Consider the following 56,636-nt stretch of genomic DNA (forward strand, 5'->3'; position numbering starts at 1 on the left):
AAGTCGCCGCCGCCGGAGTCGCCCCAGCCGCCGCCGTCTCCGGCGTCCGCACCGGAGGCGTCCGCACCTCCCGCATCCGCTCCGCCGTCGGCCGAGGCGTCTCCCCCGCCGTCACCGCCGGCGTAGTCGCCTCCCGCGTCGGGGAGGAACGCGCCCGCGATGGCCGAGCCGATCGCGAACCCGGCGATCGTGCCGAGCATCGAGGAGGCGAGGACGCCGCCGAAGCCCATGCCTCCGCCGCCGGAGAAGCGCCGCTCCATGAATCCGGGCTGGCGCAGCTCGCTCCTCGTGGCGGACTGGGCGAGCGTGCGGGGATCGTCGTCCTTCGGCGCGTCGCCGACAGGGGCCCCCTCGCTGAGCTCTCGGAAGACCTGCTGGCGCTTCTCCGGGGTCAGCTGCTCGAAGGCCTCGCGGTGCACCTGCTCGATCGCCTCGGGCGGCGCGGTGCGGAGGAGGTAGCGGTAGCGCTCGATGGCACGCTCATCGTCGGTGCGCGGAGACGTCGCCGGATGGGAGCCGTACTCGGGCCTGCGGTCCGCGGCCTGCGGCGGCGCGTACGTCGAGCGGCGTGCGCTCTCGGGCTGCTCGTCGCGGCCCAGCAGTCGGTCCAGGAATCCCATGATCTCCTCCTCGGCGCCCGACGGACGCACACCGCCACGGTAGGCCTCTCACCGCTCCGGGTGCTGAGCGTTCTCTCAGAGGCTGCTCGGAGCGGAGGCCTCGGTCACTTCTGCTTCGGGATGACCACCCACATCACGAGGTAGGCGATGATCTGCGGCCCCGGGAGGAGGCACGAGAGCACGAACAGGAGACGCACCACGAAGGGGCTCCAGCCGAATCGGCGGGCGAGACCGGCACAGACGCCGGCGATGATCCTGCCCCGACGGGGGCGCACGAGAGTAGCCATGACTCCACTCTGGCGCAGGGCGCCTGAGCGGGGCATCCGGGAAACCCCCTAGGTCTGCGCGGGAGTCCCGTCGAGCTCCTCGGGCCGGAACGCTCCGACCGAGCGGGCGAAGGCGGCGGCGCGCTCGGCGTCGGCCTCCGGCCAGACCACGTGGAAGCGCTCGAAGACCACGTCGCCGATGCCGCCCGGTGAGACGCGGGCGAAGTAGCGGCGGTGGCCGTCGAGCCAGGAGGCGCGCGTGCGGTCCCCCTCGCCCTCGGCCCAGGCGAACGCGTCGTCGACGGAGTCGAGCGGACCGGTCCGCACCTCGTCCGTCACGAGGACGACACGCGCCGCTCCCGCGCCGTCGCAGACGATCCAGTGGTCGCCCGCGACGGGCGCCCCCTCCTCGGCGAGGGACGCCGTGGCCGTCTTCACTCCGCGCCGCACGAGGCCCAGCAGCTCGTCCGCCATCGCCGTGCTGTCGCCGAACGACTCGACCGGCGGGAGCGCTTCGTCGACTCCCGGATGCGTGGAGCGGTACTCCGCCCAGAGGAGCGCCGCCGAGGCGGCGTCGGCGTCGGGGAGGGCCGTGCGCTCCGGCGCGACGGGCACGAGCGCCACGATGTCCGCCCCGGCCAGGGAGGCGGGATCGTCGGGGTGGTTGTCGGGCGTGGTGATTGTGTCGAAGGGCCAGTGCTGCTGGAGCCAGCGGCGCGCGTAGGCGTCGAGCTCCTCCTCGAGCCGCGAGCCCCGGACGGCGGAGACGACCCACCAGGAGGCCTCGGCGGAGTCGCCGCCGCCGGGCCGGACGCTCAGAGCGCCCAGCGCCTCGGTGCGGTCCGGGCCGACGAGCAGGAACGCGTGCGCTCTGCCCGCATGCGACTCCTCCTCGAGGCGCAGGAGACCGCGCACGTCGTCGCCGAGGGACGCCGACGGCAAGGCGGCCGGATCGTCCCCGCGGAGGAGAGCCGCGAGCCACGGTCGCTGCTCGCCGATCACCGCGTGCAGGAGGTCCGCGTCGCTCGAGACGAGAGGACGCAGGAGGGCGCCCGCCGGCAGCTCGAGCCGCGCGGGAAGGGGCGCGTCGCCGGTTCCACCGCTCATGACCGCACCTCCCCGCGCACCGGCTCAGCCGGCCGCGCGCTCCAGGACGAGCTCGCGGACGCGGGCAGCGTCGGCCTGCCCCTTCATGGCCTTCATCACGGCACCGATCACGGCACCGGCGGCCTGCACCTTGCCGTCGCGGATCTTCGCGAGCACGTCGGGCTGCGAGGCCAGTGCCGCGTCGATCGCCTCGATGAGCGCTCCGTCGTCCGAGACGACCGCGAGTCCCCGGGCGTCGACGACCTCCTGCGGGGTGCCCTCTCCGGCGATGACGCCCTGGAGGACCTCGCGGGCGAGGCGGTCGGTCAGCGTGCCGCTCTCGATCAGACCGGCGAGCTCGGCGACCTGCGCCGGAGTGACCAGGGAGGCCGGGTCCTCGCCCGCCGCGTTCGCGAGGCGCGCGATCTCCCCGGTCCACCACTTGCGGGCCGCCTGCGGAGCGGCTCCCGCGGAGACGGTCTCGGTGATCTCGACCAGCAGGCCGCTGTTGGCGACGTCCTGGAACTCGAGGTCGGTGAAGCCCCACTCCTGCTTGAGGCGGCGGCGGCGGTCGGCGGGCTTCTCGGGGAGCGCGGCGCGCAGCTCCTCGATCATCTCGGGGCTCGGCACCACCGGGAGCAGGTCGGGCTCCGGGAAGTAGCGGTAGTCGTCGGCGTCGCTCTTGGGCCGTCCCGCGGAGGTGCGGCCGGTGTCCTCGTGCCAGTGGCGCGTCTCCTGCGTGATCGTGCCGCCCGCGGCGAGGATCGCCGCCTGGCGCTGGATCTCGTAGCGGACGGCGCGCTCGACCGAGCGGAGCGAGTTGACGTTCTTGGTCTCGGTGCGGGTTCCGAGCTTCTCCTGGCCGATCGGGCGGAGCGAGACGTTCGCGTCGCAGCGCAGGTTGCCGCGCTCCATCTTGGCGTCCGAGATGCCGAGGGCCAGCACGATGTCGCGGATCGTCGCGACGTAGGCCTTCGCGTACTCGGGTGCGCTCTTCCCCGCGCCGTAGATCGGCTTCGTGACGATCTCGACGAGCGGGACCCCCGCGCGGTTGTAGTCCACGAGCGAGTACTCTGCGCCCTGGATGCGGCCGGTGGCGCCGCCGACGTGCGTGAGCTTGCCGGCGTCCTCCTCCATGTGCGCGCGCTCGATCGGGATCTGCACGAGCGCGCCGTCGGCCAGCTCGATCTCGACCGAGCCCTCGAAGGCGATCGGCTCGTCGAACTGCGAGATCTGGTAGTTCTTCGCCAGGTCCGGATAGAAGTAGTTCTTGCGCGCGAAGCGGCTGGACGGGGCGATCGAGCAGCCCAGGGCGAGGCCGAGGCTGATCGAGTAGCGGACGGCCTGCTCGTTCACGACCGGCAGCGAGCCCGGGAGGCCGAGGTCGACCGGGGTCACGTTCGTGTTGGGCTCGGATCCGAACTCGTTCGGCGCGTCCGAGAACATCTTGGTCTTCGTGTTGAGCTCGACGTGCACCTCGAAGCCGAGCACCGGCTCGAAGGTCTCGAAGACCTCGTCGTAGTCCATCAGCTCGGGAGCGGACGTGTGCGCGGAGGCCATCAGACGGCACCTTCCTCGGTCGCGGAGAGCACGGAGTGGGTCAGGTCGGGAGCCTGCGCGAGGAGCGGGCGGCCCCACTTCTCCTCGAGCAGCGCCTCGAGCGCGGCGCCCACGGTGTAGAGGCGCACGTCCTCCCGGGCGGGAGCGAGGAACTGGATGCCGACGGGCAGCCCGTCCTCGTCGGCGAGGCCGGCGGGGACGGAGATGCCGGGGATGCCGGCCAGGTTCGCCGGGATGGTCGCGACGTCGCCTCGGTACATCGCCAGCGGGTCGTCGAGCTTCTCGCCGAGGCGGTAGGCGGTCGTCGGCGCCGTCGGCGAGGCGATCACGTCGACGTCCGCGAAGGCCGCGTCGAAGTCCCGCTGCACCAGGGTCCGGACCTTCTGCGCGCTGCCGTAGTAGGCGTCGTAGTAGCCGGCCGAGAGCGCGTAGGTGCCGAGGATGATCCGGCGCTTGACCTCGGGGCCGAAGCCCTGCTCGCGGGTCGCGGACATGACCTGCTCGACCGTGCCGCCGCCCTCCGGCGTGACGCGGAGGCCGAACCGGACCGAGTCGAACTTGGCGAGGTTGCTGGAGGCCTCCGCGGGGAGGATCAGGTAGTAGGCGGCGACCGCGTGCTCGACGCTCGGGAGGCTCACCTCGACGACCTCGGCTCCGGCGCCCTGCAGGATCTCGAGCGCCTCGTGGAAGCGCGCCAGCACGCCGGGCTGGAAGCCCTCGCCGCCGTCGAGCTCCTTGACCACGCCGATCCGGAGGCCCGTCACGTCGGCGCGGCGCACCGCGTCGGCGAAGGAGGGCCAGGAGTCGCGCAGCGACGTCGAGTCGCGCGGGTCGTGGCCCGCGATGACGTCGTGCAGCAGCGCGGAGTCGAGGACCGTCCGGGAGACGGGGCCGATCTGGTCGAGGCTCGAGGCGAGCGCGATCGCTCCGTAGCGGGACACGCCGCCGTAGGTCGGCTTCACGCCGACGGTGCCGGTCACGTGCGCGGGCTGGCGGATCGATCCCCCGGTGTCGGAGCCGAGGGCCAGGGGCGCCTCGTAGCTCGCGACGGCCGCGGCGGACCCGCCGCCGGAGCCGCCGGGGATGCGGTCGAGGTCCCACGGGTTGTGGGTGGTGCCGTAGGCGCTGCGCTCGGTGGTCGAGCCCATCGCGAACTCGTCCATGTTGGTCTTGCCGATCGGGACCAGCCCGGCCTCGCGGACCTTGCGCATGACGGTCGCGTCGTAAGGCGGGCGCCAGCCCTCGAGGATGCGGGAGCCGCTCGTGGTCGGCATGTCGTTCGTGACGATGACGTCCTTGACCGCGAGAGGCACCCCGGCGAGGGGGTGCAGCGACTCGCCGTCGGCCCGCCGGCGGTCGATCGCCTCGGCGGACGCGACCGCGCCCTCGCGCGCGACGTGGAGGAAGGCGTGGACCGCTCCGTCGACCGCGTCGATGCGCTCGAGGTGGGCGCGGGTGGCCTCGACCGAGGAGACCGAGCCGTCGGCCAGCTTCTCGGAGAGGGCGGACGCGCTGAGGCGGACGAGCTCGTCGCCGTGCGCGCTCACTGCTCCTCCCCCAGGATCGCGGAGACCTGGAAGCGGCTGCCGTCGTGCTCGGGCGCGCCGGAGAGCGCCTGCTCGAGCGTGAGGGTCTCGCCGACCACGTCGGGCCGGAAGACGTTCTCGAGCGGGATCGGGTGGCTGGTCGCCGGCACGTCGGGCGTGGCGACGGCCTGGACCGCGCGCACGGAGTCGACGATCTGGCCGAGCTCCCTGGTGAGGCTCCCGATCTCGTCGGAAGTGAGGTCGATCCTGGCCAGCTGGGCCAGATGGGCGACCGTGTCGGCCGTGATCTCGGACATGCGTCTCCGTCTGGTGGTTCGGGGGGATTTCCGGCCGCCAGTCTACTCGGCGCGCCCGCACCGCCTCCGCCCGCGCCGCCCGCCCGTCAGGAGCCGCCGAAGAGGCTGGAGCCGTGCTTCAGGAGTGCGTTGTACGCCCCCTCGTAGGTGGTCGGCAGGTCCTCGCCGGGCTCGCCGTACCGGGCCAGCAGCAGGCCCATCAGGCCGACGGCGGGCGGGCTCAGCGGCTTGTCGCGGTTCACGTGCGCCGGATGCGCCGGTGCCGCCTCGGGGTTCGGGGGCAGGTACTGCGGCACCGTGGTCGGCCAGTCGCCGATCTGCCGCGGCTCGTCAAGCGTCAGCACCCCGAAGAGGTCGGGGGCGGAGGCGTCGCGAGCGGTCAGCGGCTCGAGGCCGTGCAGGGCGCTGAGGGTCCGGATCACGGCGCCGTGGTGCAGCTCGTCGTGCACGATCGTGCCGGCCCTCGTGTACGCCGAGACGGCGATCGCCGGCACGCGGCAGCCGAGCCGGTCGAAGGCGAAGCCCATCTCGCCCTCGCGGCCGTCGCCCGGCGGAGTCGCCGACGGCGGGGGGACGTGGTCGTAGAGGCCGCCGTGCTCGTCGAAGGTCGCCAGCAGCAGCGTGTTCACCGCGTTCGAGCCGGTCGTGCTCGCGCTCTCCCGGATGGCCGAGTACACCTGGTGCAGCAGCAGCTCGCCGGCGCGGACGTCGGACAGCGCGCTGTCGTAGACGGGCGTGCCGTCGACCTCGTCCTCGTGCAGGACCCCGGTCGGCGGGTGCATGTCGTTGTGGTCGAAGACGAGCCGCGGCTCGAGGAAGGCGTAGTCGGGCAGCTCGCCGTTCTCCACGTCGGCGTAGAACCGGTCCATCGTCGAGAAGTGGGTCTTCCAGTACTTCTCGAGCACCGGCGCGTGCAGGAACCCGGTGTACGAGACCACCTGCAGCGCGTCGAAGTAGACGCGCCAGGTCCTCCCCGCCTCCTCGAGGCGGTTGAACACCGTCGGCGCGTCGGCCAGGTCGTCCGCGAGCCACTTCTCGTAGCCGCCGCCCTGCTTGTTGGTGACGAAGCCGTGCGAGGTCGACGCGTGCAGGAAGGACCGGTTGCAGAAGGTCTGGGAGGGGACGGCGCAGAACCACTGGTCGAAGACGGCGAACTCGCGGGCGAGGGTGGAGAAGACGGGCAGCATCTCCGGCGAGAAGCCGCCCATGATCGTCCGCACCTCCTCCGCCGTGGGCTCCTGCCCCTTCTTCATCACCCTCAGGTGCTGGACGTAGTCCTCGAGGAAGCCGCTCATCGTCGGGGCGGAGGCGTCGGCGGGCGCGTTGAAGGGCGCGGTCATGGCGCCGACGGTGCGGCCGGCGTTCTCGGGCGGATCCACCGTGCCGAAGAGCTGGGTGTTGACGTGCGGGTACTCCTCGCCCGGGTCCGGGTCGGGCTGGCGCATCACGGAGTCGGTGGCGCCCTCGTAGACGTGCGTGCCGACGGTCAGTCCCCCGGCGCTGGTGTTCGTCCGCTCGTCGGGGAGGAGGCCCTCGAAGCTCTCGCCCGCGGGCAGGTCGTCCGGTCCGTAGAGGCGGCCGAGGACGTTGTCGAAGGAGCGGTTCTCGAACATGATCACGACGACGTGGTCGAATCCCGGCTCCGTGCGGGCGGGCAGTCGCGGCTCCTCCTCGCGGCGGGGGCCGGAGGCGACGGCCGCGCCGATCGCGCCGCCGGCGAGGGCTCCGGCTCCGACTCCGGCGGCGGCGGTGCCGGCCAGGAAGCGGCGGCGCGAGCGGGAGCGGGGAGCTCCGTCGTCGTGCTCCGAGGGAGTCCGCTCGCTGGTCATCTCCGCCGCCTCTCCTGCGCCGCCTGCGCCTGCTCGGAGTGTAGCGACGCGCCCGGGACGGCGGCTCGAACGCGGGCGAGCAGTCCGGCCTCCGGCTCGGGGTCGACGTGCGCGCGGCGGGCTGCGTCGCGGAGGCGCCGCCCGACCGGCGCGGGCGGCGCGAACGCCGGCGCCGTGCGGGGCCAGCGCGCGAGGGACCGGTCGGGACCGCCGAGGAGTGCGGCCAGCTCCCGGACCTGCGGATCGACGAGGGCCCGGCGCCCGCCCGCCCGGGCGCGGACGAGCTGCGCGGGAGTCTCCGGACCGAGCGGCACGCCGATCCGTGCACCCGAGGGGACGGCCGAGGCGAGCACGAGCGCCGGCACCGTGCCGGGCCGCTCCGCGCTCCCCCGCGCGGTGACGAGGAGCAGCATCCGCCGCCCCGCCCGCTCCCCGTCGCGGACGGCGTCGAACACGACGTGCAGCAGCTGCTCCGCGAGGCGCGCATCGGCGGATCGATCGGTGCCGGCGGCTGCGGCGTCGGCGAAGTCGGCCGGATCGACGAGGGACCGCGGCTCGACCAGGACGAGCGGAGGCAGGGAGCCGGCAGCGGCCTCGGCGGCCAGCGCGTCGACGGGAAGGAGGCGCCCGCCGCGGGAGCCGGCGGCGCCAGGATCGCGGTGGGGCCACTCCGGATCGGCGAGGAGCGTGGTCGAGACGCCCTGCCGCTCGTCGACCGCGAGAGCCCAGCCGGTGCCGGTCTCCCGGGCCGCGTGCAGGGCCGCCGGCAGCGGATCGCGGCCGTCGGCGCGCCAATGGTCGGCCCGCGCGAAGGCCGTGGCGAGGAGCGCGTGCACCGGCAGCATCTCGGGGGCGAAGCGCGCGCCCGGAGGATCGTCCGGGCCGGGCGCTGTCATCACGGCGTCCGTGCCGCCGGTGAACACCGGGCCGTCCGTGTCGTCGAGCGCGCCGAGGACCTGGTCGCGGCTGCGGCCGGCGAAGGAGAGCACGACCACGTGGTCGATCCGCCCGAGCACCTCGGCGGTCCGACGCTCGGCGGTGGTGGGCCGAGCCGCGGCGTCGAGCGCGAGCGACGCTGCGTCGGCGAGGGAGCGGCGCAGGAACGCACGCCGCTCCCCGCCGCCCGCGTCAGGCATCGGGCCCGGTCGGCTCCTCCGTGCTCGGGGCGGCCGCGTCCGAGACGGCGTCGGTCTCCGGCACGGCGTCGTCCTCCGGCGAGGCGTCGGAGCGCGATGCGCCGGCGACGTCCCCGTCCGGGCCGGCGGCGGCCTCCTCCGGAGCGTCGGCGGACGCCTCCTCCGGCAGCGCGATCGCGTCCGGTCCCTCCGTCACCAGGAGGTGGAACTCGGCCGCGGTGATGATCCGGAGCCCCAGGGCCTCGGCCTTGCCGAGCTTGCTGCCGGCGCCGGGACCGGCGGCGACGTAGTCGGTCTTCTTGGAGACGCTCGAGCCGGCCTTGCCGCCGGCCGCGAGGATGGCCTCCTGCGCCCCCTCGCGGGAGTACCCCTCCAGGCTGCCGGTCGCCACGACCGTGAGACCCGCGAGCACCCCGCCGGCGGCGTCCGCGGCACCGGGACCGGGGTGGCCGGGCGTGGCGAAGCGCACTCCGGCCGCGGCCCAGCGGTCGACGATCTCGACGTGCCAGTCGACCTCGAACCAGGCGATCAGGGCGTCGGCGATGATCCCGCCCACCCCGTCGACCGCGGCGAGCTCGTCGCGGCTCGCCCCGCGGATCGCGTCGAGCGAGCCGAAGTAGCCCGCCAGCGCGCGCGCGGCGACCGGGCCGACGTGCCGGATGCTGAGCGAGACCAGCAGACGCCACAGCTCCTTGGTCTTCGCCCGCTCGATGTTCTCGACCAGCCGGAGGGCGTTGGTGGAGGGCACGGAGGCGGCGTCCCCCGCGAAGGCTCCCGCCTCCGGGTCGAAGGCGCCGTCCTTGGCGAGCTGCCGCTTGCGCTTGAAGGGCGTGACGACCTTCGGATCGCCCTTCGCGTCGAGCTTCTGCAGACCGGTCTCGGAGTCGCGGACGACGACCTCGATCGGGAAGAGATCGGCCACCGTGAGCTCGAACAGGCCGGCCTCGGTCCGCAGCGGCGGCTCGGCGGGCACCAGGGGCTGGGTCAGGGCGGCGGCGCTGACCTCGCCGAGCGCCTCGATGTCGAGCGCGCCGCGGCTGCCGATGTGCTCGACGCGCCCGCGGACCTGCGCGGGGCAGGACTCCGCGTTGGGGCAGCGCAGGTCGACGTCGCCCTCCTTGGCCGGAGCGAGCGTGGTGCCGCACTCGGGGCACTGCGTCGGCATCACGAACTCGCGCTCGGAGCCGTCGCGGAGCTCCACCACCGGGCCGAGCACCTCGGGGATGACGTCCCCGGCCTTCCGCAGCACGACCGTGTCGCCGATGAGCACGCCCTTGGCCCTGACCACGTCGGCGTTGTGCAGCGTGGCCTGGCGCACCTCGGACCCCGCGACCTTCACCTTGGTCATCTGGGCGAACGGCGTCGCGCGGCCGGTGCGCCCGACGCTCACGACGATGTCGAGGAGCTTCGTGTGCACCTCCTCGGGCGGGTACTTGTAGGCGATCGCCCAGCGCGGCGCCCGGCTGGTGGCGCCGAGCTCGTCGTGCAGCTCGAGCTCGTCCACCTTCACGACCACGCCGTCGATCTCGTGCTCGACCGAGTGCCGCTCGCGGCCGTAGCGCTCGACGAAGGCGAGCACCTCCTCCACCGAGGCCGAGACGCGGTTGTGGCCGCTGACCGGCAGCCCCCAGGAGGAGAGGAGCCCGTAGACCTCGGACTGGGTCGCGACCGGCGGGTCCGGCCAGGCGCCGATGCCGTGCACGTAGAGCGCGAGGGAGCCGACGCGCGCCTCGCCGGCGCGCAGGTCGAGACCCGACTTCTTGTCGAGCTGCTGGCGGAGGCCGCCGCTCGCCGCGTTCCGCGGGTTGGCGAAGGTCGGGAAGCGCCGCAGTGCGCTCGTGCGCGCCTTCTCCTCCTCGAAGACGCCTCGGGTGGCGGGCGGGCGGGACGACCAGCGGGTCCGCGCCTCCTCGACCGCCTCGTCGCGCAGCGTCTCCTGGAGTGCGTTCAGCTCGGCGAAGGCGGCCACGGGGATGAAGACCTCGCCGCGGACCTCGACGAGTGCCGGGTGGCCCTCGCCGGAGAGGCGCTCGGGGATGCCCGCGACGCGGAGGGCGTTGACGGTGACGTCCTCGCCGGTGCGGCCGTCACCGCGGGTCGCCGCCGTGACGAGGCGGCCGTCCTCGTAGTGGAGGGAGATCGCGAGCCCGTCGATCTTGAGCTCCGTGAGCCAGGCGACGGGGCGGTCGGCCGAGGCCACCGTCTTCTCGCACCACTCGCGCAGCTCCTCGGCCGAGAACACGTTGTCGAGGGAGAGCATCCGCTCGGCGTGGTCGATCGGGGCGAGGCCCGCTCCGACGATCCCGCCGACGGTCCGCGTCGGCGAGTCCTCGGCGGCGAGCTCGGGGTGCTCGGCCTCGAGCGCGGCGAGCTCGCGCACCAGGGCGTCGTACTCGGCGTCGGACAGCGGCGAGGAGTCGGCCGCGTAGTAGTCGTCGCTCGCCGACCGGATCCGCGCCCGCAGCTCCTCGACGCGGGCGGCGGGCTCGACGGCGCTCACCGGAGCACCGCGGCGTCGGCCGCGACCGTGCGGTCGATCGTGCACTGGCCCAGCACGCGGGTGCCGAGGTAGACGACGGCCGTCTGGCCGGGGGCGACGCCGTCGAGCGGCGAGTCCGGAGTGATCACGAGCTCCACCCTGCCATCGACGTGCGACACCACCGCGGAGGCGGGGACCGGGTCGGCGTGCGCGCGGATCTGGACGTCGCAGCGGAAGGGCGCGTCCGCGTCCTCGGGAGCGGCGCCCGCCCAGGTGAACCGCTCGCCGGCGATCTCGCCGATGCGCAGCGCCTCGCGCGGACCGACGACGACCTCGTTGCTCACCGGCCGCACCTCCAGGACGAAGCGCGGCCGACCGTCGGGCGCGGGGACGCCGAGGTGCAGGCCCCGGCGCTGGCCCACCGTGTACCCGTGAGCGCCCTCGTGGGAGCCGACCACCGCGCCGTCCCGATCGACGACCGCTCCGGTCTCGGGGGCGACGCGCTCGGCGAGCCAGCCGCGGGTGTCGCCGTCGGGGATGAAGCAGATGTCGTAGCTGTCGGGCTTGCTCGCGACGCTGAGGCCCCGCTCGGCCGCCTCCGCGCGCACGATCGCCTTGGACGGCGTGGAGCCGAGCGGGAACATCGAGTGCCGCAACTGCTGCTCCGTCAGCACGCCGAGGACGTAGGACTGGTCCTTCGCCTCGTCGCTCGCGCGGTGGAGCTCCGGGGAGCCGTCGGCAGCGGTGCGGAGGGAGGCGTAGTGGCCGGTGCAGACCGCGTCGAAGCCGAGGTCGAGAGCCTTCTCGAGCAGGGCGGCGAACTTGATCCGCTCGTTGCAGCGCATGCAGGGGTTCGGGGTGCGGCCCGCCGAGTACTCGGCGACGAAGTCGTCGACGACGTCCAGCTTGAACCGCTCGGAGAAGTCCCACACGTAGTACGGGATGCCGAGGACGTTCGCGGCGCGCTGCGCGTCCATCGAGTCCTCGATCGTGCAGCACCCCCGGCTGCCGGTGCGCAGCGTGCCGGGCATCCTGCTCAGGGCGAGGTGCACGCCCACCACGTCGTGCCCAGCCTCCACCGCGCGGGCCGCGGCCACCGCCGAGTCCACTCCACCGCTCATCGCCGCCAGAACCTTCACCGTGCGAGTCTACGTTTCCCGCGGGCGCGGCCGGCAGGGGTTCAGGCGGGCAGCACCGCGCGGTTCGAGAGTCCGGCTCGGGCGGCGCGGGCGTAGGCGCCGGGCAGCGCGGCCAGGAGGGCGTCGACGTCCGCGTCGGTCGAGGTGTGGCCGAGCGTCATCCGGAGCACCCCGCGGGCCTCGTCCTCGCTCCGGCCGAGCGCGAGGACCACGTGCGAGGGCTCCGGGATCCCCGCCGTGCAGGCGGACCCGGTCGAGACGGAGACGCCCGAGGTGTCGAGGAGGAAGAGGAGGGAGTCGCCCTGCGCACCGGGGAAGGCGAGGTGCGCGTTGTTGGCGACCCGGCGTCCGGAGTCGAGGGCGGGCCCGGTCAGGGTCGCCCCCGGCACGGCGGCGAGGACGCCCGCGACGAGCCGGTCGCGCAGGGCGGCCAGGCGCTGCGCCTCCGCAGACAGCTCGGCGTCCGCCTCGACCGCGGCGGCGGCGAAGGCCGCGGCACCGGGCACGTCCTGAGTTCCGGAGCGGACGCCCCGCTGCTGTCCGCCTCCGTGCAGCACCGGGACCACGCGGGCGTCGCGGGCGAGCACGAGCGCACCGGTCGCGATCGGCCCGCCGACCTTGTGACCCGAGACGCTGACGGCGGCCAGTCCCGCGCCGCGCCCGGAGCCGGAGGCGCGGCGGATCTCGGCGATCCGCAGCGGCACGTGTCCGAGGGCGGCGACCGCGTCGACGTGGAGGGGGACGCCGGCGCGGGCGCACGCGGCCGCCAGCTCGGCGATCGGGTTGATCGTCCCGATCTCGTTGTTGACCCAGAGCACCGTGACCAGGGCGACCGATCCGGGGTCCTCCTCCAGCGCAGCGGCGAGCGCCTCCGGCCGCAGGGTGCCCTCGTCGTCGAGAGGCAGCCACTCGAGGACGGCGCCCTCGTGCTCGGCGAGCCAGGTGGCCGAGTCGAGCGTCGCGTGGTGCTCCCCCTCGGCGACCAGGACCCGGACGCGAGCCGGGTCCTCGCTCCGGCGCTGCCAGTAGAGGCCCTTGATCCCGAGGTTGACCGCCTCGGTGCCGCCGGCGGTGAGGATCACCTCGATCGGCTCGCAGCCGAGCACCCCGGCGAGCGCCGACCGGGCGTCCTCCAGCCGGCGGCGCGCCTCCTGGCCGGAGCCGTGGACGGAGGAGGGATTGCCGCCGTGGGCGGACGCCTCCGCGAACGCGGCGAGCGCCGAGGCGCGCAGCGGGGTGGTCGCGGCGTGGTCGAGGTAGATCACAGCAGCCCTTCGTCCCGCGTCGGGGGCACGGAGGGAGCCGGTGCCCGTCACTACTGTAAGTCGCATGACCTCTCACGATCCCCTGGCCCGGCTCGGCGTGACCGTGGACGATCAGGGCGGTGAGCTGCGGGTCTGGTCCGAGAGCGCGAGCGCCGTCGATCTGCTGCTGTACGACGAGAAGGATCCGACCTGGGTGACCCGCACGGTCCCGCTGGCGCGCGACGACGCCGCGGTCTGGTCCGCGCGCTCCGATCTGCTGGCCCCCGGCCGCCGCTACGCCCTGCGCGTCGACGGGCCGACGGGCCCCCGGCACCGCTTCGACCCCCGCCGGGCCCTGCTGGAGCCGTACTCCCGCGGCCTGCACCGGGTGGCGGAGAACGAGTGGCGCTCGGTCGTCGTGGACGACGCGTTCGACTGGGGCTCCTCCTCCCGGCCCGGCACCCCGATGGACCGCACCGTGATCTACGAGGCGCATGTGAAGGGGCTGACCCGGCTGAACCCGGCGCTGCCCGTGGAGCTGCGCGGCACCTACGCCGGCCTGGCGCACGAGTCGACGGTCTCGGCGCTGCTCGATCTGGGCGTGACGGCGGTCGAGCTGCTGCCCGTGCACGCGTTCGTGTCGGAGCAGCGCCTGCTGCGGCAGGGGCTGACCAACTACTGGGGCTACAACACGCTGAACTTCTTCGCCCCGCACGCCGCGTACGCCTCCTCCACCGCGCAGCGCGGCGGACCGTCCGCGGTGCTCCGGGAGTTCAAGGGGATGGTGAAGCTCCTGCACGAGGCCGGCCTCGAGGTGATCCTGGACGTGGTCTACAACCACACCGCCGAGGAGGGGCCGGGCGGGCCGATGTCGAGCCTGCGCGGGATCGACGACGCCGGCTGGTACCGCCAGACGCCCGAGGGCCACTACGTGGACGTCACGGGCTGCGGGAACACGATCGACTTCGGCCGGCCGGCGGCGCAGCGCCTCGCGCTGGACTCGATGCGCTACTGGTCGGGCGAGGTCGGGATCGACGGCTTCCGGCTCGACTTGGCCGCGACCCTCGGCCGGGACGAGATCGCGCACTTCCGGAGCGACCATCCGCTGCTGCGGGCCGCGGTCGAGGATCCGGCGCTGGCCGGCGTGAAGATGATCGCCGAGCCCTGGGACGTGGGAATGGGCGGCTGGCAGACGGGGAACTTCCCGGCCAGGTGGTCGGAGTGGAACGACCGCTACCGCGACCGCGCCCGCAACTTCTGGCTCTCGGACATCGACTACGCCCGCCGCGCCGGCACGGCCCCCGTCGGCATCGGCGGCTTCGCGACCCGGCTCTCGGGCTCCTCCAACACCTTCTCGGCGGAGCGGGGCCCCCTCGCTTCGGTCAACTTCGTCACCGCGCACGACGGCTTCACGCTGGCGGACCTCGTCTCGTACAACGTCAAGCACAACATCGGCAACGGCGAGTCGAACCGCGACGGAGCCGACACCAACCGCTCCTTCAACCACGGCTTCGAGGGCCCCACCACCGACGAGCGGATCACGCTGGCGCGGCGCAAGGCGATGCGGAACCTCCTCGGCACCCTGCTGCTGTCGGCCGGCGTGCCGATGATCACGGCGGGCGACGAGACCGGGCGCAGCCAGCGCGGCAACAACAACGCCTACTGCCAGGACTCGGACCTGACCTGGGTGCGCTGGGAGGGCCTGGCCGACTGGCAGCTCGCGCTCCGCGCGCACACGCGCACCCTGCTGCGCCTGCGGCGTGAGCACCCGGCGCTGCGTCCCTCCCGCTACGGCAGCGGCGACGCGAGCGAGCCGGGCGCCACGACCATGACGTGGTTCGACGCCCACGGGCGCGGGATGAGCGAGCACGACTGGACCTCCGCCGCCAACCGGACGCTGCAGTACCTCGCGGCCTCGACGCCGGTCGAGGGCGAGCCGGACCGTGTCCTGCTGGTGGTGCACGGCGTCGAGCAGGACACCACGGTCGTGCTCGCCGAGGACGAGGGGGTCGCCGGCTACACGCGCCTGTGGAACAGCGAGGAGCCGGAGCCGCTGGAGCACGGCGAATCGTTCGAGCCGGGGCAGGTCATCCGCGTGGCCGGAACCTCGATGCAGCTCTTCGCCGCGCACGGGCCGGCGGCCGAGCAGGACGCCTGATGGCGAGGAGCGGGCCGGGGACCCCGGCGACCGTCGCGCTGACGGCGGCGGGCGTCCCCTTCACTCCCCGCCAGTACCGGCACGACCCGGCCACGACGCGCTACGGGCTCGAGGCGGCCGAGGCGCTCGGCGTCGAGCCGGAGCGCGTGTTCAAGACCCTGATGGTCGACGTCGACGGCGAGCTCGTAGTGGGCGTCGTGCCCGTCACCGGCTCGCTCGGGCTGAAGGAGCTCGCGGCCGCGGTCGGAGGCAGGAGGGCGGCGATGGCCGACCCCGTGCTGGCCCAGCGCCGGACCGGCTACGTGCTCGGCGGCATCTCGCCGCTCGGGCAGAGGACGCGGCACCGCACCGTGATCGACGAGACCGTCGAGCTCCACGACACGGTGCTCGTCTCGGGCGGGCGCCGGGGCTTCGACATCGAGCTCGCCCCCGCCGACCTCGTCGCCGCGACGGCCGCCCTCCTCGCCGACATCGCGCGCTGACCCCTGCTCCCCGCCGTCCTCCTCCGGGCGCCGTTTCGCTCCATGCGCCGTCCTCCTCCCGCGAGATCCCACTCCGGTCCGCGAGGCGCCGAGGAAGGCGCACCGGAGCGGCATCTCGCGGAGAGGGACCGGGCGGGGTCAGCCGGCGGCGGCGGCCAGTCCCAGCTCGGCGGAGCGGGCCAGGAGGGGATGCCGCGGCACGACGCGGACGGTGTAGCCGAAGGAGCCGCTGCGGTCGAGGGTGACCACTCCGGCGTAGGGCACGCGCCCGACCGCGTCGGCGGGCACCACGGCACCCGACTCCTCGACCACCTCGAGCTCGTGGTGGCGGACCTCGGTGAGCGAGCCGTCAGCGGACGTCGTCCCGTAGACGACCTCGACCGAGACGTCCGCCGGCGAGAGCTCCCCCAGGCGCACGCCCGCCCGCACGGCGAGCCGGTCCCCGCGCTGGGGCACCGCGTCGATCCCGCCGGACTCGACGGACGCGACCGCGACCCCGGGCCAGCCGGCGCGGACCCGCCGCTTCCAGCTCGCCAGCTCCTTGGCCGGCTCGAAGTGGTCGGCGGCGACCGCGCGCCCTGCCTCGGCGGCCGGCGAGTAGAGCGCCTCGACGTACTGGCGCACCATCCGCTCGGCGGAGACCTCGGGCGAGAGGGTCGCGAGGGTGTGCCGGATCGACCGCACCCACCGACGGGGCACTCCGTCGTGATCGCGCTCGTAGTAGCGCGGCACGACCTCGGTCTCGAGCAGCTCGTAGAGCGCCTCGGCCTCGAGCGTGTCGCGGGCCTCCGGGTCGAGCGCGCGGTCGGAGGAGGGGATCGCCCAGCCGTTCTCGCCGTCGAAGTACTCGTTCCACCAGCCGTCGAGGATCGAGAGGTTGAGCGAGCCGTTGAGCGCCGCCTTCATCCCCGAGGTGCCGCACGCCTCGAGCGGGCGCAGCGGGTTGTTGAGCCAGACGTCGGTGCCCGGGTAGAGCAGCTGCGCCATCGCGATGTCGTAGTCCGGCAGGAAGACGATCCTGCGGCGCACGTCCGGCTCCTGCGCGAAGCGGACGAGCCGCTGGATCAGGCGCTTCCCCTCCTCGTCGGCCGGGTGGGACTTGCCCGCGATGACGATCTGGATCGGGTGCTGCGGGTGGGTGAGCAGCGCGCGCAGACGCTCGGGGTCGTGGAGCATCAGGGTCAGCCGCTTGTAGGTCGGCACCCGCCGCGCGAAGCCGATGGTGAGCACGTCCGGGTCCAGCAGCTCGTCGAGCCAGGCCGGCGGGAGGCCGCCCGGGTTCTGCTCGCGCCAGGAGCGGGCGGCCCGGCGGCGGGCATCCCGCACCAGCTGCTCCCGCATCGCCCGGCGCGCGGCCCACAGCTCGGTGTCGCCGAGCGCACCCGAGGCCCAGTCGGCCCGCGTCGTGTCGTCGGTGCCGAGCCGCTCCTCCGCGAGCCGCCGGAGGATCGGATCGGTCCAGGTGGCCGCGTGGACGCCGTTCGTCACCGAGCCGATCGGCACCTCCGCCGTCTCGAAGCCGGGCCAGAGGCTCGAGAACATCGATCGGCTGACCTCGCCGTGCAGCGTCGAGACGCCGTTGGAGCGCTGCGCGAGCCGCAGGCCCATGTACGCCATGTTGAACGCCGTCCCGGAGTCCCCCGGCTCGGCGCCCAGCGCGAGCACGTCCTCGACCTGCACGCCCGGGAGCAGCTCCGTGGAGAAGTACTCCTCGATCATCCCGCGGTCGAAGCGGTCGATGCCCGCCGGCACCGGAGTGTGCGTGGTGAAGACCGTGCTCGCCCGCACCACCTGGAGAGCCTGGTCGAAGTCCAGGCCCGCGCCGATCAGGCCGGAGATGCGCTCGAGCCCCTGGAAGCCGGCGTGCCCCTCGTTGGTGTGGAACACCTCCGGGAGGACGCCGCCCGAGACCTCGGCCCAGAGCTCGAGCGCGCGGACCCCGCCGATGCCCAGCAGCAGCTCCTGCAGCAGGCGGTGCTCGCCCCCGCCGCCGTAGAGGCGGTCGGTGACGGAGCGGAGCGAGTCCTCGTTCTCGGGGATGTCGGTGTCGAGCAGGAGGAGGGTCACCCGGCCGACCTCCGCGCGCCAGACCCGGGCGTAGAGCGCGCGTCCCTCGGGGAGCGCCAGCACGATGCGGGCGGGCGAGCCGTCGGCGAGACGGACGACGCGCAGCGGCAGCCCGTCCGGATCGAGAGAGGGGTAGGACTCGAGCTGCCATCCGTCGGCGGAGAGCTTCTGCGAGAAGTAGCCCGACCGGTAGAAGAGGCCCACGCCGGTGAGCGGCACGCCCAGGTCCGAGGAGGCCTTCAGGTGGTCGCCGGCGAGGATGCCGAGTCCGCCGGAGTACTGGGGCAGCGCCGCCGCGATGCCGAACTCCGGCGAGAAGTAGGCGATCGAGCGCGGGGCGGACTCCGGCAGCGACTGGTACCACCGCGGCTCGGTGCGGTAGCGCTCCAGCTCGTCGCGGAGGCGCCACGCCTCGTCGACGAAGCCCTGGTCCCCCGCCAGCTCGACGAGGCGCTCGGGGCTCACTGCTCCGAGCAGAGCGGTGGGGTCCGCTCCCCCGCGCCGCCACAGCTCCGGATCGACCCGCTCGAACAAGCGCCGGGCGGGCTCGTGCCAGGCCCAGCGGAGATTGCCCGCCAGATCGCCCAGAGCCGAGAGCTCGGGCGGGAGGACGGAGCGGACGATGAAGCGGCGGATCGCCTTCACGGCACCCCTCGACTCTCTGCGGACCCCGGAGCGCCCGGTCGCGGAGCACCGGGGCGGTCGCGCTCGGTCACCCTAGCGGACCCCGACCACCGCGGATCGGCGGGACGCGGACCCGCCCCGACGCTCCGGCACGCGCTCCCCGGGTCCGTTTGCACAGGCCCGAGCGCGGGCGCAACCGTCGTGTGCGAGCCGCCGCCGGTCGCTACTGTCGTGACGTGGCTCAGATACCTTTCGGCAAGGCTCAGAACGGCAAGGACGCACGGCGAGCGGGTCGCGGACGCGCACCCCAGGAGGCGTCGGCGCCTCCCGAGACGGCCGCTCCGGCGCCCGCCGCCGCCCCCGAGGCGACTCCTGCTCCCCCCGCGGCCGACAGTGCACCGGCCGCCCCGGTGACCGCGGACGCACCCGACGCGTCGACGGCGACCGCGACGACCGGGAGCGGCTACCGCGTCCGGGCCGAGCGACTGCCGATCATCGACCCGCAGCCGCGGCTCGAGGACGACCGCTGGCCCGCGAAGGCGTTCGTCGGCGAGGTCGTCCCCTTCGCTGCCACGGCCTTCCGCGAGGGGCACGACCTCATCGGCGTCGACCTCCTGCTGCGCTCGCCGTCCGGGGCCGAGTCGGAGCACCGCATGTCGCTCCTCGCGACCGGCACCGACCGCTACGGGCGCCTCGTGGCCCTCGACGAGGAGGGCGACTGGAGCTACCGCATCCGCGCCTACGCCGACGACTGGGCGACCTGGCTCCACACGGCCGAGGTCAAGATCCCGGCCGGCCTGGACATCGACGTCACCTTCGCCATCGGCGAGGGCCTGCTGCGCAGCGGCGCCGACGACTCCTTGCGGCCCGAGGGCGAGCGCAGCCTGCTCTCCGACACCGCCGCCCGAGTCGGCGACACCACGCTGAGCGCCGAGGAGCGCCTCGCCGCGGCGACCGATCCCGCCGTCCACGGCGCGCTCGACGCCCGCCCGGTGATGAGCCTCACCAGCGTCTCGGAGCCGCGCACCGTCCACGTCGAGCGCACCCGCGCCGGCGTCGGCGCCTGGTACGAGTTCTTCCCCCGCTCCGAGGGCGCCGTGCGCCACGAGGACGGGACCGTGACCAGCGGATCCTTCCGCACCGCGATCGACCGCCTTCCCGCGGTGGCCGCGATGGGCTTCGACGTGCTCTACCTGCCGCCGATCCACCCCATCGGCCGCTCCTTCCGCAAGGGCCCGAACAACACGCTCGACGCCGGCGAGAACGACCCCGGCTCGCCGTGGGCGATCGGCTCGGCCGAGGGCGGCCACGACGCGATCCACCCGGACCTCGGCACCGAGGACGACTTCCGCGCCTTCCACGCCGCGGTCGAGGCCGCGGGCCTCGAGCTCGCCCTCGACTTCGCCCTGCAGGCCTCGCCCGACCATCCCTGGGTCACCAGCCACCCCGAGTGGTTCACGACGCTCCCCGACGGCTCGATCGCCTACGCCGAGAACCCGCCGAAGAAGTACCAGGACATCTACCCGATCAACTTCGACAACGACCCCGAGGGCATCCGTCAGGAGTCGCTGCGGGTCCTGCGGCACTGGATCGACCTGGGCGTGCGGATCTTCCGCGTCGACAACCCCCACACGAAGCCGCTCGACTTCTGGGAGTGGATCATCCACGAGGTCAACGCCGAGCACCCCGAGGTCGTCTTCCTCGCGGAGGCGTTCACCCGCCCCGCGATCATGCGCGCGCTCGGCAAGGTCGGCTTCCAGCAGTCGTACTCGTACTTCACCTGGCGCAACACCAAGGAGGAGCTCGGCGAGTTCTTCACGAGCATCTCCCACGAGACGGCCGACTACATGCGGCCGAACCTCTTCGTGAACACTCCGGACATCCTCACCGAGTACCTCCAGTACGGCGGCCGCTCGGCGTACAAGGTGCGGGCGGCCCTGGCCGCGACCGCGTCGCCGCTGTGGGGGGTCTACGCCGGCTACGAGCTGGTCGAGAACGTCGCTCGCCCCGGCGCCGAGGAGAACATCGACAACGAGAAGTACGAGTACAAGACGCGCGACTGGGCCGGCGCCGAGGAGTCGGGCCGCTCGCTGGCGCCGTACATCACGCGCCTCAACGAGATCCGGCGCTCGCACCCCGCGCTCGGGCAGCTGCGGAACCTGCACGTGCACGGCAGCGACGACGACGCGATCCTCGTCTACTCCAAGCACCTGCAGGCCGCGTTCACGGGCACCGGGACCGACGACACGATCATCGTCGTCGTCAACACCGACCCGCACTCGGCCCGCGAGACCACGGTTCACCTCGACCTGCCCGCGATCGGGCTCGACTGGAGCGCGACCTTCGAGGTCGAGGACCTGATCACCGGTGCCGTCTGGACCTGGGGCAGCGACGACTACGTGCGGCTCGACTCGTTCGTCGAGCCCGTGCACATCCTGAGCGTGAAGGCGGACGAGCGATGAGCGGAACCACCCCCGAGGGCACGAGCCCGGCCGAGGAGGCGGGCCTCGGCGCGCACGCCGAGACGGTCCCCACGACGGGCACCAGCTCGGCGACCACCTCCGGCCACGGCGCGCACGTCGCCGACGCGGCGTCCGACGCACGACAGCACCCCGGAGCGGACGGCGAGAACGCGCGCAGCTACGCGGTCGAGACGGTCCCGGAGGCGCCTCAGCCGGTCGCGGGCGACGACGCCGTGACCGTCGAGCGCGACGCCGACGACGCCGAGTCCGCTCCGGTCGGCAGCGGGGCCGAGGGCGACCTGCCCGACGACACGGACGCCGCCGATTCCGTCGCAGCCGACAGCGCCGCTCCCGTCGAGACGACCGCCGGCCCCGCCGAGACGACCGCGGACCCCGCGACCGCTTCGGGCCCCGTCGACGGCACCGCGGCGATCGCGCTGCCCGACATCCCGGAGTGGGTGCTGCAGCAGCTCGCCACCGGCAGCAACGCGCTCCCCCACGACGTCCTGGGCCAGCACCTCGTCGCGGCCCCCGGCGTCTCCGACCCGGTGACGGTCGTCCGCGTGCGCCGCCCGCTCGCCGAGAAGGTCGCCGTGGTGCTCGCCACCGGCGCCCGCGTCGAGCTGAGCCACCTCAGCGACGGGATCTGGCAGGGCTTCCACGTCCTCGGTCCGCAGGCGTACACGGTCGAGGCCCGCTACGGCGGCGGCGGCGAGTGGACCGCGGAGGACCCCTACCGGTTCTCGAAGACGGTCGGCGACTTCGACCTCTACCTCATCGGCGAGGGCCGCCACGAGCGTCTCTGGGAGGCGCTCGGTGCCCGCCACCGCGAGCACGAGGGGGTCTGGGGCACGAGCTTCGCCGTCTGGGCCCCGCACGCCCAGGCCGCTCGGGTCGTCGGCGACTTCAACGACTGGAACGGCGAGGGCCACTCCCTCCGCAACCTCGGGACGACCGGGGTCTGGGAGATCTTCGTCCCGGGCGTCGAGCCCGGAGCCTCCTACAAGTTCGACCTGCTCTCGCGCGACGGCCACTGGGTCCGCAAGGCCGACCCGATGGCCCGCGCCACGGAGGTGCCGCCTGCGACCGCCTCGAAGGTCCCCGTCTCGCACCACCAGTGGGGCGACTCCGGCTGGATGGAGAAGCGAGCCTCGGTCGATCCGCACACGCAGCCGCTCAGCGTCTACGAGATGCACCTCGGCTCCTGGCGTCCGGGACTGGGCTACCGCGACCTCGCGGACCCGCTGATCGAGTACGTCACCGAGCTCGGCTTCACGCACGTGGAGTTCATGCCGCTCGCCGAGCACCCGTTCGGCGGCTCCTGGGGCTACCAGGTCACCGGCTACTACGCCGCCTCGAGCCGCTTCGGCACGGCCGACGACCTCAAGTACCTGATCGACCGTCTGCACCAGGCCGGCATCGGCGTCATCGTCGACTGGGTGCCCGGGCACTTCCCCAAGGACGACTTCGCCCTCGCCCGCTTCGACGGCGAGCCGCTCTACGAGCACCCGGACTGGCGCCGCGGTGAGCAGATGGACTGGGGCACCTACGTCTTCGACTTCGGGCACACCCAGGTGCGCAACTTCCTCGTCGCGAACGCCCTGTTCTGGCTCGAGGAGTTCCACGTCGACGCCCTGCGAGTGGACGCCGTCGCCTCGATGCTCTACCTCGACTACTCCCGCAAGGAGGGCGAGTGGCTGCCGAACCAGTACGGCGGACGCGAGCACCTCGAGGCGATCAGCTTCCTCCAGGAGGTCAACGCCACGGCCTACAAGCTGCACCCCGGCATCATGATGATCGCCGAGGAGTCGACGAGCTGGCCCGGCGTCACCCAGCCCACCAGCTCCGGCGGCCTCGGCTTCGGGCTCAAGTGGAACATGGGCTGGATGCACGACTCGCTCGACTACATGGCGAACGACCCGCTCTGGCGCCAGTACCACCTGGGCGAGATCACCTTCTCGTTCGTCTACGCCTTCAGCGAGAAGTTCGTCCTGCCGATCAGCCACGACGAGGTCGTGCACGGCAAGGGCTCGCTGATCCAGAAGATGCCGGGCGACCACTGGCAGCAGCTCGCGAACGTGCGCGCCTACCTCGCCTTCATGTGGGCCCACCCCGGTAAGCAGCTGCTCTTCATGGGCCAGGAGTTCGGCCAGTACTCCGAGTGGAGCGAGGAGCGGGGCCTGGACTGGTGGATCCTCGATCAGCCGAGCCACCGCGGTCTCTGGAGCCTCGTCGGTCAGCTGAACCGCGTGTACCGCGACTCGCCGTCGCTCTGGGAGCTCGACCACGAGCAGTCGGGCTTCGAGTGGATCGACGGCGGCGCGGCGGCGGCCAACGTCGTCTCGTTCCTGCGCAAGGACAGCGAGGGTCGCCCGATCGCCGTCATCGCCAACTTCTCGGGCTCGCCCGTGCACGGCTACCGCGTGAGCCTGCCCACGGCCGGCCGCTGGGAGGAGCTCGTCAACACGGACGCCGAGATCTACGGCGGCAGCGGAGTCGGGAACTTCGGAGCGGTCGAGGCTCGCGAGGAGCCGTGGGCCGGCCGCCCGGCTTCCGCCGAGCTGGTTCTGCCCCCGCTGGCCGTGCTCTACCTGCGACCCGCCGACTGATCGGTCCCCGCACGGAAGAGGCCGCCCGCTCGCGACGATCGTCGCGAGCGGGCGGCCTCTCGGCGTTCCGGCCGGCGTCAGTAGAGCAGGCCGGTGAGCCGGGCCCGAGCCTTGTTGACGCGCGGGTCGGTCTGACCGACGATCTCGAAAAGCTCCAGGAGGCGCGCGCGGACGGCGGCCTTCCCGTCGGCGTCGAGGCGCGGGAACATCGAGAGCAGCCGGTCGAAGGCGTCCTCGACGTGGCCACCCGAGACGTCGAGGTCGGCGACGGCGAGCTGCGCGTCGAGGTTCGACGGCTCCGCCGCGGCGGTCGAGCGGATGTCGTCGAGCGTGCGGCCCTGGAGGCGGGCCAGCAGCCGCACCTGAGCGAGACCGGCTACCGCGAGGTCGTCGCGCGGGTTCTGCGCGATGGCGGTCTCGTACTCGGTGATCGCCGCGGCGTAGTCGCCCCGGTCGATCGCGTCGTAGGCCTCCTGGTGGTGCGGCGGCAGCGGCTCCGTCTCGGGCTCCGCGCCCTCGGCGGGAGCGGCTCCCTCCACCGGCACCGTGCTCGTCACACCGTTCTGAGCGGCGAGCTGGAGGACCTGCTCGAGCAGGTCGCGCAGCTGCTCCTCGGCGACGAGGCCGCTGAACAGGGGCACCGGGCGGCCGCCGATGATCGCGGCGACCGTCGGCACGGACTGCACCTGGAACGCCTGCGCCAGCTGCGGGCTCGACTCCACATCGACCCCGACGAGCACGAACGCGCCGGCGTACGAGACGACGACCTTCTCGAGCAGCGCGGTCATGCTCTGGCTCTGGTCCGACCAGGAGCCGCGCAGGTCGACGATCACCGGCACGCGCGACGAGAGCTGGACCACCTGGTCGAACTCGGCGTCGCCGGCGGTCAGCAGCAGCGGATTCGCGCCGGGCGCGCCTCCGGGAGCGGCGGGCGCGGCCGGGGCGCCGGCGGAGGCGGCGGGCGGGGTGCGGCGGTTCACCAGCGACGAGAGGTCGACGGCGCCGCGGAGGTTTCCGGGCAGGGGCGGGACGGTGCTCACGGCAGCTGCACCACCGAGACGAGTCCCTGGCTCCATCCGAGCATCACGATCTTCTCCTCCGATCCGACGGGCGGTACGTAGAACAGCAGTTGGTATCCGTAGGTGGTCTCGATGCCGGTCGTCGACTTGTCCGTGCCCAGCAGGGTCTGCGAGGCGCCGGAGGTCGAGACGGTCGAGCCCTCGGCAGTGGGGCGGACGGTCGACGTCTCGGTGATGCTCGCCGCGACGAGGGCCCCCGAGTCGTTCGTCGCGAGCGCGATCGTCGGCGACGTGCCGGCGGCGTTCGAGAACTCGATCGAGGCGGTGTCCGGCAGCGCCTCGCGGTCGGCGTTCTTCTTGTCGACGCCGACCTGGCCCCGGAGGGTGTCGCCGTCGGCCGCGAAGAGCTCGGCGTACTGGCTCGAGTCGCCGTTGGCGAGCACGTCGGCATACGCGGAGCCGACGGTCTGCGGGGCGAGCTTCATCAGGCGCGAGTCGGGCGCCACGATCGACGTACCGACGGTGACGGGCGCGACGTCGGGGATGCGCGCGTTGGCCTCGAGCGAGATGGCGTAGTCGACCTTGTAGTCGACGCGCGGGCTCGCCTGGCTCATCATCAGCGCGATCGGGGCCTGGGTGGTGTCCGTCGAGTTCTGCACGACGGCGGTGACCAGGCGCGGCCACGACTCCGTGTCCTGCGGGAGCACCAGGCTCACCGGGGAGGCCGGGATCGTCTGCGGCGGGTCGATCGTCCCGCCCTTGGCGACGACGTCGTAGTTCGTGGTGCGCTCGGTGAGCGCCTCGCCCTGGAAGCGCTCGGCCAGGATCCCGGCGTCCCGGGCGGCGTCGGCGCGCGACGCGACATCGGCGACCTGGGCGACGACGGCCTCCGCCTGCTGCGTGGTGACCACGGGGGTCGGCTCGGCCGAGACCGGCTCTGCCCCCGCGGTCGCCGTGGCGGACGCGGTCGGCGCCTCGCTCGCGCCCGCGGCGAGATCAGGCCAGTAGTCGGAGCTGCAGCCGGAGAGGAGGACCGTCGTCCCGAGGACGACGGGCAGCACCAGGGCGGCCCGGCGGCGCGAGGGCGCCGGCGACGCCGTGGAGGCCTGGATCCCGGCACGCGGCCGGGGGCGGCGGGCACCGCGGGGGATCCGACCCTGCGGTCCCTTCCGGCGCGGGCCGTGCTGACGGCGCAGGTGGACGAAGGCCCAGATGTAGAGGACGAGGCCGAGGAGGAGGAACACGGCTCCTCCGAGCAGCAGCGGGCCGGCGAGGGGCGTCGCGGTGTCCACGGGCCAGCTGACGCGCACGGAGTCGGCTGCCGGCGCGGTGCCGTCGCTCGCGATGAGGATGGAGACGTCCTCCGGCACGTCGAGCGCCAGGGTCACGCTCCCGCTCCCCTCGAACTCCTCGAGCCAGAGGTCGGAGCCGCGCGGATCGACGACCGCCGCGTCGGCGGTCTCGACGTCGGAGGAGAGCTGGACGCGCTCCCCCGTCTCCTCCGCGGAGGTGAGGGTGTCGTCGGCGCGCTCGTAGCCGATGGCGTCGTAGCTCGAGCCGCCCACCCAGCCCAGCACGTCGGAGGTCCGGGCGTAGGCGACGACGAGGTCGCCGCTGCCCTCGACCGTGATCGTCTGGCGTCCCGGGTTGGCGCCCAGGGTGCTGCCGTCGATCACCGCGTAGGGAGCGGAGGAGTCGAGCGCGGTCTCGGCGGTGAGGGACTCCGGAGGAGCCCAGACCGTCCGCTGACCGATGCCGAGCACGATCATCGCGGCAGCGATGACGGTGGCGATGATGGCGAAGACGAACCGCACGAAAGAACTCCTCCTGCGTTGCCGGATCGGGGTGACGGCCGGGGCCGGCTCGGGGTACGCAGCCGGACCGGGGCGCGACGGCAACAGACAAAGACAGTCCACGATAGCCGATGCCCTCGCTCCGATGCCCGGGAGAAGCCGAGAGTGCGGCCGGAGCGGCGCGCGGTGCGGGTGTCGCCCCGGCCGCGGCCTCCCTGCTGAATACACTTTCCCAGTGCCGCGAGCCCCACCGCGGTCCTGCTCTGAAGGAGACGACGTGGCGAACGACGAGGCCGAATTCACCCAGGTGTTCCGTGGCTACGACCGGGACGAGGTCGACAAGGCCGTCCAGGGCCTGCGCCGCGAGCTCATCCACTCGAACACCCAGGCGGCCGAGAGCGGCCGCGAGGTGAAGCGCCTGTCCTCCCGGATCGAGGGCCTCGAGAAGGAGCTGCAGCAGGTCGGCACTCCCACCTACGCCGGCCTGGGCGCCAAGCTCGAGCACACCCTGCGCGTGGCCGAGGAGCAGTCCGAGCGGATCATCGCCCAGGCCGAGAACGACGCCTCCGCCCTCCGCCGCTCCACCCGCGACGACGGCGACCGCATCCTCCAGGAGGCGCGCGACGAGGCCGAGCGCCTGGTGACCGAGGCGCGCCGCCGTGCGGACCGGACCCGCGACGAGTCCGAGGCGCAGGCCGCGGCGACGCTCGGCAAGGCCGCCGACGACCGCGACGTGATGACCCAGGACGCCGTCCGCGAGGCCGCCGCGATCCGCGGCACCGTGGCGACCGAGGCCGCCGAGACCCGCGCCACCGCGAAGCGCGAGGCCGCCGCGATCCGCTCCGAGGCCGAGCGCGAGGCCGCGGAGATGCGCGCCGTCGCCGCCCGCGAGATCGAGGTCGCCCGCGCCGAGGCCGCCCGCCTCGCCCAGGCCAACGAGCTCCTGCGGGCCGAGGTCGCCTCCGAGGTGGACCGGCTCCGGGCGGCCGTCGAGGCCGAGGTCGCCCAGGCGCGCGCGGCGGTCGAGGCCGAGGTGCTCTCGACCCGCGCCGCGCTCGACGCCGAGGTCGCCGCAGTCCGCGCCGAGGGCGCGCGCGAGATCGCCGACCAGCGCACCCGGCTCACCCAGGAGCGCGCCGAGGCCGTCGCCGTGCTCGACGCCGAGCTGGCGGGCCTGCGCGCCGCGTCCGCCGACGAGGCCGCTGCGCTCTCGCGCGAGGTCGAGCAGGCCCGGATCGACCTGGTGGTCGAGCTCGCCGCGCGCCGCGAGGAGGCGGACCGCGACGACCTGCTCCGCCACCAGGAGGCCGTCGCGCAGACCCAGCGCTACCTCGACGAGTCGAACCTGCAGCTCGCCGACGCCATCCGACGCGCGAACGACAAGCGCCTCGAGGCGGACGCCCTCCGCAGCGACGCCCTCGACGACACGACGCGACTGCGCCGGAAGGCCCAGGACGACTCCGACGCCCTCCTCGACGACGCGCGCGACCAGGCGCAGAAGCTCGTCGCGGACGCGGAGCGCCGCAGCCGCGAGCTGATGGACACCGCCGAGCGGCGCCTCGACGAGATCCGCACCGAGCGCGACGCGATCGCCGGCTACGTGTCGGGACTGCGCGGGCTCATCGGCCACATCGACGGACTCGCGGACGACAGCGACGGCGACGGCTCCGACGGCAGCGGCCCTGACGGCAGCGGCTCCGACGGCGGCTCGTCCGGCCGCTAGGCGGTCGCTGGGCGGGCGGGCTCAGCCGAGCTCGCCCGCCCACTCCGTCGGCAGCGGGGACGAGGCGGGCGCGACCACGCGCACGATCTCGTCGAGGACGCGCCGGGTCTGCGCCTCGCCGACCCAGAGGTGCTTCCCGCCCTCCACAGCGACGAGGTCCAGCTGCGGCACGCTCGCGAAGCGCTCGGCGGCCGCCTCCGGCCGCAGGTAGTCGTCGAACTCCGGGACGAGCGCCACGAGCGGGCGGCCGTCCTCGCCCCAGGCGGCGACCTCCTCCGCGCTCGTGCGGTGCAGCGGCGGCGAGAGCAGGATCGCTCCCTCGACGGGGTGCTCCCTCCCCCACTTCAGCGCGAGCTCGGTGCCGAAGGACCAGCCGACCAGCCAGGGGTGCGGCAGTCCGCGGTCCGCGACGAGGGCCAGGGCTGCGGCGACGTCGGCGCGCTCCTCGATGCCGTGTCCGAACGCGCCCTCGCTCGTGCCGCGCGGCGACGCGGTGCCGCGGGTGTTGAAGCGGAGGACCGCCAGGTCGGCGAGCGCGGGCAGCCGGGCGGCGGCCTTCCGCAGGATGTGCGAGTCCATGAAGCCGCCGTGGGTGGGCAGCGGATGCAGGGTGACCAGGGTCGCGACCGGCTCGTGCTCCAGGGGCAGCGCGAGCTCCCCCACCAGGGTCAGGCCGTCGGAGGTGTGCAGCTCGACGTCCTCGCGGCGGGCGGGGAGGACGACGCCTCCGCGGATCTCGTGGGTCATCGTGCTCCTCGGATTCTCCAGCAGTGCGTGTGCCAGTGGCGGCGGCCGGCCAGGTCGGCCGCGTCGCCGAGCGCGCCGTCGGCCCGCCAGGTGACCAGGTGCGGCTGGCCGATGTCGATGGTGAGCCCGCAGCCCGGGCAGAGGTAGTTCTTCACGGCCCGCGCTGCGGAGACGGGCTGGACGTTCCACTCCCGGCCGGCGTGCGACTCGGTGCGCCGGAAGCCGGCGAGCATCTGCGAGAGGTCGCGCTGCTCGTCGTCGTCGTCACGGCGGCCGCCCCGGGGTCTGTTGCTGCGCGGCATCTCCCCAGTCTAGGAGGCCGCCGCCGGGCCCCTCCCGTCAGTGGGAGCTGTCGTCCATCTCGAGCCGGGTCTCCTCGGCGTCGAGCATCAGCTGCGCCCGCCGCAGCGTCCGCGAGGAGTAGACCCCGCGCCCCCGGGCGTCCAGCAGTGCCTCCCGCTCGGCGAGCAGGACCGCTCGGCGCAGCCGCAGGTACTGCGCGTGCGGGCCGAGGGGCGCATCCTCCGCGCGGCCGACCTGTTCCCACGCCACCTGCGAGCGGGTCAGAGTGTCGCGGCGCACGCGCTCGAGGACGCGCTCGCCCGCCTCGCCGTCGGGCAGCTCCGCCACCGCCTCGGGGAGGGCCTGGATGCCCGTGGCCGCGACCTCGTCGAGCAGCGTCGCGAGCTCGCGGCGGTCGGCCTCTCCGTCGGTGCCCTGGATGCCGGTGAGCCGGATCAGCGCGGGGAGCGTCGCACCCTGCAGGAGCAGCGTCACGACGGCGACGGTGAAGGCGATCAGGATCAGCTGGGAGCGGTAGGGAGTCTCGTCCGGCAGCGACTGGGCCGCGGCGAGCGTGACCACGCCGCGCATCCCGGACCAGGACAGGACGACTCCGCCGCGCCAGCCGAACGCCTCGCTCGCGGTCGCGGCCAGGTCGGTCTCGCGCCGGAGGTAGAGCCGCTCCGCTCTCACCTGCCGCCGCCGGAAGCGCTCATCGCTGGTGGCGCTGTTGCGCAGTCGCATGAGGCCCACCGCCAGCCGCCGGTTGATCCGCTCCGCCCGCCGACCGGAGCTGCGCAGCCACAGGAGCAGCGGCCACACGAAGAGGGCCCGCAGCACGATCAGGATGACCACGGTGGCCAGACCCAGCAGCACCGCGGTGCCCACTCCGAACTCGCCCGGGTCCACGACCCCGGAGACGATCGCCTTGATCTCGGCGCCCATGAGCAGGAAGACGCCGTTCTCGAGCAGGAACTGCGCCGTCCGCCAGTTCACCCGCTCGCTGATCCGCGACTGCGGCGAGAGGAAGCGCGCGCTGTTGTGCCCCGTGTAGATCCCGGTGACCACGACGGCGAGCACCCCGGACGCGCCCAGCTCCTCGGCCGGGATGTAGGCCAGGAACGGCACGGCGAAGGACACGGCGGTGTCGAGCACCGGGTCCCGCAGCTTCGAGCGCACGAAGACGGTGAGCACGCCCATCACCAGTCCGAGGACGATCGCCATCAGGACGGAGTAGACGAAGAGGACCCCCACCTCGCCCACGTCGATCGCGTCGGTCGTGACGGAGGCGCCGACCACGGCCGCCGCAGCCGTCGCGGCGCGCAGCAGCACCAGCGCCGACGCGTCGTTCACGAGGCTCTCGCCCTCGAGCACCGTCACCAGGCGGGGCGGGAGTCCGAGCTTCTTGCCGATCGAGGTCGCGGCCACCGCGTCGGTCGGGCTCACGACGGCGCCCAGAGCGATCGCTGCGGGCAGGCTCAGATCGGGGAACACGAGGTAGAGGAAGCCGCCCACCACGAGGGCGGTCACGACGACCAGCAGCACCGAGAGCCCGAAGATCGAGCGCAGGTTCCGCCGGAAGTCGGTGAGGGGCACCTGGATCGCGGCCGAGTACAGCAGCGGCGGCAGCACGCCCGCGAGGATCAGCTCGGGCTCGACCTCGATGTCCGGGACCCCGGGGAGGTAGGACGCGCCGATACCGATGACGACCAGGAGCAGCGGTGCGGCGATCCCGAGGCGGCTCGAGAACCGCGCGACGGTGACGACCGTGATGATCCCGACGACCCCGAGCAGCGCGTAATCCACGGCACCAGGGTAGCGAGAGCCTCAGCCCGCCGGACGCGGTGCCGAGCGGAGGGGAACGATCAGTACCAGCCGACCGATTCGGAGTGGGCCCAGGCACCGCAGGGCGAGCCGTAGCGGCCGGAGATGTAGCCGAGGCCCCAGGTGATCTGGGTGCTCGCGTTGGTCGCCCAGTCGGAGCCGGCCGACGCCATCTTGCTGCCGGGGAGTGCCTGCGGGATGCCGTAGGCACCGCTGGACTTGTTCTCGGCGTAGACGTTCCAGCCGGACTCGCGGTTCCAGAGGAGGACGAGGCAGTCGTACTCGCTGTCGGCCCAGCCGCGCTGCACGATCATGTCGTACGCGATCGCCCTCGCGGATCCGGGATCCGGAGCGGCGGCGCGCTGGACGGGAGCGGCGGTCTCGGCCTCGGCGGAGCCCGACTCCTCCTCGTCGACGGTCGCGGAAGCGGTCTGAGTCTCGGTCGGAGTGGGCGTCGGGGTCGGAGTGGGCGTCGGCTTCGCCTCGGCGCCGAACGAGTCGCGCTGGACGGTCCGCTCGACGGCGTCCGCGACGACGAGCCGCTGCGCGGAGTCGCCGTTGAAGCGCGCCGGGGCCTGGTAATAGGGGGAGGCGACCGCGCCGCTGGACGGATCGACGACGTTCACCATGGCGAACGCGATCGACGCCGTGAAGGCCAGCACCGTCACCGGGATCCGAGCCCAGGAGCGCCGCACCGGGGTCTGGTGCGGGACCGCCGGGCGACCGCTGGTGCGGTTCGCGGGCGTGTGGGCGACGGAGGTCTGAGGATGCTGAGCCACGATTACGAAAGCATAACGGACGATGACCTGATCGGCCAGCAGATCCGGCTCCGGTCAGCGGACCGCCAGCATCACATCGACGACCGTGTCGAGCAGCAGGTCGACCTGCGCCTCGGCGTACCCGCCGCGCTGCGGGGCGAAGGAGACGGTCCGCACGTCGTCCACGGTCAGCACCGATCCGTCGCGGAAGTACCCGGAGATCCGGTCGGCGAAGGCGTCGACCTGGCGGATGTTGTAGCCCGTCGTGAGAGCGCCGGCCCGGGTGAACCGCTCGCGGGGAGCGCGGGCCAGCCGGTTCACGATCTCCTGGGCGGTCGACCGCGCGTCCGCGAGCCACGCCTCCTCGCCCCGGGCCGCGATCGCGTACTGGCGCTCCCGCAGGGCGAAGGCGTCCTCGAGGCGCTCGAGCGCCGCATCGACGTGGGGCGCGGAGTAGCCGCCCTTGCGCAGGGTGAACGCGGTGTGGCGCAGGTCAGCGGCGCGGAGGTCCGCCGGTCCCCCGGAGAGCTGCGAGTAGGCCTCGCGCGCCGACGCGAGGAAGGAGTCGACCTCGGCCGTGTCGTAGCCGGGACGGGACTCGCGGGCTCGGGGGAAGGGAGCGGTCATCCCGACATCATGCCAAGCCGCGCGCCGGGAGCGGAATCGGCACGCCCCGGTGAGGCGCCCGCTCAGTGGGCGAAGACGAAGTACAGCACGTAGGCCGCGGCGGCCGACGGCAGGATCGAGTCCAGCCGGTCGAGGACTCCTCCGTGGCCGGGCAGCCAGGAGCTCATGTCCTTGATGCCGATGTCGCGCTTGATCAGCGACTCGGCGAGGTCGCCGAGCGTCGCGGTGAGCAGCACCACCGCCCCGAACACCGCGCCGACCCACCAGGGCTGGCCGAGCATCAGCAGGGCGAGCAGGACGCCGACGCCGATCCCCGCGACGGCCGCACCGGCGAACCCCTCCCAGGTCTTCTTCGGGCTGATCCGCGGTGCCATCGGGTGCTTGCCCCAGGTGAGTCCGCTCACGTAGGCGCCGGTGTCGACGACGATCACGAGCACCAGGAACGCGAACGCCCAGAGCTGGCCGCCGGGCTCGGCGACGAGACGGATCGCGAAGGCGCCGAGGAAGGTCGTGTAGCCCTGGACGAACGCGCCGAGGCCGATGTCGAGGGCGAGGTCCCTCCGGCTGGAGGCGGTGCGCCGGAAGAGCTGCTCCCCCAGCCGCCAGAGGCCGACGAGGACGGATCCGCCGAGGACCGTGGCCCACGCGGCGCCGAGGCCGCCGTAGTAGGCGGCCGGCACGGCGACGACCGCCACGATCCCGGTCGGGATGCGCGGGATGTCCCGACCGGCGTGGCGCAGAGCGTTCGAGAGCTCCAGCGCCGCGAGCAGCACCACCACCCCCGCGAGCACCATGAAGAGCTCCTTGACCAGGAGGAGGCTGACGACCATCGCGCCGCCGCCGAGGAGTCCGATCGCGGTCGCCGACACGAGGTTTCGGCCGGAGCGCGCGGTCAGGCGGTCGTTCGTCGCCTCGAGCTGGGCGCGGGTCGCCTCGAGCTGGCGCTCGACGTCGGCCCGGCCCTGCTGGGCGCGCGCACGTAGCGCGTCGCGGGTGACCATCCGGGATCCCCGGGCACCCGGGACGTGCGGAGACGGTCTCTTCTCGCCGCCCCCGGGTCCTTCGGGGATCTCGGGCACCGCTACACCTCGAGCAGTTCGGATTCCTTGCGCTTGAGCGCCTCGTCGATCGCGTCGACGTGCTGCTTCGTGAGCGCCTCGAGCTCCTTCTCGCCGCGGGAGAGCTCGTCGTCGCCGATGTCGCCCTTCAGCGCGTCGAGGTCGTCCTTGCCCTTGCGGCGGATGTTACGCACCGCGATCTTGGCGTCCTCGGCCTTGGTGCGGACGATCTTGACGAACTCCTTGCGGCGCTCGGCGGTGAGCTCCGGCAGGGTCACCCGGATGATCGTGCCGTCGTTGGTCGGGTTCGCGCCGAGGTTCGGCATGTCCCGGATGGCCTGCTCGATGTCGCGGAGCGAGCCCTTGTCGTAGGGCGTCAGGACGAGCGTGCGGGCCTCCTGGTTCTGCATCGAGGCGAGCTGCGACAGCGGCGTCGGGGTGCCGTAGTAGCTCACCAGCACCTTCTGGAACATGCCGGGGTTCGCGCGTCCGGTGCGGACCGTGGAGAAGTCCTCCTTGGCGACCTCGACGGCCTTGCCCATCTTGGTCTTCGCGTCGGCCAGTACATCCGAGATCACAGGGAGCTCCTTAAGAGAGGGAAGTGGTCAGTCTAGTTCGAGACGAGCGTGCCGAGCTCGGCGCCGCGGATGGCCTTCGCGACGTTGCCCGAGGGCTCCATGCCGAAGACCTGCATCGGCATGCCGTTGTCCATGCAGAGGCTGAACGCGGTGGAGTCGACCACCTTGAGGCCCCGCTGGAGCGCCTCCTGGTAGGTCAGCGCGTCGAGCTTCTTCGCGTCGGGGTTCGTCCGCGGGTCGGCGTCGTACACGCCGTCCACGCCGTTCTTGGCGACGAGGACCACGTCGGCGTGCGTCTCGAGCGCCCGCTGCGCGGCGACCGTGTCGGTCGAGAAGTACGGGAGTCCGGCGCCGGCGCCGAAGATGACGACGCGGCCCTTCTCCATGTGCCGGATCGCCCGGCGGGGGATGTAGGGCTCCGCGACCTGCGTCATCGCGATCGCTGACTGCACGCGCGTCTCGGCGCCCGCCTGCTCGAGGAAGTCCTGGAGGGCGAGGGCGTTCATCACCGTGCCCAGCATGCCCATGTAGTCGGCCCGGCCGCGGTCCATGCCGCGCTGCGAGAGCTCGGCTCCGCGGAAGAAGTTGCCGCCGCCGACGACCACCGAGATCTCCACCTCGGTCGCGGCATCGGCGATCTCGCGCGCCAGGGCGCTGATCACGTCCGGGTTCACGCCGAGCGTGCCGGCTCCGAACGCCTCCCCCGACAGCTTCAGAAGCACCCTGCGGCGCTTGCCCGTCGTCATCGCATCCGTCTCCGTCATGGACGTTTCCTCCCGTAGACCCGTACAAACCTATCCCGCGCGGAGCGGGCCCCGCGACCACGCCCGGGGCCGCCCCGGGCAGAGCGAAGGGAGCCCGGGTCGACTGAACGACCCGGACTCCCTCCTGCAGTGCTGTTAGGCGCCGACCTTGAAACGGGCGAAGCCCGACACGGTCAGGCCCGCGTCGCTCAGGACCTTGCTGACGGACAGCTTGTTGTCCTTCGCGTAGTCCTGGTCGAGCAGCGCGACCTGCTTGAAGTACGCGTTCACGCGTCCCTCGATGATCTTCGGCAGGGCGGCCTCGGGCTTGCCCTCGCCGCGCGAGATCTCCTCGACGATGCGGCGCTCGTTGTCGACCTCGGACTGCGGCACGTCCTCGCGCGAGAGGTAGGACGGGTTCGCGAACGAGATGTGCTGGGCGACGGAGCGCGCGGTCTCGGCGTCCTCACCCGCGTAGCCGACGACCACGCCGACCTGCGGGGGCAGGTCCTTGTTCGTCTTGTGGAGGTAGATCGCGAAGTGCTCGCCCGAGACGGAGGCCACGCGGCGCAGCTCCACCTTCTCGCCGAGGATCGCGGCCTCGTCGTTGATGAGGTCGGCGACGGTCTTGCCGTCGGCGGGGGCCGCGAGGGCCTCCTCGACCGTGGTGGAGCCGGCGGCGACCACCGCGGCGAGCACGGCGTCGGCGAGGGCGATGAACTTCGTGCCCTTGGCGACGAAGTCGGTCTCGCAGGCGAGCTCGATCATCGTGGCGACGCCGTCCTTCTCGGCGGCGGCGACGAGGCCCTCGCTCGTCGAGCGGTCGGCGCGCTTCGCGTTGCCCTTGGCGCCCTTGAGGCGGAGGATCTCGACCGCCTTGTCCAGGTCGCCGTCGGCCTCGACGAGCGCGTTCTTCGTGTCGACCATGCCGGTACCGAGCTGCTCGCGCAGCGTCTTGACGTCAGCGAGGCTGAAATTTGCCATGTTCTCGGAACTCCTCTTGGTTCGGAAACCCTGTGGCGCCGTCACTCGCGGCGGGCTCACGGGAGGAGCCCAGCACGCCGAGGTGACGGCGGTTCTTACTCGTGGTGAACGTGCACCGACCGAGCGGGGGCCGGACGACCGCGGGTGCGGCGTCCGACCCCCGTCACGGAACGGGGTGTCAGGCGGTGGCGGTCTCGTCGGTCGAGGTCGCAGCGGCGTCGGCCTCGGGGGCCTCCTCCGCGGCGGGGGTCTCGGCCTCGACGACGGCCTCGTCGGCGGTCTCGGCCTCGGCGTCGGCGACCTTCTCGGTCTCCGCGCCGGCCTGCTCGTTCGGCTCCTGCACGTCGGCGGCGGGCGCACCGGTGGAGAGCAGCTCCTGCTCCCACTCGGCCAGCGGCTCGACGGCGGAGACGTTGCCCTCGGCCTCGGGCTTCTGGTGGCGCTGGATGAGGCCCTCGGCCGCGGCGTCGGCGACGATGCGGGTGAGCAGGCTCACCGAGCGGATCGCGTCGTCGTTGCCCGGGATCGGGTACTGGACCTCGTCCGGGTCGCAGTTCGTGTCGAGGATGCCGATGACCGGGATGCCCAGCTTCTTGGCCTCGTCGATCGCGAGGTGCTCCTTCTTGGTGTCGACGACCCAGAGGGCCGACGGCGTCTTCGAGAGGTTGCGGATGCCGCCGAGCGACTTGTGCAGCTTGTCGAGCTCGCGCTTCTTGATGAGGAGCTCCTTCTTGGTGAAGCCGCTCTTCGACGTGTCGTCGAAGTCGAGCTCCTCCAGCTCCTTCATGCGGGCGAGGCGCTTCGAGACCGTCTGGAAGTTGGTCAGGAGACCGCCGAGCCAGCGCTGGTTCACGTAGGGCTGGCCGACGCGGGTCGCCTGCTCCGAGATCGCGTTCTGCGCCTGCTTCTTGGTGCCGACGAAGAGGATGGTGCCGCCGTGGGCGACCGTCTCCTTGACGAAGTCGTAGGTCTTGTCGATGTAGGCCAGCGACTGCTGGAGGTCGATGATGTAGCTGCCCGAGCGCTCGGTCAGGATGAAGCGCTTCATCTTCGGGTTCCAGCGACGGGTCTGGTGCCCGAAGTGGACGCCGCTGTCGAGCAGCTGGCGCATGGTGACGACTGCCATGAGTCGTTCTCCTTGTCTCGGGGCCCGGGCGCACGACGGCGCCGAACTCCCGTTCGGTTGTCTGCGACGGCCGGTCGGCACGTCGCCCTGGCGCCCGGCGCACTCCCGCCCCGGCCGCGTGAGCGGAAAGGGACCGTGGGGAGCGGAGGCCGAATGGGCGCGCGTAGTCACCCCGACGAGCGAGGTGCTCCGTGGAGTCTAGCACCAGGACGGCCGCCTCCCCCGCTGCTGCGGGAGGGCGGCCGTCGGGGCGCGGGAGGCCGGTGCTACTTGCGCGCCGACTTCATCACGGTGCGGATGTGCAGGGTGTCCATCTCCTCCAGCGAGCGGCCCTTGGTCTCGGGCACGAACATGAAGACGAACACGAACGAGATCGCCGCGAAGGCGGCGTAGAGGCCGTAGGCCAGGGTGAGCGACACGTCCTGCGAGAGGATCGGGAACGTCACCGTGATGGCGAAGTTCGCGATCCACTGGGCCGAGGCCGCCAGGCCGAGCGCGGCCGCTCGGATCCGGTTCGGGAAGATCTCGCCGAGGAGGACCCACACCAGCGGGCCCCAGGTCGCACCGAAGAAGACGACGAACGCGTTCGCCGAGACGAGGGCGATCGGCCCCCACGCGCCGGGCAGCGAGACGTCCTCTCCGCTGATCGTCGACTGGCTGAAGGCGATGGCCATCAGTGCGAGCGAGACGGCCATGCCGGCCGATCCGACCAGCAGCAGCGGCTTCCGGCCGACCTTGTCGACCAGGAAGATCGCCACGAAGGTGACGACGACGTTCACGACCGAGGTGAAGACCGAGATCGCGAAGGAGTTGGACTCGTCGAATCCGACCGCGCTCCAGAGAGAGGTGGAGTAGTAGAAGATCACGTTGATGCCCACGAACTGCTGGAACACCGACAGCAGGATGCCGACCCAGACCACCGGGAGCAGGCCGAGGGCGGGGCCGCGGAGGCTGGAGCGCTTCGCGTTCTCGGAGTCCTCGTCGATCTTCTTCTGGATGTCCGCGAGCGCCTCGTCGACCTCGTCGCGCGGCGTGACCGTCGCGAGCACCGCGCGGGCGTCCTCGGAGCGGCCGCGGGTCGCGAGGTAGCGGGGCGATTCCGGCAGGGTCAGGGCCAGGAGGCCGTAGATGACGGCGGGCACGGCGCAGGCGATGAACATCCAGCGCCAGGCGGCGACGCCGAACCAGAAGGGCTCGGAGGCGCCGTCCGCGCCGTTCGCGATGAGGGTGTCCGAGAGCAGGGCGGCGAAGATGCCGAGCGTGATCGCCAGCTGCTGCAGCGACGCGAGGGCTCCGCGGATGGCCTTGGGCGCGATCTCCGAGATGTAGGTCGGAGCGATCACGGAGGCGATGCCGATGCCGAGGCCGCCGACCACGCGCCAGAGCACGAGGTCCCAGACCGCGAACGCCGCGCCGGCGCCGATGGAGGAGATGAAGAAGAGCCCGGCGCCGAGCAGCATGACCTTGATGCGGCCCCAGCGGTCGGCGAGGCGGCCCGCGAGGTACGCGCCGAGCGCGCAGCCGAGCAGGGCGGAGGCGACGGCGAAGCCGATCAGCGCGGCCGAGAGCTGGAACTCGCCCTGCACCGCCTCCACGGCACCGTTCACCACCGACGAGTCGAAGCCGAAGAGGAAGCCGCCGACCGCCGCCGCGATCGCGAGGCCGATCACCTTCCTCTTCAGCTTCGCCGCCGAGGGGTTCGGGATGTCCGCTCTCCCGCTGGTCGTGTCAGATCGTCCGCTGGTCATGGTCGTCTCCGATTCTCGCCGCCGGTGGGGGCGGGGTGCCGCTCCCGAGCCGGATCACCGGCACGTTACTCCTCGCCGCGGCACCGCCGGGACGGGTTGCGCTCTCCCCCGGCCGATGTCCTCCCTCCACAGCCGGGCCCGTCGCGCTCTCCTCCCCTGAACCGCTCGGCCGACCACCGGTCCCGGACCGGCTCCAGGAGGGTGGCCGCATGCTCCGATCCCGACTCCTGCGCCCGGGCGTGTTCGCCCTCGCCGCTCTGCTCGTCGGGGCGCCTCTCGGCGCCTCGCCCTCCGGCACCTCGTCCCCCGGCCGGTCCGACCCGCGGTGGACCTCCCCCGTCGCGGGCTTCTCCGTCGTGGAGCCGTGGGGCGCGCCAGCGCACCGCTACGCCCCCGGGCACCGCGGGATCGACCTCGCCGCAGCGGCCGGGCAGCCCGTGGTCGCCGTCGCTGCGGGTACCGTGTCGTTCTCGGGCAGGGTGGTCGACCGGTCCGTGGTGAGCATCGTGCACGCGGACGGTCTGGTCTCGACGGTCGAGCCGGTCGACGGATCGGTGACGGCGGGGCAGGTCCTCACCGCGGGCCAGCCCGTCGGAGCAGTGGGTGCGGGCGGCCACTGCGACGGGAGGTGCGTGCACCTCGGCGTCCGCGAGGGTGGCGACTACGTCTCGCCGATGCGGTTCTTCGGCGGGATCCCCCGGGCGGTGCTTCTGCCGATGGACGACGTGGCGCAGGGGGTTCAGCGAGTGGCGCGGAAGGGTGCGTCCAGCGACTCGCGCGTCCGGTCAGGCGCGGGGGTGGGCGAGGCGGTAGGCGTCGCGGATCCGCTCGGTCGAGACGTGGGTGTAGATCTGCGTGGTGCCCAGGCTCGCGTGGCCGAGCAGCTCCTGGACGGCGCGGAGGTCGGCTCCCCCGTCGAGCAGATGGGTCGCCGCGGTGTGGCGGAGGGTGTGCGGACCTGACGGTCCGGAGCCCTGCCCGCCGTCGAGGAGCCTCGCCACCACGCCGTAGACCGTGCGCGGGGTGAGGCGCGCGCCCCGCCGTCCCAGCAGCAGGGCCCCGCTCCCGTCGCCGGTGGCGAGAGAGGGTCGGGCGCGCTCCAGGTAGTCGACGAGCGCCTCCTTCGCGGGGACGCCGAACGGGACGACCCGCTGCTTGGCGCCCTTGCCGGTGACGAGCACGGTGAGCCTGCCGAGATCGACGTCGCCCAGGTCGACGGCGACCAGCTCGGAGACGCGGATGCCGGAGGCGTAGAGCAGCTCGACGATCGCGAGGTCCCGCAGCGCCACCGGGTCCTCGGTCGCGCCTCGCGCCGCGACCGTGTCGAGCACCTGTTCCGCCTGCGGGAGCGTGAGGACCCGCGGCAGTGTCCGTCCCGACTTGGGCGTCTTGAGGCGTGCGGCGACGTCGACGGGGAGCCGCTCGGTCCGCTGCGCCCAGGAGGAGAAGGAGCGGACGGCCGCGGTGCGCCGGGCGAGGGTCGCGCGGGCGATCCCCGACTCCGACTCTCGCCAGAGCCAGTCGCGCAGCAGCTCGAGGTCGAGCTCGGCGGTGAGGAGCCGCCCCTTCTCCTCCGTGTGGGCGATCAGGCGCACCAGGTCGGAGCGGTAGCCCTTCGCGGTGGCGGGCGAGAGGGACCGCTCGTCGAGGACGTACCGGAGGAAGTGCTCGACCGAGTCGGCGAGCGTCTCGCCGGTCATGATCCGTCCGGCATCCGCGACCAGAGGTCGATGCGCCCCTGCTCGTCGAGCCCCTCGAGCCGCTCGATCAGGTCGGTGCCGAACCGCGTCGCGATCGGGGCCGGTGCCGTCGGCACGAACGAGGCGGCCACCGTCTCCGGGTGGACGTGGACGAGCGAGAGGCTCTGCGCTCCGTCGACGCCGGCGAGCTCCCGCTCGGGCGCTCCGAGGTCCATCGTGTAGCTGGTGGCGCCGGCGACGAGCACGGGCACGCCCGCGAAGGTCGCAGCCGTGGGGTAGTGCAGGTGGCCGCCGAGGATCGCGCGGACGTCGGTTCCGCGCACCACCTCCTCGAGGCGGTCGATCCCCCGCAGCTCGAGCACGGTCATCGCGCCGAGCGGCGTGGGCAGCGGAGGGTGGTGCAGGGCGAGGATCGTCCCCAGCGGGGCCGGTGCGGCGAGCTCGTCCTTCAGCCAGGCCAGCTGGGCGTCGGTGAGGTCGCCGTGGTGGAAGCCGGGCACCGCGCTGTCGAGCGCGATGAGCCGGAGCCCGCCGAGGTCGACGACCTGGTCCACGGGTCCCGCGCCCGCCGGGTCCTGCTCGAGGAGCACCCGCCGGAACGCTCCGCGCTCGTCGTGGTTGCCCATCACCCAGACGATCGGGCAGCCTAACCGCTCGCCCACGGGGTCGAGCTGCTTGCGCACACGCCGGTAGGCGTCCTCCTCGCCGCGGTCCGCGACGTCCCCGGTCACCACGATCGCGTCCAGGCGTCCGCCGCGCTCGGCCAGCCGGCCGACCGCCTGCGCGAGGCGGGCGACCGTGTCGACCTTCCCGTAGAGCGGAGCGCCGTCGGCCAGCAGGTGCGTGTCGCTCAGATGCGCGATGACCCTGTCGGCGGCGCGGAAGTGCCCGAGCTGCGGGCGCTCTCCGCCGTGTCCTGCTGCCGTGGCGTCCATGCCGCTCCCCTCGCCGATGCCCCTTCAGCGTAGGGCGGACCGCCGACAGCGCCGCGGCGGCGGGGCCGCTCACCCGGGTGCCCGCTCCCAGTCCCCGTCCTCGGAACGGTGGACGCGTCCGTCTGCGAGGAGCGCACCCAGCGCCGACAGTGCCGAGTCGAGCGAATCCCCGGAGAGCCGGGCGACGGTTGCGGCGTCACAGCCTCCTTCGGATTCGACGACGGCCAGGACTCGCGCCTCAGCCGCGGTCAGCGCTCGGCACGATCCGTCGGTGTCGCCGACGGCGAGCAGTTCGAGCACATCCGCCGGCGACGTGACGCAGGTCGCCGCGTACTCGCGGAGGAGCCGGTGGCAGCCGGCGGAGGAGTCACTGGTGACCGGGCCCGGGACCGCACCGAGGGGGCGGCCCAGGGCAGCCGCGTGGCCGGCGGTGTTGAGGGATCCGGAGCGGGCGCCGGCCTCGACGACGACGGTGCCCGCGGTGGAGGCGGCGATGAGGCGGTTGCGCTGCAGGAATCGCCAGCGAGTGGGCGTGGTGCCCGGCGGGACCTCCGTTGCGACGGCGCAGCCGGGGGTGGCGATGATGCGGTGGAGGAGGTCGGCGTGAGCCGTCGGATAGAGGCGGTCCGCTCCCCCGGCGAGGAAGGCGACCGTCCGGCCTCCGGAGCCGAGGGCGGCACGGTGGGCGACCGCGTCGATCCCGAAGGCACCGCCCGAGACGACGGCGACGCCTCGCGCCGCGACGCCCGCGGCGAGCTCGGCGGCGACGTGCTCGCCGTAACCGGTCGCAGCGCGGGCGCCGACGAGGGCGAGGCGGTGCGGCGGATCGAAGGCGGCGGGATCACCGCGCAGCCAGAGCAGGAGTGGCGCGTGCGGCCCGAGGTCGTCGAGCGACTCGGGCCACACGGGAGCCCCGGGCAGGAGCAGCCGGGCGCCGAGTCGCTCGGCGATCTCGAGACGTCGGAACAGGAGCCTGCGGTCCAGGCGCGGTCGCCAGCGCGCCAGCCCCGACTGGAGCGCGGCGACCTCGGAGTCGAGAGGCGCGGGTGCCGGGCCTTCTTCGTCGGAGGGAGCGCGATGCGGGGGCGCGAGGATCTCCTCCGCGGACGACGAGGACACGACGTGGGCGAAGGCCTCGGCCGCGCCGACCCTCTCGATGAGGAGGGCTGCGACGGAGTCGCCGGGCTCGGTCAGAGAGTTCCAGCCGCACCGCGCTGCAGCGTCGACGAGTGCGCTCCGAGCGCAGCCGGACTCACCCGAAGGCTCGCCGTCGGCAGCCGAGTCCGGCTCGGCTGCACCGCTCGGCAGCAGTCGGCGAACAGCGTCGAGCTCCGCGCCGTCGAAGAGCGCGTCGGGCCGGATCACGCGGCACCTCCACGGAGGACGAGCGCGCGCGCGAGGTGGGCGGCACTCGGCCGGTCGGCCGCGTCGAGGTCCGCGAGCGTCCAGGCCAGGCGCAGGACCCGGTCGTAGCCGCGCATGGTCACCAGACCTCGCTCCAGAGCCCGGTCGAGCGTGCGGGACTCGGCACTGGTCGGGCGCACCGCGTCCGAGCGCAACCAGGCGCCGGAGACCTCCGAGTTGAGCGTCCACGGAGTGGAGGCGAGGCGAGCCGCTGCCAGGGACCGCGCCGCAACGACACGGGCGCGGGCCTGCGCCGTCGACATGCCGGACGTGTCTCGACGTGCGGCCAGCTGAGCCGCGCTGATGCGGCGGACCGTCAGGCGGATGTCGACGCGGTCGAGCAGCGGTCCGCTGAGCCGCGCGAGGTAGCGGCGGCGGACCGAGGGAGCACAGGCGCAGGTCTCTCCGGGGATGCCGAAGCGGCCGCACGGGCACGGGTTCGCCGCGAGGACGAGCTGCACCCGCGCGGGGAACTCGGCGACGGCGTTCGCGCGGTGGATGCGGATCACTCCGGATTCGAGCGGCTGGCGCAGCGCGTCGAGGGCGACGGACGAGAACTCGGGGGCCTCGTCGAGGAACAGCACTCCCCGGGTGGCGCGGGCGACCGCGCCGGGCCGGATGCGGCCGCTGCCCCCGCCGACGATCGCTGCGGACGAGGCGGAGTGGTGCGGACTCTCGAACGGCGGTCTGCGCACCAGCGCGCCACCGGTCGGCGCTCCGACCAGCGAGCGCATGCAGGTGGCCTCGAGCGCTGCATCGTCGTCGAGGTCGGGGAGGATGCCCGGCAGGCGCGAGGCGAGCATCGTCTTCCCGGCGCCGGGAGGCCCGAGCAGGAACACGTGGTGCCCGCCCGCCGCCGCGACGACCATCGCCTCGGCCGCCTCCTCGTTCCCCACCACGTCGGAGAGGTCGAGGCGGGCCTCCGGCTCGGACACCGTCTCAGACGGCGGCGCGGCCTCGGGGAGCACCGGCACTTCCCACTCGGCTCCGTGCCAGACGGCGGCCGCCGCCAGCGAGGAGACCGCGATCACCTCGACGCCGTCGACCAGCTCCGCCTCGAGCCGGTCCTCGACGGGGACCATCACGCGGCGCCTGCCCTCGCGGGCGGCCGCGAGCACCGCGGGCAGCACGCCCGGGACGGAGCGCAGCCGGCCGTCCAGGCCGAGCTCCCCGATGTGGACGACCGCGGCGACCGACTCCGCATCGACCTCGCGGAGCGACGCGAGCGCGGCCAGCCCGATGGCGAGATCGAAGGCGGAGCCGTGCTTGGGCATCGCGGCCGGCGAGAGGTTCACGGTGATCTTGTACTCGGCGATGGTGCTGCCGGAGTTGATCGCCGCCGAGCGCACCCGCTCCTTCGCCTGCGCGAGCGCGGCGTCGGGCAGGCCGATGATCACCATGCCAGGGGTGCCGTCGGCCGAGTGCGCCTCCACCCCGACCACGGCTCCCGCGAAGCCGACGAGACCGACCGCCGAGGTCCTTCCCAGGCCCATCAGGCCACCGCCCGCAGGTGCCGGATCTGCGACGGGACTCCCCCGGGCGCGACGATGCCGACCGCGTCGATCCGCAGGTGGCGGGAGCGCTCGTGGTGCTCGTCGGCCCAGGCGTAGGCGAGTCGCCGCAGGCGCTGCGCCTTGGCCCGCGTGATGGCCTCGACCGGAAGCCCGAAGCGCGTCGACGAGCGCGTCTTCACCTCCACCACGACCAGTGCCGACCCGTCGCGGGCGACGATGTCGAGCTCGCCCTCGCGGACCCGCCAGTTGCGGTCGAGGATCTCGAATCCGTTGTCTCTCAGGTGCGCCGCCGCGATCTCCTCGCCGCGCCGCCCCAGTTCGTCCTTGTCCATGCGTCCTCCTGCCGGAAGCGTGCCGGAGCAGGAACAAGCGCTGTACGGCCGGGAGGGGATCCGGGGAGAAGAGGGCCGAGGTGGCGGGTGGGGAGGGACGTCGGACCGGGGTCTCGATACGCCGCCGGGTGCGGCTACGCGACCAGCTGATGTATCCGCGCCGCCTGACGACGAGACGCGCGGAGCCGAGGATCCGAGAGAGCTCCGGAGCGGGGTGGGGCTCCTGGCACCGGGTCTCGATGCGCCGTCGGAGGCGGCTACGCGACCAGCAAGGGGTCCAGCGCCTGCCGCGACAGAGGGCTACTCGTCGAGCGCGAGCTCCTTGGGGAGCTCGAACTCCTTGCGGGAGAGCTCCTCGACGTTGACGTCCTTGAAGGTCAGCACGCGCACCGACTTCACGAAGCGGTCGGAGCGGTAGACGTCCCAGACCCACACGTCGCGCATGGTGAGCTCGAAGTAGAAGTCGTGCTCGGTGTCGCGGCGGACCAGGTCGACCTCGTTCGCCAGGTAGAACCGGCGCTCGGTCTCGACGACGTACGAGAACTGCGAGACGACGTCGCGGTACTCCCGGTACAGTGCCAGCTCGACCTCGCGGTCGTAGTCCTCGAATTCGTCCTCATCCATCGTTGGACAATCCTACGCCGAGCCGACGGGCACGAACGCCGGGAGCGGCTCCTCGACGCTCTCCCGCGACTTCGACAGCCAGGTCACCCGGTGCAGCGGGGACGGGCCGACCCGCTCGATCCCCGCCCAGTGCGCGGCGCTGCCGTAGCCCTTGTTGCTGTCCCAGGCGTAGTCGGCGAAGTCGTCGTGGTGGCGCACCATCTGACCGTCCCGGCCCACCTTCGCGAGCACGGAGGCGGCGGAGACGGCGGCGCAGTCGCGGTCGGCCTTCACGCGGGTGACGATCGTCAACTCGGCCGCCCACTCGCCCAGCGCGGGCGTCAGCCAGTCGTGAGCGCCGTCGAGGAGGACGACGGCGGTGGCGAGGTCGACGCCCTGGTCGGCGAGGCGCTCGATTCCCCTCGACGCGGCGCGGCCGAGGCCGGCGATGATCCCGGTCTCGTCGATCTCGTCCGCCGAGGACTCGCCGATCGCCCAGGCCGAGAGCCACTTCGCCACCCCCGGCAGGAGCGCCTCGCGGCGGGCGGGAGCGAGCATCTTGGAGTCGCGGAGCCCCTCGGGGAAGCGCCCGCAGCGGCTGCCGATCGACACGACGCCGACCGAGACCGGACCGGCGATCGCGCCGCGGCCGACCTCGTCGCAGCCGATGACCGTCTCGTAGCCCTGCCGGAAGAGGCGCCGCTCCTGGGTCAGCGTCGGCTCGGCGACGACCACCTAGCCCTGCCCGCTCTGCGCGTCGTCCGAGCCCTCCTCGGAGGCCTCGGTGTCGACTCCGCGGAACACCGACGGGTAGTCGTCGAGCCACGCCCACTGCTGCACGGGCCAGGTCACGAGGATCGCGCGGCCCACGACGTTGTCGATCGGCACGAAGCCGCCGCCCGGCTTGTCGGTGTTGTAGCGGGAGTCGGCGGAGTTGTAGCGGTTGTCGCCCATCACCCAGAGCGAGCCCTCGGGCACGACGACGTCGAAGGGGGTGGCCGAGACGGCCTGCACCCCGTCGGGCAGCTTCACGTAAGGCTCGTCGATCGGGTTGCCGTTGATCTCGACCTGGCCGAGCGGTGTGCAGCAGGTCACGTGATCGCCGGGCAGGCCGATGACGCGCTTGATGAGGTGGTCGTTGCTGTCGGGAGCGGTGAGGCCGACGAGCGCGAGGGCGGAGTCGACCGCGGCCTGGAACGGCGGCACGTTGGGCTCGGAGCTCGGCGAGAGCCATCCGCCGGGATCGCGGAAGACGACGACGTCGCCGCGCGAGATCTTCACCACTCCGGGTACGAGCTCGTTCACGAGGATCCGGTCGTTCTCGACGAGCGTCTGCTCCATGGAGGAGGAGGGGATGTAGAACGAGCGGATCAGGAAGGTCTTCACGAGGAAGGAGACGAGCACCGCGACCACGAAGATGATCAGCACGTCGCGGAGGAAGAGCAGGACTCCCCGGCGCTTGCGCGGGCGCTTCTCGGACGGATCCGCCGAGTGGCGGGCGTGGTCCTCGCCTCCGGGGAGGCGGACCGGGGCCGTGCTGTCTGTCATCGCTCGCCGTCGCCCCTACTGTGCATCACCGGGTGGACTCCCCGGACGGATCGCCCCCGAGAAAGGGAGGAACCCCGGTCCATCATAGGTGGACCGGGGTTCCCGAGAAGTCGTGCGGATGCCGCTCAGGCGTCGCGCTTCTCCTTGATCTTGGCCTTCTTGCCGCGCAGGTTGCGCAGGTAGTAGAGCTTCGCGCGACGGACGTCACCGCGGGTGACGACCTCGATGTGGTCGATGACCGGCGAGTGCACGGGGAACGTGCGCTCGACGCCGACCTGGAAGCTCACCTTGCGGACGGTGAAGGTCTCGCGGACGCCCTCGTTGGAGCGGCCGATGACGACGCCCTGGAAGACCTGGATGCGCGAGCGGGAGCCCTCGACGATGTTGACGTGGACCTTGACGGTGTCGCCGGCGCGGAAGTCCGGGACATCGCTGCGGAGGGACGCCGCATCGACGGAATCGAGGATGTGCATGCTGTATCGCTCTCCGTGCCCGCCACAGGTCGAACACCGTTTCGTTGATGGAAGTCGGTCGTGCCCACGTCGTCGCGGCTCCCCTGTGGCAGAGCCTGCGCGAGGCACAAGCGCTCATTCTGCCATGCCGCGTCGATCCGAGTCAAAGCAGGGTCATGAGCAGGGCAGGGTCACCCGGAGGCAGAGCTGCGCAGAGGGCGGGTCCGTCGAGAGGGCCGAGCTGTGGAGCAGGGCGGGGCCTCGCAGGGGACAGCGCCTCTCGGGACGCCCGACCCTCAGAGGACGATGGTCTGCCCGTCCTGCGGGCGCTCCGGGTCGAAGCCCTCGCCTGCGACGGGGCGGTGAGCGCCCTCGGCCTGCACGGACGCCGCCTCCGAGAAGGCGAGGAGAGTGGCCCTCGCGTCGGCGAGGAACCGCCACCCCGAGTGCCAGAAGGCCGCCACTCCGAGGACCACCGAGAGCAGGCCCAGCGCCCAGGCGCCGGGCGGGAAGAAGCCGAACGCGATCAGGGAGAGGTGCCAGGCGCCGACCACGGCCACGTCGCCCCACGCGGGAGTGCGCGTGGGCCGAACGGTCACCCGGAATGCGACGATCGCGGCCACAGCCGCCAGCGCGACCGCCAGAATGGGGAGGGCGATCACCAGGCCGAGCACGGTCCAGCCGCTCGATCCTCCGAAGACCCCGTAGCCGAGGAGGATCCACAAGGGCAGGACGATCGCCGCCGGGAACTGCCAGGAACCGAATGCCCGTCGCATGCGCATGCACCAACCGTACCCACCACCGCTGAGCGACGGCTCAGCGGACCCCGAGAGGATCAGGATGATCGAGCTACGCACCCCCGCCGAGATCGAGGAGATGCGTCCCGCCGGCCGCTTCGTCGGCGAGGTACTGAAGGCCACCGCCGCCGCCGCCGCGGTCGGCGTGAACCTGCTGGAGCTCGACCGGCTCGCCCACGACATGATCCGCACGGCCGGCGCCGAGTCCTGCTACATCGACTACCACCCCTCCTTCGGCGCGAGCCCCTTCGGCAAGGTCATCTGCACCTCCGTCAACGACGCGGTGCTGCACGGCCTGCCCTTCGACTACCGGCTGAAGGACGGCGACCTGCTCACCCTCGACTTCGCCGCCTCCGTGAACGGCTGGGTCGCCGACTCGGCCATCAGCGTCGTGGTCGGGACGCCGCGCGAGGAGGACCTCGCCCTCATCGACACCACCACCCGCGCGCTCGAGGCCGGCATCGCCGCCGCGCAGCCCGGGAAGAAGATCGGCGACATCTCCGCGGCCATCGCGGCCGTCGCACACGCCGAGGGCCTGTCCATCAACACCGACTTCGGCGGCCACGGCGTCGGCCGCACGATGCACGGCGATCCGCACATCCCCAACGACGGACGCGCCGGCCGCGGCTACCCGCTCCGCCCGGGCCTCGTCGTCGCGATCGAGCCGTGGTTCCTGCAGACGACCGACGAGATCTACACGGACAAGGACGGCTGGACCCTCCGCAGCCGTGACGGCTCTCGCGGCGCCCACATGGAGCACACGATCGCCATCACCGAGACGGGGAACATCGTCCTCTCCGCGCGGGACTGACTAAGGGGGGACAGTACCGCTATCGGATAGCGATACTGTCCACGTGCGAATCTCGGAGCTCAGCCGCAGCAGCGGCGTCAGCCTGCCCACGATCAAGTACTACATCCGGGAGGGGCTGCTGCCGCCGGGCGACGCCGCCGGCCCCCAGCGGGCGGAGTACGGGGACGCTCATGTCGCCCGCCTGACGCTGCTCCGGGCGCTCATCGAGAGCGGCGGCGTCGGCATCGCCGGCGCGAAGCGGATCACGGCCGCGCTCGACGCGGGCGTCGGTCCGACAGCGGCCTTCGAGGTGGCGCAGGACGTGGTCTCCGTGAGCGCCGACTCGACCGCGTCCGCCACCGAGGCGTCGACGCGGCGGATCGCCGAGGCCGCGGGCTCCGACCACTGCGGCCACCCTGCCGTCGCGACGGCGGCACGGGCGCTCGACGCGCTCGAGCTCTCCACCGGTCCGATGAGCGCCGGCTGGCTCGAGGCCTACGCCCGCGCCGCCGCCCTCGTCGCCTCCGCCGACCTCGACGAACTGCAGGCCCGTGAGAGCGTGAGCGAGCAGGCTGCCGTCGCCGCCGTCGGCACCGCGCTCGGAGACGTGGTGCTGCAGTCGCTCCGGCGCGTCGCCCAGGCGCGCGAGACGCAGAGCCGCTTCGGCCCGACGGAGGTGCCCCGATGAGCGCCGCGACCGAGACGCCCGCGCGCACCGCCTCCGCTGCTCCGCACCGGCCGCTCCTGGTGCTCGCTGCCGCGATGGCGGTCGGCGCCCTCCTCTGCGCGATCGCGCTGGTCGTCGATCCCCGCGAGCTCGGCGGACAGCCGCTCTGGGGCAAGCCGCTGAAGTTCTGTCTCTCGATCGCGCTGTACGCCGTGACGCTCGCCTGGCTGATCGGGCTCGTGCCCCGCCGGCGCCGCCTCGCCCGAGCGCTGGGCACGGTCGCGGCAGTCGGCCTGGCGGTCGAGATGGTCGTGATCGGAGGCGCTGCCCTGGTCGGCGAGCGCAGCCACTTCGACGTCTCCACTCCCCTGCACGCCGCGCTCTGGGCATCGATGGCTGTCTCCATCGTGGTGGTCTGGCTGGCGACGCTGGTCCTCGCCGCCCTCCTGGCGCGGGTGCCGCTCGGCGACCCTGCGCTGACGCTCGCCGTCCGTGCCGGACTCGTGATCGGGCTCGTCGGGATGGCCCTCGCGTTCCTGATGACGGGGCCCTCGTCCGGCCAGATCAGCGACTACCAGGGCGTCGTCGGCGCGCACGCCGTCGGAGTCGCGGACGGCGGACCCGGCCTCCCGCTCCTGGGCTGGAGCACCATCGGGGGCGATCTGCGCATCCCGCACTTCGTCGGGATGCACGCTCTGCAGGGGCTCCCGCTGCTCGCGCTGCTACTCGGACGGCTGGCACCGCGGATCCCCGTGCTGCGCCCCGGATCCACCCGGCTGCGGCTCGTCGCACTGGCCTCGGCGGGCTGGGCGGCCGCGGTCGCCCTCACCTGCTGGCAGGCGCTGCGCGGTCAGGCGCTGACCGCACCGGACGCGCTGACCCTCGCCGTCGCTACTGTGGCGGTGGTCGCCCTCGCCGGAGGGACGATCCTCACCCTCGCACGAACGGAGGCCCGCGCATGAGCCGGCTGCACCGCGGCTGGACGCCGCTCGGGATCGTCTACCTCGTCCTCGCCCTCGCCGGGCTGATCGGGACCTGGACCTGGAACGTGCGGGCGATGCAGGAGGGCGCGGACGTGCTCGCCGGCCTCGCCGCGGGCGGGCCGTGGGTGTCGTCGTTCTCGACCGACCTGCTGGTCGTCGCGATCGCGGCCGTCGCCTTCATGGTGGTGGAGGGCCGCCGGATCGGGATGCGCCGCGTGTGGATCCTGGTGCTGCTCGCGCCGCTGGTCGCCCTCGCGTTCGCGTTCCCCCTCTTCCTCGCCCTCCGCGACCGGCACCTGGCCCTCGCGGCCCGGTGACCGTGCGGCGCGGGACTAGGGAAGCAGTTCGGGGCGGACGCGGCGCGTGCGCTCGACGCTCTGCTCGTGGCGCCAGGCGGCGATCGCCCCGTGGTTGCCGCTGAGGAGCACCGGAGGGACGTCGAGGCCCCGCCAGGAAGCCGGCTTGGTGTAGCTCGGGTACTCGAGCAGCCCGTCGGAGTGGCTCTCCTCGACCAGGCTCGCCGGGTTGCCGACGACGCCCGGGACCAGGCGTCCGACGGCCTCGATCATCGCCATCACGGCGACCTCTCCTCCGTTGAGGACGTAGTCGCCGAGGCTGATCAGCCGGACCCGCGCGCGCTCGGCGGTGTGGTCCACGACGCGCTGGTCGATGCCCTCGTAGCGGCCGCAGCCGAAGACGAGGGAGGACTCCTCCGCGAGCTCGCGGGCGGTCGCCTGGGTGAACAGCTCGCCCGCGGGCGACGGGAAGATCACGACGGGGTCGTCCGCGCCGTCGAGGATCGTGTCGAGCGCCTCGCCCCACGGCTCCGGTCGCATCACCATGCCCGCGCCGCCGCCGTAGGGCGTGTCGTCGACGGTGCGGTGGCGGTCGTGGGTGAAGTCGCGCAGGTCGTGCACGCCGAGCTCGATCAGCCCGCTCTGCCGAGCACGGCCGAGCAGGCTGATGTCGAGCACGCCGAAGAACTCCGGGAAGATCGTGACGATGTCGATCCTCACGACCGGGGCTCCTCCTCGGAGGCGGCGTCGGAGGCGGCCGGGGGCTCGTCGTCGGCGGGCTCCTCGTCAGCGGAATCCGCGTCATCGGAGGCGTCCGGCGCGTCGGCGTCCGCAGGCGCGCTCAGCGCCGGGTCCGCGAGGTCGACACCGCTGAGGTCGACCGCGGCGGGCTCCTCCTCGGGAGCCTCCTCGAACAGGCCGATCGGAGGCGTGACCGTGACGATCCCGGCCGCGGCGTCGACGGAGGGGACGATCGCGTTCACGAACGGCACCATCACCTCGCCGGAGGGGGTGCCGACGATGAGCAGGTCCTGCGCGGGGAAGTGGTCGACGCGGCGGACGGCGCCGACCTCGACGCCGTCGCGGACGACCTTCATGCCGACCAGCTGGTAGTCGTACCAGGAGTCGTCCTCGCCCGGCTGGGTCTGCACCTCCTCGTCGATCCAGAGGATCGCCTTCAGGAGGGTCTCAGCGGCGTTGCGGTCGTCGACGCCTCGGAAGAACGCGACGGGGTGGCTGTTGTACCAGCGCAGCTCGACGAGCTCGAGCTTCTTGCCGTGCCACTCGGAGGTGCGCGGGACCTGCAGCGTGAACGTGGATCCGGGGGTGAAGCGCTTGTCGGGCTCGTCCGTGTAGAGCTCGAGCTTGATGGCGCCCTTGAGCCCGTGTGCCTTGGTGAGTCGGGCGACGCGGAGCTGCGTCGTGCCCGGTCCGGTGACCGACACCTCTACTTGTCGGTGTCGACGACGTCGACGCGCACGCGGTGCCCGTCGGCGAGCGCGGCGACGAGAGTGCGGACGGCCTTGGCGGTGCGACCGGAGCGTCCGATCACGCGGCCGAGGTCCTCGGGGTGCACGCGCACCTCGAGGACCTCTCCGCGCGGGGAGCTCGTGGCCACGACACTGACCTCATCGGGGTTCTCGACGATCCCCTTGACGAGGTGTTCGACGGCGGGAGCGAGCACTGACTACGCCTCGGTGGAGGTCTCGTCGGCGGTGTCCTCGACCGGGGCGGCCTTGGCCGGAGCCTCGGACTTCGGCTTGAGGACGGGCTTCTTCTTCGCGTCGACGACGAACGGAGCCTTGGGCTCCTTCACCTGGACGGTGCTGACGGCGTCGGCGTCGCCCTTGAAGCGGCCCCAGTCGCCGGTCAGCTTGAGGATCGCGGCGACCTGCTCGGTCGGCTGCGCGCCGACTCCGAGCCAGTACTGCGCGCGCTCCGAGTCGACCTGGATGAACGAGGGCTGCTCGGTCGGGTGGTACTTGCCGATCTCCTCGATCACGCGGCCGTCGCGCTTGGTGCGCGAGTCGGCGACGACGATGCGGTAGTAGGGCGCCCGGATCTTGCCGAGGCGCTTCAGACGAATCTTGACAGCCACAATTCTCCTGTGTGGTCGTTGACCGGTGTCCGGTCGATGATGGATGAACTGAGCCGTGAGCGTGGGGGCACACCCGGCGGAAGCTCGAGGGGGTTTCGTCGGCGGTGAGTAGAGGGTCGACCGCCTCGGACCCGACGGATCATTCTGCCAGAAAAACCGCCCCGGTGCGGGCCCGGCACGCCGCCGACCAGCGGCACCCTCGCGGGAGCGGGCCGCGCGGGACCCCGAAGGCCGCCGCCGGGGCTCTGCGTCCGCCCCGGCCGCAGGTGGCAGGATGGCGAGGCGCGTCCCGATCGGCGGACGCCCGGATCCGATGAGGACCACGCCATGGAGATCAGCTTCGCCGCATCAGACCGCTCCACGCTCGGGATCGAGTGGGAGGTCGCGATCGTCGACCGGCAGACGGGCGATCTCGCCAACGTCGCCGATGTGGTGCTGGAGGCGCTCCGCAGCGACGACGGCGCCCCGCACCCGCACATCACCGGCGAGCTCCTGCGCAACACGGTCGAGCTGGTCTCCGGCGTGCACACCTCCGTCCGCGACGCGGTCGCCGACCTGCAGGACCAGCTGCGGCAGGTGCGCGAGATCACCGACCCGATGGGACTCGACCTCGTGTGCTCGGGCACGCACCCGTTCGCGCAGTGGTTCGACCAGGCCATCACGGACAAGGAGCGGTACCACCGCCTCATCGACCGGACCCAGTGGTGGGGCCGGAACATGATGATCTGGGGCATCCACGTGCACGTCGGCATCGAGCACCGCGACAAGGTGCTGCCGATCCTCAACTCCCTGCTCGACTACTACCCGCACCTGCAGGCGCTCTCGGCGTCGAGCCCGTTCTGGGGCGGGGTCGACACGGGCTACGCCTCGAACCGCGCGCTGATGTTCCAGCAGCTGCCGACGGCGGGCCTGCCTCCGCAGTTCGGTGCCTGGGCGAACTACGAGGAGTACGTCGACGACATGATGCGCACCGGCGTCATCGACGACCACACGGAGGTCCGCTGGGACATCCGCCCCTCGCCGCAGTGGGGCACGCTCGAGATGCGCGCATGCGACGGCCTCTCCTCCGCGGAGGAGATCGGAGCGGTCGCCGCGCTGATCCAGTGCCTCGTCGAGCACCTCTCGTCGCGGCTGGACGCGGGCGAGGACCTGCCGACGATGCAGCCCTGGTACGTGCGCGAGAACAAGTGGCGCGCGGCCCGCTACGGGCTCGACGCCGAGATCATCCTCGACGCCGCTGGAGCGGAGCGCCTGGTCACCGACGACATCCGCGACCTGCTCGTCACCCTCGCACCGGTCGCCGAGCGTCTCGACTGCGTGAAGGAGCTCGGCGACGTCGAGCTGATCCTGGTCGCGGGAGCGAGCTATCAGCGCCAGCTGCGGACGGCCGCGGCGAACGACGGCGACCTCAAGGCGGTGGTCCGGGCGCTCGCGGGCGAGCTGCGCGACGGGCTCCGGGATCCCCGCTCATGACACGTCCCGCCCTCCTCGCCGCAGCCGCGATCGGCGCACTGGCCCTCGGTCTCGCCGGCTGCTCGTCCTCGACGACGACCGGCCCGGCGACCGCGTCCCCCGCCGGCACCGCCACTCCCCTCCCGACCGTCACCGCCGATCCGCTGCCGCTCTCGATCGGCGGCTCTCTGCCCGCCGGCTCCCGGGTGACGATCGTCGGCGACAGCATCGTGCGCGGTCTGACGGTCGATCCGGAGCAGGCCTGGCCCGCACTCGTCGGCGACGACCTCGGCTGGGAGGTCACGAACCTGGGCTGCGACGGCGGCGGCTTCATCGAACCGGGCGACTGCGGCGTCGCGATCGGCGACCGCGCGGAGGAGATCGCCGACACCCGGCCCGACGCGATCGTGCTGATCGCCAGCAGCAACGACCTGGGCTGGGATCCGGAGGACGTGGACGCCGCGATCGGGCCGGCGGTGGACGCGATCGTGTCCGCCTCGCCCTCGGCCCGGCTCATCGCGCTCGACTCGGTCTGGGGCCCCGACCCGCGCCCCTCCGATCTCGACGAGTACGACGCGGCGCTGGTCGAGGCCGTGACGGCCGCCGGCGGCGGTGCGCTCGAGTACCCGGACCCCCTCCGCGAGGACGGGCTGCTCGGCGAGGACGGCGTGCATCCCACCGTCGAGGGCCAGCGCGCCCTGGCCGACGCGTTCGAGGTGGCGGCCGAGAAGTCCGGCCTCGCCCGGGCGGTGCCGACCGGCCAGAAGGCGACGGACGCGCCGGCGGCCTGACTCCGACGCGGGGCGCCGCCGTGACGGCGCCCCGCCGGGTCAGCGCGCGGTGCTGTTCCGGCCGTCGCGCCAGCCGAGCAGATCGCGCACGGGCGCGAGGTCGATGTCCGGACCGGTGATGCCGAGCGTGAACAGGCGGGCACCCAGGTCGTACTGCTGGTCGAGCACGTCGAAGGAGGCGTCGCCGACACCGCCGCGCACGCTCGCGCCGGTCGAGATCTCGATCGCGGCCGGGTCGCGGTCGACGCGGCCGCACCACTCCGAGAGCACGCCGAGCTTGCGCTCGAGCGTCGGGACGTCCGAGAAGCTGTGCCAGATGTCGGCGTGCTCGGCGACGATCCGCAGCGTCTTCTTCTCGCCGCCGCCGCCGATCATCACCGGGATGTCGCGGGTGGGCGCCGGGTTGAGCATCGACCACCGGCTGCGGATGCGCGGCATCGCCTCGGAGAGCTCGTCGAGGCGGGAGCCGGGAGTGCCGAACTCGTAGCCGTACTCCTCGTAGTCGCGCTCGAACCAGCCCGAGCCGATGCCGAAGATCAGACGGCCCTCGGCGCCCTTGGCGCTGATGTGGTCGACCGTGCGCGCCATGTCGGCGAGGAGGTCGGGGTTCCGGTAGCTGTTGCAGGTGACCAGCGGGCCGAACTCGATGCGGCTGGTCTGCTCGGCCCAGGCCGCGAGCATGCTCCAGCCCTCGAAGTGCAGGCCGTTCGGCTCTCCCGAGAGCGGGAAGAAGTGGTCCCAGTTGAAGGCGATGTCGACGCCGAGGTCCTCGAGCTCGGCGAGCGTGTCGCGGATGACCTCGTAGGGGACGTGCTGCGGTGCGATCTGGACGCCGATGCGGACGGGGCGCGCGTGTGCGGTTGTCATGCCCTCACGCTAGCGAGCGGTGCGCCTCCCGGGGATCCCCGCTGCGGCCCCCGGAGGGACGGCGCGCTACTCCCCCGCCGGGTCCGGCGACGCCGAGGGCGCCTCGTCGCTCGTGGAGCGGGCGAGCTTGACGACGGTGGCCCCCTCGTCGTCGAACAGGCGGAGCCGTCCGCCGTCGATCGAGGCCATCGCCGCCTCCGAGAAGATCATCGGCAGTGCGACGCCGTCGCAGGCGATCAGCGTGCTCGGCCCGGCCGAGACGGTGAGGGCGCCCTCCTGGTCGATCGACCACTCGCCCTGCGCGCCGTTGCAGCCGTCGGAGCCCGTCCAGGTCCCGTCCTCCGCGATCAGGAGGAACGGCACGTCGGGCGCGTCGTAGGAGACGCCCGTCACCCAGCGGCCGACCAGGTCCTCCGGGGAGGGCGCCGTCATCGCGTCGACCCCGGAGCCCTCGGCGCAGCCGGTGAGCCCGAGCACGGCCGCGAGGACGAGGATCCCGCCCGCGCGTCCGGCCGCGACCCGCCTCATCGCCCGAGGAGCTTCTGCAGCTGCTCGAGCTCCTCCGGCGTGGGCTGGGCGCCCTTGCCGGCGCCGCCGCCCAGGCCGAAGCCGGAGCCGCCCGCATCGCCCGGGCGGGGCCCGGAGGTGATCGCCGCGTTCTCGGCCGCGCGCTTGGCGGGGTTGCCGGACTTGCTGCTCTTCTTCTTCTGCGGCTTCGGGCGGCCCTGGTAGCCGGCGCCGGGCACCGGGCCCATCCCGGGGACCGAGGGCATGCCGCCCTTGGCGACCGTCT

The 56,636-nt window shown here is 72.9% G+C and carries 53 protein-coding genes and 1 pseudogene (1 of these 54 running past the window's edge); 12 read left to right on the forward strand and 42 right to left on the reverse strand.

Annotation, left to right across the window (positions count from 1 at the left end):
- The 11 genes from C5C74_RS06905 to C5C74_RS06955 form a co-directional block, all read right to left on the reverse strand.
- The coding region (locus C5C74_RS06905) for a hypothetical protein (protein ID WP_104351232.1) at positions 1–620 on the reverse strand (620 nt) is incomplete at its 3' end.
- Between the two features lie 104 nt (positions 621–724).
- A complete protein-coding gene (locus C5C74_RS06910; protein WP_104223873.1) occupies positions 725–907 on the reverse strand; it encodes a PspC domain-containing protein in 183 nt (60 codons plus the stop codon).
- Between the two features lie 48 nt (positions 908–955).
- Entirely contained in the window at positions 956–1,993 is a 1,038-nt protein-coding gene (locus C5C74_RS06915; protein WP_104351213.1) for an ASCH domain-containing protein, read from the reverse strand.
- A gap of 24 nt (positions 1,994–2,017) precedes the next feature.
- Entirely contained in the window at positions 2,018–3,532 is a 1,515-nt protein-coding gene (gatB, locus tag C5C74_RS06920; RefSeq protein WP_104351214.1) for an Asp-tRNA(Asn)/Glu-tRNA(Gln) amidotransferase subunit GatB, read from the reverse strand.
- Positions 3,532–5,079 carry an Asp-tRNA(Asn)/Glu-tRNA(Gln) amidotransferase subunit GatA gene (gene gatA, locus C5C74_RS06925; RefSeq protein ID WP_104351215.1) on the reverse strand — a complete coding sequence of 516 codons (1,548 nt, stop codon included), beginning with the start codon at positions 5,077–5,079 and terminating at the stop codon, positions 3,532–3,534. Before gatA ends, gatB begins: the two co-directional genes overlap by 1 nt.
- Positions 5,076–5,375, reverse strand: a complete 300-nt coding sequence (gatC, locus tag C5C74_RS06930) for an Asp-tRNA(Asn)/Glu-tRNA(Gln) amidotransferase subunit GatC (RefSeq protein ID WP_104223877.1) — start codon at positions 5,373–5,375, stop codon at positions 5,076–5,078. The genes gatA and gatC overlap by 4 nt, the downstream gene beginning before the upstream one ends.
- Before the next feature lie 86 nt (positions 5,376–5,461).
- Positions 5,462–7,204, reverse strand: coding sequence for an alkaline phosphatase family protein (locus C5C74_RS06935; protein WP_104351216.1), 1,743 nt, complete (start codon positions 7,202–7,204; stop codon positions 5,462–5,464).
- The gene (locus tag C5C74_RS06940; protein WP_104351217.1) at positions 7,201–8,340 is read right to left on the reverse strand and encodes a hypothetical protein; all 1,140 of its coding nucleotides are present in this window, start codon (positions 8,338–8,340) and stop codon (positions 7,201–7,203) included. Before C5C74_RS06940 ends, C5C74_RS06935 begins: the two co-directional genes overlap by 4 nt.
- Positions 8,333–10,840: an NAD-dependent DNA ligase LigA gene (gene ligA, locus C5C74_RS06945; RefSeq protein WP_146083018.1), complete on the reverse strand. Its 2,508-nt coding sequence runs from the start codon at positions 10,838–10,840 to the stop codon at positions 8,333–8,335. The genes C5C74_RS06940 and ligA overlap by 8 nt, the downstream gene beginning before the upstream one ends.
- Complete coding sequence (gene mnmA, locus C5C74_RS06950; RefSeq protein ID WP_181028759.1) at positions 10,837–11,958, reverse strand: tRNA 2-thiouridine(34) synthase MnmA; 1,122 nt, start codon at positions 11,956–11,958, stop codon at positions 10,837–10,839. Before mnmA ends, ligA begins: the two co-directional genes overlap by 4 nt.
- 41 nt (positions 11,959–11,999) lie before the next feature.
- A complete protein-coding gene (locus C5C74_RS06955; protein WP_104327708.1) occupies positions 12,000–13,289 on the reverse strand; it encodes a cysteine desulfurase family protein in 1,290 nt (429 codons plus the stop codon).
- Between C5C74_RS06955 and glgX the strand changes: the two genes are divergently transcribed.
- Together glgX and ybaK are read left to right on the forward strand one after the other, a co-directional pair.
- Entirely contained in the window at positions 13,288–15,360 is a 2,073-nt protein-coding gene (gene glgX, locus C5C74_RS06960; protein ID WP_104351218.1) for a glycogen debranching protein GlgX, read from the forward strand. The two genes, C5C74_RS06955 and glgX, sit on opposite strands and share 2 nt — an antisense overlap.
- Positions 15,360–15,842: a Cys-tRNA(Pro) deacylase gene (gene ybaK, locus C5C74_RS06965; RefSeq protein ID WP_104226855.1), complete on the forward strand. Its 483-nt coding sequence runs from the start codon at positions 15,360–15,362 to the stop codon at positions 15,840–15,842. The genes glgX and ybaK overlap by 1 nt, the downstream gene beginning before the upstream one ends.
- Positions 15,843–15,980: 138 nt before the next feature.
- Here ybaK and glgP read toward each other — a convergent pair whose 3' ends face one another.
- Positions 15,981–18,554 (reverse strand): alpha-glucan family phosphorylase, encoded by a 2,574-nt coding sequence (gene glgP, locus C5C74_RS06970; protein WP_104351219.1) that lies wholly within the window; start codon positions 18,552–18,554, stop codon positions 15,981–15,983.
- A gap of 470 nt (positions 18,555–19,024) precedes the next feature.
- Here glgP and C5C74_RS06975 point away from each other — a divergent pair, with 470 nt between their 5' ends.
- Both C5C74_RS06975 and glgB read left to right on the forward strand, forming a co-directional pair.
- Positions 19,025–20,995 (forward strand): alpha-1,4-glucan--maltose-1-phosphate maltosyltransferase, encoded by a 1,971-nt coding sequence (locus C5C74_RS06975; RefSeq protein WP_308471006.1) that lies wholly within the window; start codon positions 19,025–19,027, stop codon positions 20,993–20,995.
- The gene (glgB, locus tag C5C74_RS06980; RefSeq protein ID WP_104262830.1) at positions 20,992–23,604 is read left to right on the forward strand and encodes a 1,4-alpha-glucan branching protein GlgB; all 2,613 of its coding nucleotides are present in this window, start codon (positions 20,992–20,994) and stop codon (positions 23,602–23,604) included. Before C5C74_RS06975 ends, glgB begins: the two co-directional genes overlap by 4 nt.
- 77 nt (positions 23,605–23,681) lie before the next feature.
- On the opposite strand, the gene C5C74_RS06985 is transcribed toward glgB, so the two are convergent.
- Together C5C74_RS06985 and C5C74_RS06990 are read right to left on the reverse strand one after the other, a co-directional pair.
- The gene (locus C5C74_RS06985; RefSeq protein ID WP_104351220.1) at positions 23,682–24,644 is read right to left on the reverse strand and encodes a tetratricopeptide repeat protein; all 963 of its coding nucleotides are present in this window, start codon (positions 24,642–24,644) and stop codon (positions 23,682–23,684) included.
- Positions 24,641–26,437, reverse strand: a complete 1,797-nt coding sequence (locus C5C74_RS06990; protein WP_104327712.1) for a hypothetical protein — start codon at positions 26,435–26,437, stop codon at positions 24,641–24,643. The genes C5C74_RS06985 and C5C74_RS06990 overlap by 4 nt, the downstream gene beginning before the upstream one ends.
- Positions 26,438–26,693: 256 nt before the next feature.
- On the opposite strand from C5C74_RS06990, the gene C5C74_RS06995 reads away from it, so the two are divergent.
- Complete coding sequence (locus C5C74_RS06995) at positions 26,694–28,139, forward strand: DivIVA domain-containing protein (protein WP_104262833.1); 1,446 nt, start codon at positions 26,694–26,696, stop codon at positions 28,137–28,139.
- A gap of 21 nt (positions 28,140–28,160) precedes the next feature.
- Here C5C74_RS06995 and C5C74_RS07000 read toward each other — a convergent pair whose 3' ends face one another.
- From C5C74_RS07000 to C5C74_RS07050, 11 genes are all read right to left on the reverse strand, one after another.
- The gene (locus C5C74_RS07000; RefSeq protein ID WP_104260591.1) at positions 28,161–28,886 is read right to left on the reverse strand and encodes an alpha/beta hydrolase; all 726 of its coding nucleotides are present in this window, start codon (positions 28,884–28,886) and stop codon (positions 28,161–28,163) included.
- Complete coding sequence (locus C5C74_RS07005; protein ID WP_181027199.1) at positions 28,883–29,188, reverse strand: hypothetical protein; 306 nt, start codon at positions 29,186–29,188, stop codon at positions 28,883–28,885. Before C5C74_RS07005 ends, C5C74_RS07000 begins: the two co-directional genes overlap by 4 nt.
- A gap of 37 nt (positions 29,189–29,225) precedes the next feature.
- Positions 29,226–30,974 carry a sodium:proton antiporter gene (locus C5C74_RS07010; RefSeq protein WP_104260590.1) on the reverse strand — a complete coding sequence of 583 codons (1,749 nt, stop codon included), beginning with the start codon at positions 30,972–30,974 and terminating at the stop codon, positions 29,226–29,228.
- 59 nt (positions 30,975–31,033) lie between these two features.
- The gene (locus C5C74_RS07015) at positions 31,034–31,771 is read right to left on the reverse strand and encodes a lytic transglycosylase domain-containing protein (protein WP_258063486.1); all 738 of its coding nucleotides are present in this window, start codon (positions 31,769–31,771) and stop codon (positions 31,034–31,036) included.
- A 54-nt stretch (positions 31,772–31,825) separates the two neighbouring features.
- Complete coding sequence (locus C5C74_RS07020) at positions 31,826–32,377, reverse strand: DivIVA domain-containing protein (protein WP_104226865.1); 552 nt, start codon at positions 32,375–32,377, stop codon at positions 31,826–31,828.
- A gap of 62 nt (positions 32,378–32,439) precedes the next feature.
- Positions 32,440–33,378 carry a phosphatidate cytidylyltransferase gene (locus C5C74_RS07025; RefSeq protein ID WP_104223892.1) on the reverse strand — a complete coding sequence of 313 codons (939 nt, stop codon included), beginning with the start codon at positions 33,376–33,378 and terminating at the stop codon, positions 32,440–32,442.
- An 80-nt stretch (positions 33,379–33,458) separates the two neighbouring features.
- Positions 33,459–34,013 carry a ribosome recycling factor gene (frr, locus tag C5C74_RS07030; RefSeq protein WP_104223893.1) on the reverse strand — a complete coding sequence of 185 codons (555 nt, stop codon included), beginning with the start codon at positions 34,011–34,013 and terminating at the stop codon, positions 33,459–33,461.
- A 32-nt stretch (positions 34,014–34,045) separates the two neighbouring features.
- Complete coding sequence (gene pyrH / locus C5C74_RS07035; RefSeq protein ID WP_374952923.1) at positions 34,046–34,759, reverse strand: UMP kinase; 714 nt, start codon at positions 34,757–34,759, stop codon at positions 34,046–34,048.
- Positions 34,760–34,912: 153 nt separating this feature from the next.
- Positions 34,913–35,740: a translation elongation factor Ts gene (gene tsf / locus C5C74_RS07040; protein WP_104223895.1), complete on the reverse strand. Its 828-nt coding sequence runs from the start codon at positions 35,738–35,740 to the stop codon at positions 34,913–34,915.
- A 178-nt stretch (positions 35,741–35,918) separates the two neighbouring features.
- Positions 35,919–36,866: a 30S ribosomal protein S2 gene (rpsB, locus tag C5C74_RS07045; RefSeq protein ID WP_104223896.1), complete on the reverse strand. Its 948-nt coding sequence runs from the start codon at positions 36,864–36,866 to the stop codon at positions 35,919–35,921.
- A gap of 266 nt (positions 36,867–37,132) precedes the next feature.
- Positions 37,133–38,614, reverse strand: coding sequence for a sugar porter family MFS transporter (locus tag C5C74_RS07050; RefSeq protein ID WP_104223897.1), 1,482 nt, complete (start codon positions 38,612–38,614; stop codon positions 37,133–37,135).
- Positions 38,615–38,823: 209 nt separating this feature from the next.
- On the opposite strand from C5C74_RS07050, the pseudogene C5C74_RS18040 reads away from it, so the two are divergent.
- Positions 38,824–39,276, forward strand: a pseudogene (locus C5C74_RS18040) (murein hydrolase activator EnvC family protein); the annotation flags it as partial.
- 123 nt (positions 39,277–39,399) lie between these two features.
- Here C5C74_RS18040 and C5C74_RS07060 read toward each other — a convergent pair.
- The 10 genes from C5C74_RS07060 to C5C74_RS07105 all read right to left on the reverse strand — a co-directional run bounded on the left by C5C74_RS07060 (position 39,400) and on the right by C5C74_RS07105 (position 47,884).
- Positions 39,400–40,314, reverse strand: coding sequence for a tyrosine recombinase XerC (locus C5C74_RS07060; protein ID WP_104351222.1), 915 nt, complete (start codon positions 40,312–40,314; stop codon positions 39,400–39,402).
- A complete protein-coding gene (locus tag C5C74_RS07065) occupies positions 40,311–41,249 on the reverse strand; it encodes a phosphodiesterase (protein WP_104351223.1) in 939 nt (312 codons plus the stop codon). The genes C5C74_RS07060 and C5C74_RS07065 overlap by 4 nt, the downstream gene beginning before the upstream one ends.
- 69 nt (positions 41,250–41,318) lie before the next feature.
- The gene (gene dprA, locus C5C74_RS07070) at positions 41,319–42,614 is read right to left on the reverse strand and encodes a DNA-processing protein DprA (protein WP_258064116.1); all 1,296 of its coding nucleotides are present in this window, start codon (positions 42,612–42,614) and stop codon (positions 41,319–41,321) included.
- Positions 42,611–44,146, reverse strand: a complete 1,536-nt coding sequence (locus tag C5C74_RS07075; RefSeq protein WP_104351224.1) for a YifB family Mg chelatase-like AAA ATPase — start codon at positions 44,144–44,146, stop codon at positions 42,611–42,613. The genes dprA and C5C74_RS07075 overlap by 4 nt, the downstream gene beginning before the upstream one ends.
- Positions 44,146–44,499 (reverse strand): YraN family protein, encoded by a 354-nt coding sequence (locus C5C74_RS07080; protein ID WP_104223901.1) that lies wholly within the window; start codon positions 44,497–44,499, stop codon positions 44,146–44,148. The genes C5C74_RS07075 and C5C74_RS07080 overlap by 1 nt, the downstream gene beginning before the upstream one ends.
- A gap of 300 nt (positions 44,500–44,799) precedes the next feature.
- Complete coding sequence (locus tag C5C74_RS07085) at positions 44,800–45,123, reverse strand: DUF2469 domain-containing protein (RefSeq protein ID WP_055792576.1); 324 nt, start codon at positions 45,121–45,123, stop codon at positions 44,800–44,802.
- 12 nt (positions 45,124–45,135) lie between these two features.
- Positions 45,136–45,837 (reverse strand): ribonuclease HII, encoded by a 702-nt coding sequence (locus C5C74_RS07090; RefSeq protein ID WP_104351225.1) that lies wholly within the window; start codon positions 45,835–45,837, stop codon positions 45,136–45,138.
- Positions 45,838–46,650 (reverse strand): signal peptidase I, encoded by an 813-nt coding sequence (lepB, locus tag C5C74_RS07095; RefSeq protein ID WP_104223903.1) that lies wholly within the window; start codon positions 46,648–46,650, stop codon positions 45,838–45,840.
- 125 nt (positions 46,651–46,775) lie between these two features.
- Positions 46,776–47,123: a 50S ribosomal protein L19 gene (gene rplS / locus C5C74_RS07100; protein WP_104223904.1), complete on the reverse strand. Its 348-nt coding sequence runs from the start codon at positions 47,121–47,123 to the stop codon at positions 46,776–46,778.
- A gap of 275 nt (positions 47,124–47,398) precedes the next feature.
- On the reverse strand, positions 47,399–47,884 hold the full coding sequence (locus C5C74_RS07105) for a hypothetical protein (RefSeq protein ID WP_104351226.1): 486 nt from the start codon (positions 47,882–47,884) through the stop codon (positions 47,399–47,401).
- 58 nt (positions 47,885–47,942) lie between these two features.
- On the opposite strand from C5C74_RS07105, the gene map reads away from it, so the two are divergent.
- Genes map through C5C74_RS07125 form a run of 4 tightly spaced genes read left to right on the forward strand, consistent with a single transcriptional unit; the run spans position 47,943 to position 50,656 of the window.
- Positions 47,943–48,710: a type I methionyl aminopeptidase gene (map, locus tag C5C74_RS07110; RefSeq protein ID WP_104351227.1), complete on the forward strand. Its 768-nt coding sequence runs from the start codon at positions 47,943–47,945 to the stop codon at positions 48,708–48,710.
- 43 nt (positions 48,711–48,753) lie between these two features.
- The gene (locus C5C74_RS07115; RefSeq protein WP_104351228.1) at positions 48,754–49,377 is read left to right on the forward strand and encodes a MerR family transcriptional regulator; all 624 of its coding nucleotides are present in this window, start codon (positions 48,754–48,756) and stop codon (positions 49,375–49,377) included.
- On the forward strand, positions 49,374–50,318 hold the full coding sequence (locus tag C5C74_RS07120; RefSeq protein WP_104351229.1) for a hypothetical protein: 945 nt from the start codon (positions 49,374–49,376) through the stop codon (positions 50,316–50,318). The genes C5C74_RS07115 and C5C74_RS07120 overlap by 4 nt, the downstream gene beginning before the upstream one ends.
- Positions 50,315–50,656: a DUF2834 domain-containing protein gene (locus tag C5C74_RS07125; protein WP_104250523.1), complete on the forward strand. Its 342-nt coding sequence runs from the start codon at positions 50,315–50,317 to the stop codon at positions 50,654–50,656. Before C5C74_RS07120 ends, C5C74_RS07125 begins: the two co-directional genes overlap by 4 nt.
- 15 nt (positions 50,657–50,671) lie before the next feature.
- On the opposite strand, the gene trmD is transcribed toward C5C74_RS07125, so the two are convergent.
- The 4 genes from trmD to rpsP are packed head-to-tail and all read right to left on the reverse strand — an operon-like array spanning position 50,672 to position 52,733.
- Positions 50,672–51,355, reverse strand: a complete 684-nt coding sequence (gene trmD, locus C5C74_RS07130) for a tRNA (guanosine(37)-N1)-methyltransferase TrmD (RefSeq protein WP_104256310.1) — start codon at positions 51,353–51,355, stop codon at positions 50,672–50,674.
- A complete protein-coding gene (gene rimM / locus C5C74_RS07135) occupies positions 51,352–52,080 on the reverse strand; it encodes a ribosome maturation factor RimM (protein WP_104351230.1) in 729 nt (242 codons plus the stop codon). The genes trmD and rimM overlap by 4 nt, the downstream gene beginning before the upstream one ends.
- A gap of 2 nt (positions 52,081–52,082) precedes the next feature.
- Entirely contained in the window at positions 52,083–52,319 is a 237-nt protein-coding gene (locus C5C74_RS07140; protein ID WP_104351231.1) for an RNA-binding protein, read from the reverse strand.
- A gap of 3 nt (positions 52,320–52,322) precedes the next feature.
- Positions 52,323–52,733, reverse strand: coding sequence for a 30S ribosomal protein S16 (rpsP, locus tag C5C74_RS07145; RefSeq protein ID WP_104223912.1), 411 nt, complete (start codon positions 52,731–52,733; stop codon positions 52,323–52,325).
- Between the two features lie 327 nt (positions 52,734–53,060).
- On the opposite strand from rpsP, the gene C5C74_RS07150 reads away from it, so the two are divergent.
- Positions 53,061–54,206 (forward strand): glutamate--cysteine ligase, encoded by a 1,146-nt coding sequence (locus C5C74_RS07150; protein ID WP_104267278.1) that lies wholly within the window; start codon positions 53,061–53,063, stop codon positions 54,204–54,206.
- A complete protein-coding gene (locus C5C74_RS07155) occupies positions 54,203–54,976 on the forward strand; it encodes an SGNH/GDSL hydrolase family protein (protein ID WP_104238537.1) in 774 nt (257 codons plus the stop codon). The genes C5C74_RS07150 and C5C74_RS07155 overlap by 4 nt, the downstream gene beginning before the upstream one ends.
- Before the next feature lie 39 nt (positions 54,977–55,015).
- On the opposite strand, the gene C5C74_RS07160 is transcribed toward C5C74_RS07155, so the two are convergent.
- The 3 genes from C5C74_RS07160 to ffh all read right to left on the reverse strand — a co-directional run.
- On the reverse strand, positions 55,016–55,843 hold the full coding sequence (locus tag C5C74_RS07160) for an LLM class F420-dependent oxidoreductase (RefSeq protein ID WP_104223915.1): 828 nt from the start codon (positions 55,841–55,843) through the stop codon (positions 55,016–55,018).
- Positions 55,844–55,909: 66 nt separating this feature from the next.
- Positions 55,910–56,371 carry an META domain-containing protein gene (locus C5C74_RS07165; protein WP_104260572.1) on the reverse strand — a complete coding sequence of 154 codons (462 nt, stop codon included), beginning with the start codon at positions 56,369–56,371 and terminating at the stop codon, positions 55,910–55,912.
- Positions 56,368–56,636: the end of a signal recognition particle protein gene (gene ffh, locus C5C74_RS07170; protein ID WP_104226882.1), read on the reverse strand. Its footprint extends 1,288 nt past the window's final position; the window shows 269 of its 1,557 coding nt (coding positions 1,289–1,557); the start codon falls outside the window, past its right edge — the gene reads right to left on this strand; it ends in the stop codon at positions 56,368–56,370. The genes C5C74_RS07165 and ffh overlap by 4 nt, the downstream gene beginning before the upstream one ends.

The organism is Rathayibacter sp. AY1E8, from assembly GCF_002931415.1.
GTDB lineage: Bacteria > Actinomycetota > Actinomycetes > Actinomycetales > Microbacteriaceae > Rathayibacter.

Bases quoted from the DNA above. Each gene is read 5' to 3' on its own strand.
- glgB (WP_104262830.1), top strand. From the start codon at position 20,992: ATGAGCGGAACCACCCCCGAGGGCACGAGCCCGGCCGAGGAGGCGGGC.
- glgX (WP_104351218.1), top strand. From the start codon at position 13,288: ATGACCTCTCACGATCCCCTGGCCCGGCTCGGCGTGACCGTGGACGAT.
- C5C74_RS06910 (WP_104223873.1), bottom strand. From the start codon at position 907: ATGGCTACTCTCGTGCGCCCCCGTCGGGGCAGGATCATCGCCGGCGTC.
- gatB (WP_104351214.1), bottom strand. From the start codon at position 3,532: ATGGCCTCCGCGCACACGTCCGCTCCCGAGCTGATGGACTACGACGAG.
- C5C74_RS07155 (WP_104238537.1), top strand. From the start codon at position 54,203: ATGACACGTCCCGCCCTCCTCGCCGCAGCCGCGATCGGCGCACTGGCC.
- C5C74_RS07060 (WP_104351222.1), bottom strand. From the start codon at position 40,314: ATGACCGGCGAGACGCTCGCCGACTCGGTCGAGCACTTCCTCCGGTAC.
- C5C74_RS07005 (WP_181027199.1), bottom strand. From the start codon at position 29,188: ATGCCGCGCAGCAACAGACCCCGGGGCGGCCGCCGTGACGACGACGAC.
- C5C74_RS07025 (WP_104223892.1), bottom strand. From the start codon at position 33,378: ATGGTCACCCGCGACGCGCTACGTGCGCGCGCCCAGCAGGGCCGGGCC.
- C5C74_RS07020 (WP_104226865.1), bottom strand. From the start codon at position 32,377: ATGACCGCTCCCTTCCCCCGAGCCCGCGAGTCCCGTCCCGGCTACGAC.
- C5C74_RS06940 (WP_104351217.1), bottom strand. From the start codon at position 8,340: ATGCCTGACGCGGGCGGCGGGGAGCGGCGTGCGTTCCTGCGCCGCTCC.
- C5C74_RS07065 (WP_104351223.1), bottom strand. From the start codon at position 41,249: ATGGACGCCACGGCAGCAGGACACGGCGGAGAGCGCCCGCAGCTCGGG.
- C5C74_RS07050 (WP_104223897.1), bottom strand. From the start codon at position 38,614: ATGACCAGCGGACGATCTGACACGACCAGCGGGAGAGCGGACATCCCG.
- map (WP_104351227.1), top strand. From the start codon at position 47,943: ATGATCGAGCTACGCACCCCCGCCGAGATCGAGGAGATGCGTCCCGCC.
- C5C74_RS07165 (WP_104260572.1), bottom strand. From the start codon at position 56,371: ATGAGGCGGGTCGCGGCCGGACGCGCGGGCGGGATCCTCGTCCTCGCG.
- C5C74_RS07120 (WP_104351229.1), top strand. From the start codon at position 49,374: ATGAGCGCCGCGACCGAGACGCCCGCGCGCACCGCCTCCGCTGCTCCG.
- C5C74_RS07105 (WP_104351226.1), bottom strand. From the start codon at position 47,884: ATGCGCATGCGACGGGCATTCGGTTCCTGGCAGTTCCCGGCGGCGATC.
- tsf (WP_104223895.1), bottom strand. From the start codon at position 35,740: ATGGCAAATTTCAGCCTCGCTGACGTCAAGACGCTGCGCGAGCAGCTC.
- lepB (WP_104223903.1), bottom strand. From the start codon at position 46,650: ATGACAGACAGCACGGCCCCGGTCCGCCTCCCCGGAGGCGAGGACCAC.
- rpsB (WP_104223896.1), bottom strand. From the start codon at position 36,866: ATGGCAGTCGTCACCATGCGCCAGCTGCTCGACAGCGGCGTCCACTTC.
- C5C74_RS07150 (WP_104267278.1), top strand. From the start codon at position 53,061: ATGGAGATCAGCTTCGCCGCATCAGACCGCTCCACGCTCGGGATCGAG.
- ybaK (WP_104226855.1), top strand. From the start codon at position 15,360: ATGGCGAGGAGCGGGCCGGGGACCCCGGCGACCGTCGCGCTGACGGCG.
- C5C74_RS07075 (WP_104351224.1), bottom strand. From the start codon at position 44,146: ATGGGCCTGGGAAGGACCTCGGCGGTCGGTCTCGTCGGCTTCGCGGGA.
- rplS (WP_104223904.1), bottom strand. From the start codon at position 47,123: ATGCACATCCTCGATTCCGTCGATGCGGCGTCCCTCCGCAGCGATGTC.
- C5C74_RS06935 (WP_104351216.1), bottom strand. From the start codon at position 7,204: ATGACCAGCGAGCGGACTCCCTCGGAGCACGACGACGGAGCTCCCCGC.
- C5C74_RS07085 (WP_055792576.1), bottom strand. From the start codon at position 45,123: ATGGATGAGGACGAATTCGAGGACTACGACCGCGAGGTCGAGCTGGCA.
- C5C74_RS07080 (WP_104223901.1), bottom strand. From the start codon at position 44,499: ATGGACAAGGACGAACTGGGGCGGCGCGGCGAGGAGATCGCGGCGGCG.
- pyrH (WP_374952923.1), bottom strand. From the start codon at position 34,759: ATGACGACGGGCAAGCGCCGCAGGGTGCTTCTGAAGCTGTCGGGGGAG.
- C5C74_RS06915 (WP_104351213.1), bottom strand. From the start codon at position 1,993: ATGAGCGGTGGAACCGGCGACGCGCCCCTTCCCGCGCGGCTCGAGCTG.
- C5C74_RS06955 (WP_104327708.1), bottom strand. From the start codon at position 13,289: ATGCGACTTACAGTAGTGACGGGCACCGGCTCCCTCCGTGCCCCCGAC.
- C5C74_RS07125 (WP_104250523.1), top strand. From the start codon at position 50,315: ATGAGCCGGCTGCACCGCGGCTGGACGCCGCTCGGGATCGTCTACCTC.
- C5C74_RS07160 (WP_104223915.1), bottom strand. From the start codon at position 55,843: ATGACAACCGCACACGCGCGCCCCGTCCGCATCGGCGTCCAGATCGCA.
- gatC (WP_104223877.1), bottom strand. From the start codon at position 5,375: ATGTCCGAGATCACGGCCGACACGGTCGCCCATCTGGCCCAGCTGGCC.
- C5C74_RS07000 (WP_104260591.1), bottom strand. From the start codon at position 28,886: ATGACCCACGAGATCCGCGGAGGCGTCGTCCTCCCCGCCCGCCGCGAG.